28 protein-coding genes and 2 pseudogenes (1 of these 30 running past the window's edge) are annotated in these 57,671 nt (G+C 63.6%); 5 read left to right on the top strand and 25 right to left on the bottom strand.

Features of this window, described 5'->3' with window-relative positions:
- From J6497_RS21090 to J6497_RS21075, 4 genes are all read right to left on the bottom strand, one after another.
- Positions 1–48, bottom strand: the start of a protein-coding gene (locus J6497_RS21090; RefSeq protein ID WP_225706201.1) for a DnaJ domain-containing protein. The gene continues 669 nt to the left of window position 1, outside the view; the window shows 48 of its 717 coding nt (coding positions 1–48); it begins with the start codon at positions 46–48; the stop codon falls past the left edge of the window.
- Between the two features lie 124 nt (positions 49–172).
- A complete protein-coding gene (locus J6497_RS21085) occupies positions 173–937 on the bottom strand; it encodes a vWA domain-containing protein (protein ID WP_225706200.1) in 765 nt (254 codons plus the stop codon).
- 90 nt (positions 938–1,027) lie between these two features.
- The gene (locus J6497_RS21080; protein WP_225706199.1) at positions 1,028–1,942 is read right to left on the bottom strand and encodes an alpha/beta fold hydrolase; all 915 of its coding nucleotides are present in this window, start codon (positions 1,940–1,942) and stop codon (positions 1,028–1,030) included.
- 310 nt (positions 1,943–2,252) lie between these two features.
- Positions 2,253–3,026 carry a helix-turn-helix transcriptional regulator gene (locus J6497_RS21075; RefSeq protein WP_225706198.1) on the bottom strand — a complete coding sequence of 258 codons (774 nt, stop codon included), beginning with the start codon at positions 3,024–3,026 and terminating at the stop codon, positions 2,253–2,255.
- Positions 3,027–3,134: 108 nt separating this feature from the next.
- Between J6497_RS21075 and J6497_RS21070 the strand changes: the two genes are divergently transcribed.
- Positions 3,135–4,241, top strand: coding sequence for a zinc-binding dehydrogenase (locus J6497_RS21070; RefSeq protein ID WP_225706197.1), 1,107 nt, complete (start codon positions 3,135–3,137; stop codon positions 4,239–4,241).
- On the opposite strand, the pseudogene J6497_RS21065 reads toward J6497_RS21070, so the two are convergent.
- Positions 4,228–4,422: pseudogene (locus J6497_RS21065) on the bottom strand (division plane positioning ATPase MipZ); the annotation flags it as partial. The gene J6497_RS21070 and the pseudogene J6497_RS21065 sit on opposite strands and share 14 nt — an antisense overlap.
- Positions 4,423–4,593: 171 nt before the next feature.
- On the opposite strand from J6497_RS21065, the gene panC reads away from it, so the two are divergent.
- On the top strand, positions 4,594–5,445 hold the full coding sequence (gene panC, locus J6497_RS21060) for a pantoate--beta-alanine ligase (protein ID WP_225706196.1): 852 nt from the start codon (positions 4,594–4,596) through the stop codon (positions 5,443–5,445).
- An 11-nt stretch (positions 5,446–5,456) separates the two neighbouring features.
- Here panC and J6497_RS21055 read toward each other — a convergent pair whose 3' ends face one another.
- The 8 genes from J6497_RS21055 to mgtE all read right to left on the bottom strand — a co-directional run bounded on the left by J6497_RS21055 (position 5,457) and on the right by mgtE (position 11,833).
- On the bottom strand, positions 5,457–5,897 hold the full coding sequence (locus J6497_RS21055; RefSeq protein ID WP_225706195.1) for a DUF1489 family protein: 441 nt from the start codon (positions 5,895–5,897) through the stop codon (positions 5,457–5,459).
- A gap of 40 nt (positions 5,898–5,937) precedes the next feature.
- Positions 5,938–6,924, bottom strand: a complete 987-nt coding sequence (locus J6497_RS21050) for a hypothetical protein (protein ID WP_225706194.1) — start codon at positions 6,922–6,924, stop codon at positions 5,938–5,940.
- Positions 6,925–7,081: 157 nt separating this feature from the next.
- Positions 7,082–7,285: a hypothetical protein gene (locus J6497_RS21045; RefSeq protein WP_225706193.1), complete on the bottom strand. Its 204-nt coding sequence runs from the start codon at positions 7,283–7,285 to the stop codon at positions 7,082–7,084.
- 261 nt (positions 7,286–7,546) lie between these two features.
- On the bottom strand, positions 7,547–8,203 hold the full coding sequence (locus J6497_RS21040) for a glutathione S-transferase family protein (RefSeq protein ID WP_225706192.1): 657 nt from the start codon (positions 8,201–8,203) through the stop codon (positions 7,547–7,549).
- 98 nt (positions 8,204–8,301) lie between these two features.
- Positions 8,302–9,108 (bottom strand): cell envelope integrity protein TolA, encoded by an 807-nt coding sequence (tolA, locus tag J6497_RS21035; RefSeq protein ID WP_225706191.1) that lies wholly within the window; start codon positions 9,106–9,108, stop codon positions 8,302–8,304.
- A gap of 85 nt (positions 9,109–9,193) precedes the next feature.
- Positions 9,194–10,012 carry an aldo/keto reductase gene (locus J6497_RS21030; protein WP_225706190.1) on the bottom strand — a complete coding sequence of 273 codons (819 nt, stop codon included), beginning with the start codon at positions 10,010–10,012 and terminating at the stop codon, positions 9,194–9,196.
- A gap of 36 nt (positions 10,013–10,048) precedes the next feature.
- Positions 10,049–10,345 carry a helix-turn-helix domain-containing protein gene (locus tag J6497_RS21025; RefSeq protein WP_225706189.1) on the bottom strand — a complete coding sequence of 99 codons (297 nt, stop codon included), beginning with the start codon at positions 10,343–10,345 and terminating at the stop codon, positions 10,049–10,051.
- A 66-nt stretch (positions 10,346–10,411) separates the two neighbouring features.
- On the bottom strand, positions 10,412–11,833 hold the full coding sequence (mgtE, locus tag J6497_RS21020; RefSeq protein WP_225706188.1) for a magnesium transporter: 1,422 nt from the start codon (positions 11,831–11,833) through the stop codon (positions 10,412–10,414).
- Between the two features lie 121 nt (positions 11,834–11,954).
- Between mgtE and J6497_RS21015 the strand changes: the two genes are divergently transcribed.
- Positions 11,955–12,737: a polysaccharide deacetylase family protein gene (locus J6497_RS21015; RefSeq protein WP_225706187.1), complete on the top strand. Its 783-nt coding sequence runs from the start codon at positions 11,955–11,957 to the stop codon at positions 12,735–12,737.
- 98 nt (positions 12,738–12,835) lie between these two features.
- Positions 12,836–14,167 carry a polysaccharide deacetylase family protein gene (locus J6497_RS21010; protein WP_446479929.1) on the top strand — a complete coding sequence of 444 codons (1,332 nt, stop codon included), beginning with the start codon at positions 12,836–12,838 and terminating at the stop codon, positions 14,165–14,167.
- A 16-nt stretch (positions 14,168–14,183) separates the two neighbouring features.
- Here the strand turns inward: J6497_RS21010 and J6497_RS21005 are convergent, their stop codons facing one another.
- Entirely contained in the window at positions 14,184–14,558 is a 375-nt protein-coding gene (locus tag J6497_RS21005) for a hypothetical protein (protein ID WP_225706185.1), read from the bottom strand.
- A gap of 289 nt (positions 14,559–14,847) precedes the next feature.
- On the opposite strand from J6497_RS21005, the gene J6497_RS42040 reads away from it, so the two are divergent.
- A complete protein-coding gene (locus tag J6497_RS42040; protein ID WP_376708248.1) occupies positions 14,848–15,090 on the top strand; it encodes a GCG_CRPN prefix-to-repeats domain-containing protein in 243 nt (80 codons plus the stop codon).
- Between the two features lie 202 nt (positions 15,091–15,292).
- Here J6497_RS42040 and J6497_RS21000 read toward each other — a convergent pair whose 3' ends face one another.
- The 11 genes and pseudogenes from J6497_RS21000 to J6497_RS20955 all read right to left on the bottom strand — a co-directional run.
- Positions 15,293–27,751, bottom strand: a complete 12,459-nt coding sequence (locus J6497_RS21000; protein ID WP_225706184.1) for a filamentous hemagglutinin family protein — start codon at positions 27,749–27,751, stop codon at positions 15,293–15,295.
- Between the two features lie 270 nt (positions 27,752–28,021).
- A complete protein-coding gene (locus J6497_RS20995; protein WP_225706183.1) occupies positions 28,022–28,996 on the bottom strand; it encodes a FecR family protein in 975 nt (324 codons plus the stop codon).
- A 101-nt stretch (positions 28,997–29,097) separates the two neighbouring features.
- Positions 29,098–29,610: an RNA polymerase sigma factor gene (locus J6497_RS20990; RefSeq protein WP_225706182.1), complete on the bottom strand. Its 513-nt coding sequence runs from the start codon at positions 29,608–29,610 to the stop codon at positions 29,098–29,100.
- A complete protein-coding gene (locus J6497_RS20985) occupies positions 29,607–30,305 on the bottom strand; it encodes a TonB C-terminal domain-containing protein (RefSeq protein ID WP_225706181.1) in 699 nt (232 codons plus the stop codon). The genes J6497_RS20990 and J6497_RS20985 overlap by 4 nt, the downstream gene beginning before the upstream one ends.
- A gap of 593 nt (positions 30,306–30,898) precedes the next feature.
- Entirely contained in the window at positions 30,899–43,843 is a 12,945-nt protein-coding gene (locus tag J6497_RS20980) for a filamentous hemagglutinin family protein (protein ID WP_225706180.1), read from the bottom strand.
- 141 nt (positions 43,844–43,984) lie between these two features.
- Positions 43,985–44,977: a FecR family protein gene (locus J6497_RS20975; RefSeq protein ID WP_225706179.1), complete on the bottom strand. Its 993-nt coding sequence runs from the start codon at positions 44,975–44,977 to the stop codon at positions 43,985–43,987.
- A gap of 17 nt (positions 44,978–44,994) precedes the next feature.
- Positions 44,995–45,558, bottom strand: a complete 564-nt coding sequence (locus J6497_RS20970; protein WP_225706178.1) for an RNA polymerase sigma factor — start codon at positions 45,556–45,558, stop codon at positions 44,995–44,997.
- Between the two features lie 71 nt (positions 45,559–45,629).
- Positions 45,630–46,259, bottom strand: coding sequence for an energy transducer TonB (locus J6497_RS20965; protein ID WP_225706177.1), 630 nt, complete (start codon positions 46,257–46,259; stop codon positions 45,630–45,632).
- 590 nt (positions 46,260–46,849) lie between these two features.
- Positions 46,850–49,672, bottom strand: a complete 2,823-nt coding sequence (locus J6497_RS20960; RefSeq protein WP_225706176.1) for a filamentous hemagglutinin family protein — start codon at positions 49,670–49,672, stop codon at positions 46,850–46,852.
- Positions 49,673–49,675: 3 nt separating this feature from the next.
- Complete coding sequence (locus J6497_RS41265; protein WP_283844671.1) at positions 49,676–49,804, bottom strand: hypothetical protein; 129 nt, start codon at positions 49,802–49,804, stop codon at positions 49,676–49,678.
- A 132-nt stretch (positions 49,805–49,936) separates the two neighbouring features.
- Positions 49,937–57,671: pseudogene (locus J6497_RS20955) on the bottom strand (filamentous hemagglutinin family protein); the annotation flags it as partial.

Here is a 57,671-nt window from a genome sequence, read left to right as displayed (position 1 = left end):
GAGATAAAGCGTGACAACGGCGACGACGCCGGCAATCAGAGTTGGCATAGGCGCAATATAATCGCGGCGGCGAGGAAAAGCACCGCGAGCCCGGTCCTGACGGAAAGCGGCAACGTCACCGGCGCAGCGGACACAGGCTTGAACCCCGGACGAAGCTGATACCCCAGCACGGTCACTTCATCTGGCCGATCAGGTTCGCCGCGCCGCTTGCCGTTTTCGACAACTGCAGCAGCGCCTCGCGGCCACCAGTGGCGTAGGCGGCAGCCGCGCGCAGCAGCTCGCGCAATTGCGCCGCCGCACCGGGATCGAAGCGGCAATAGGCGCCGCCGGTCAGCCGCGCAATCTCGCGGAACGCCTGCTCTGCGATGGCATCGCCGCCCTCCTGGAACATGAATACAGGCACCTTGAGCAGCCCGAGTTCGCCAGCCTTGGCGCAGAGTTCATCGACGGGCTCCTCCATGGCGTCGCCGACGAACACCACGGCCCGCACGCCCGAGGCGACCGCTTCGCGGCGCGTTTCGGACAGCACTTTGCCGATCTGCGTATTGCCGCCCTGGCAATCGATCTTGGCCATCAGTCTGGCAAGTCTGGCGCTGTCGGAAATCCATCCCGTCGCCCGGCATTCGTTGAAACCGCGGTAATAGACCAGGCGGATATCAAGGCTGCCCAGGGCGGCGGCCTCGCGAAACATGTCCGCCTGCAGCGCGCAGGCCATGTCCCAAGTCGGCTGCCGGCTCATCGTGGCGTCCAGTGCGAAAATCAGCCTTCCGCTCCCGCCGGCATGATGTGGCGACATCGCACGCGCCTTGGCAACGAAGGCGGCGATATCCGCGGAGCTCGACGGAGGTGCCTCCGGCAAGCGGCCGGACTTGCGAGCCTCGCCCGACGGCGGAGCGATGTCGCTCCCGGATTTCGGTTTGGTCGGTTCGGCAGCCATGAATCCTCGCCCTTACAGCGAAGATTATGTGGGCCGAGACCGGGAAAGGGTCAATGCGCCGCGTGGCTGAGCCGAGCGCAGGGGCAGAGGTCAGTTTGGTACCGCCGAGCGATCCTTCTCGGTTTCCGTCCTCCGGACGTTCTTCGTCGAGGGGTCCGGAACATAGAGTGAGACCGGCCCCGGCTCGAGGATTTTCGGCGGCGCACTCCTGGTGTCGACCGGCGCCACATCGCTGTCGGCATCGACCAGGAACTTGTCGAGCATCGCCTGGATCGAGCTCTTCGCCACGTCCGGCCCGGTATCGCGCATGTCGTTGTGCTGGAAGTTGGTGTTCACCACCGTGATGCCGGACTTCTCGCACTGCTCGGCATCCGGCACGACGCCCGGATCAGGCTTGAACTGGGTGTCCTTCGAGCGGAAGGACAGGATCTTGAACTTGGCGTCGGTCAGGAACGGCACGCGCAGATTATCCAGCGTAACGACCTTCTTGATCTCGTCGGGATACTGCTTGGCGAAGTACATCGAGATGTCGCCGCCCATCGAATGTCCGACCATGGTGACCTTGGCGTAGTCGGCATTGGGCTGGATCTTCTTCATTTGCTCGATGGCGAAGTGGATGTTGGCCACGCCGCGCTGGATTTGCGGCAGGCGGCCGACATAGAGCTCGCCGACCTTGGTCACCATCGGCGGGTCCGTCGGTAGGTCGTGCTGAGGGCTGATCACCAGATAGCCGCGCGCCGCAAAGATGTTGGCGAGGAATGAGTACTCGCTGTTCTTGACCGTGTTGCCGTGGTTGAGGATCGCCACCGGCAGCGTGATCATCCCGGCGTTGGCCTGCATCTCCTTGTCCCACCGTACGGCCACGTTGACGGGAACGAGGCGGTTGTCGCGGGCCGCGTCATAGAACCTGACTGTCTCGTGACGGATAGCCCACTTGCTGGCGGTGAAATACGCGCCAGTTACAAGCACGGTAAGTGAAAGCAGAACGGTAATTCCACGTTTCATATTCGTCCTCGGCGCGCCCGCCTCTCTGGCGCTATATCCCATCGTCCGGACTCTGGTGGTCCGTCTGGATGATATATGTCACGGCGACGTGACAGGAAGTCCAAATGTTGTGGTTTGACCGCCTGATCGTTGTGCGATGCACCTAATCCTTGTGCACCTGCACAGCTCGCCGCGGCGTCGGTGGCATTCCTCCTAACCTTATGGCGGCGCCCACAAAATTCGGGTTTAGCCGCTCGATACATTTCTAATGAAACGGGCCATTTCCAAGTTTGTTCCCCGTTTTTTAGGGCCGCCCCCGTAGTCGCACGGGTCAGGCCGCCGTGTAGATGATGAGTTTCAGCGCCGGATCGTCATTGGCCTGAAAACTCGCATATTCGAACGCCAGGTGGCCCCTCTTGGGGTGGCTGAGCACCTTGCGGCCCGACACACTGCTTTTGATATCGTGCGCGCCCCACCACTGGGCGAATTCGCGGCACCCGTGCTGCAACCGCTCGAGCAGGTCGAGAAAGGCAGGATCGCCCGCCCAAAGGTCGTGGGTTGCCCGAAACTGGGCCACCATCCGGCGGGCTTCATCGGTCCATGACGGACCGAACAAACGCCGCGTCGCCTCATTGGTCAGCATGCAGATGAGCACGTTGCGATCGGTCGGCGGAAGTCGGCCGAAGCCGAAGGTTTGTTCCGCGGCCTCGTTCCAGGCCAGGATGTCCCAGCGCCGCCCGGTGATGTAGGCTGGCTGATTCAAGCTCTCCACCGTGCGCCGGATCGCAGGTGGCACCACCTCCGCGATGAAAGGTCGCCGATCGGCATCGCGGATCAGTGCCCGCAGATGGGCGTGCTCGGCCTTGGTCAGCCGCAGCGCCCGCGCCAGGGCGTCGATCGTCGTCAGCGACGGGCTGACGCTGCGGCCCTGTTCGAGCCTCGTGTACCAATCGACCCCGATGCCGGCGAGTTCGGCTACCTCGTCGCGGCGCAAGCCGGGCGTCCGGCGGCGCCGACCGACCGGAATGCCGGCAGCCCTTGGCGTCAACCTCTCCCGCCGCGAGCGCAGGAAATCGCCGAGTTCGCTTTGCCGGGCATCCGCCATGGGACTGCTCCTGCGACGAAAGGAGGGACTGAGAATCCCAGGATAATACCAGGTCTTGTTGCGCAGGACACGCTCTTCGAGGATGTGGTCTCAACCAGGATGAGAGCCATGAAAGCTGCTGTTTTGAAATCATTCGGATCGCCGTTCGCGACCGAAACCGTTGCCGACCCGGTGATCGGCACCGGCGAAGTCGTGGTCGACGTCGTGGCGACGCGTGTACTGTCCTATGCCAACGAAGTCTTTAGCGGCGAGCGAAACTATCTCTTGGAATTGCCAGCCGTGCCGGGACCCGGCGCAATCGGAAGGGTTCGCGCGGTAGGGCCCGACGCCACTCACCTCGCCGTGGGTGATTGGGTCTATTGCGATCCGACCTTCCGCTCCCGCGACGATGCAATCTCGCCTGACATCACCCTGCAAGGCTGGAGCGCGCGCGGCGAAGGCGGGTTGCGGCTGCAGCGGCACTTCCGCCACGGTTCGTTCGCCGAGCAGACATTGGTCCCGACCGAGAACGTCAAACCCATCGGGACGATCGATGCGGCGGAGGCGCCGGCCTGGTGCGCGCTCGGCACATGCCTCGTGCCATATGGCGGTTTCCTGGCGGCAAGACTGCAGGCAGGGGAAACCGTGCTGGTGAGCGGCGCCACCGGCAATTTCGGCAGCGCCGCCGTCGCGGTCGCGCTGGCGATGGGTGCGAGATGCGTGGTGGCGCCCGGACGCAACGAAACGGTGCTGGCGGATCTGGCGCGTCGCTTCGGCAGCAGGGTGCGCCCGATCCGGCTTTCCGGAAATGAGGAAGACGATCGCCAGCGGATGCGCGAGGCGGCCGATGGCCCGATCGACTGCGTGATCGACCTGATGCCGCCCTCGGTCGGTCCAACCACGGTGCGCGCCGCCATCATGACGGTTCGTCCCTACGGGCGCGTGGTGCTCATGGGCGGCGTCGGGATGCAGGGCGGCCCCGGCCTTGAACTGCCTTACCCCTGGATCATGCGCGACTGCATCAGCATCCACGGCGTGTGGATGTATCCACCTGAAGCAACGCTCGGCCTCGTTGGCATGATCCGGGCAGGCCTGCTGCCGCTCGACCTGTTCAAGGTGACCACCTTCGACCTTGACCACGTCAACGAGGCGGTCGCGCATGCAGCGGCCAATGGCGGACCGTTCAAGATGACGATCCTGCAGCCGGCGCAAGGTGCACGCGTCACATTGCGATGATGTCGTGGACCTCGAACGGCTTGTCGGCCCGGTCCGCCGCGCGGGGTCGGCCGCGCTCGTTCAACGGCAGCTTCAATTGACGCAGGAGGCCTGTTACCTCCTCACGCGCCGTCACGTGGCCTATGCTGGGCCGCGTGCCGAGCGTCTGCTCGTCGATACCGTCGAGGGCAGTCAGGCTGCGCCAACGGCAATCGTTTGATGTCCCCCGAGCGGACCGGGTGCGCGCGCCTGCCGCCTTGGCGTCAACGCCTTCCCCTTGGTATGGTCCTGCGCCCACCGCATCGCGCGAGTCCAAATCCGTCTCGCGCCCCCACCAGCCCCTTCCCGAACCAGCCCAAGAGATTGAATCCAGATGTCGCGAAGCCCCATGGTTGTCCGCACCGTCCCTGCCTTGCGCCGCGCCGTCGAGGCTTTGCGTGGCAGAAAGGCGATGACGGCGCTGGTGCCCACCATGGGAGCTCTCCATGACGGACATGTGTCGCTGGTGCGCCTTGCCAAGCGGCGCGCCCAGCGCGTCATCGTCTCGATCTTCGTCAATCCGACCCAATTCGCGCCGACCGAAGATTTCGGCTCTTACCCACGCACCTGGAAGACCGACGTCGCAAAGCTCTCCGCGGAGAAGGTCGACCTGATCTGGCATCCCGACGTCAAGACCATGTACCCGGACGGTTTTGCCACGCGGATCACGCCGGAGGGGCCCGCCACCGTCGGGCTCGAAGATCGCTTCCGCCCGCACTTCTTCGGCGGAGTCGCGACGGTCGTCGGCAAACTGTTCACGCAATGCCGGCCGGATTTTGCGATCTTTGGCGAGAAGGATTTTCAGCAGCTGCGCGTCGTGACGCAGATGGCGCGCGACCTCGATCTCGGCGTCAAGGTGATCGGCTCCAGGACCGTTCGCGAGCGCGACGGGCTCGCGATGTCCTCGCGCAACGTCTACCTCTCGCCGGAAGAGCGGCGCGTGGCGCCGGAGCTTTATCGCGTCATGAAAGAAACCGCCCGCCGCATCCGTGCCGGCGAACAGATCGAGCCGGCTGTCGCTGGCGGCGGCGAGGTGATCGAAAAGGCTGGTTTCAAGCTCGACTATCTGGAAGTGCGCCACGCCGAGACGCTGGCGCCGATCGCCTCGATCAAGGACGGCCCGCTGCGAATGCTGGTGGCCGCGCGGCTCGGCACCACGAGGCTGATTGACAACATCGCGGTGTAACCGACGAGCCGTTACAGCAATCCGAGATCGCGCAGTTCTCGCCGCATCGGCTCAGGCATCGCCGCGACACCGGAGGCAGCCGATTTGGTCAGGTCGGGCGGGGCGGCATCGGCGGTGAGATAGCGCCAGCCTTGGAAGGGGCGCATCGGACGCGGCGATACGGTGATCACCTTGGGCTGCATCACGATGCGGCAGCGGCCGATGCCGTCCTTGTCGCGGAACGGCTCGATCGCGATGATCTTCTCGCGCGCGGCGATCTCGCCGCGGATCACCCAATAGAGCGAGCCGCCGGCGAGGATTTCCTCCTCCCGTTTCGGCGTCATCCGCGTGATATGGACGTGACGCTGCGGCAGGCCTTTCTTTTTCGCGACCGCCATCCGTTCGGCGACCCAGGTCTTGAGTTCCTTGACCGAGTCGCAACCGACGGCGAGCTTGATGAGATGAAGCGGCATGGTCGTTTCGCTTTAGCCGCCGACGCGCGCTTTGAAAAGATCAGTCGTCCGAGGATGCCGGAGCGGCTGTGGACGCCGGTGGAGGCGGCGCGATCGGCACCGGCGCGGACGGCGGCGGACGTTTGGCCGCGGCCTGTTTCTTGGCGGCGGCCGGCGGCGCGGGCGAAGCCGCTGGCGCGGCACGTGGTGGAGCAGACGGAGCCGCTGCGGCGGCCGCAGCAGGCGGCTTCGCCGCCGGCTCAGGTGTCATGATGCTGACCGGCGGGGTGTTCGCAGCCGACGGAAATTCGGCGTTGGTAGGCTTGCCCGTTGGAACCGATGGCGGCAGTGCTCCAAGCACCCCTGCCCCTGGCACCGCTGCTCCGGCCGCAGCTGCGCTGGCGGACGCCGGTGCATTCCATGACGGCGCGTAGCGGGTGATGAGGTTTTCGTAGACGTGCTCGTCCATATTGGACGCGATCTGCTGGGTGGTCCCGAGCGAACCGAATGCAGCGCATGAAGCCGGCGTGCAATGGTCGCGGATCGTCAGCACATAGGCCATGAGCCCGTAGCGGTCGCGCTCAATCGCCCGACGCAGCGCCTGCAGTTCGGGCGATGTGTTGCGCTCGGCCGTCGCGATATCGCCGAACGACGTCAGCCGCGTGATCTGGGAAGCCGCATAGGCGACTGCGGCGGCCGCAGAGTCGGCAGAGCCGAACAACACCTTTTCGCAGGCGTTCAGCACGGCATCGCCCGCAAGGTCATCGATGCAGGCCAGCGCGGCAGGCGCTGCGACAACCGGCTGTGCCGATCGGATATCGGCGGAAGCAGACCGGCTACCGGAATCGAAGCCGCGGATGGTTGCGGCAACAGCAACCGCGATCGCAAGCAGCGTGATGACCGTCAGCGCACCGTTGGCCACGGATTTCTCCGCGCGCAACAGAGTGATCAACAGGATCAGTCCAAAAAATCCCGCTGCGGCCAGCGTCAGCCACATCGGAAACGTCGCCGAGCGCCAAATCTGATCCAGCGAAAAAGCCAAGTTCATGCGCGGTGTCCCTCAACGCAGCATAAAACGCAACGTCCGAAGGCGAATACCTTCTTTCGGGCATTCGGCCTTCGACAAAGTGGTTCTGCGAACGGGGCCTTTTGACGGCGACCCATCAGGGAACCGCGGTCAAACGGGTGCTTGCGCACAGCTCTCTTCAGGACAGGACCAGCTGGCTTTCCTTGGCAACCCGCTCGAAAGCTTCGGTCGAGCTCTTGATGCGGTACTGGCAATCGTCACCGTCGGTCGGCAGCAGCCGAACCACCTCATAGGTCCCGCTGGCGGCCGGACGCGACACGTTGCTCGCAGTGAAATAGACAGTCTCTCCAACGGAGTACTTATGCTTCAACGCCCTCTCCATTTTCTTGGATCGTCGGCGCGCTGCCTTGGGTCCCACAGCAGCGGCCAACATTGAGAACCCTGCGTCAAGCTAGCACACCAACGGCCTCAAAATCCAGCAAGATCGGAGCATGGCAAACGCACGAAATTTGCAGACTTTTCAGTGCGATAGGACGCCCGCCGGCGGGCCTGCCGCATTCCACGGCGAGACCGGAGAAAAGTGCGGGTTCCCGCAATCAAGCGCCATCGGCAGCCCGCCATCCGGGCTCGCATGGATTTCGAGTTAGACGGTTTCGAACCGCTCGATGACGAGCGTTTCAGCAAGTCCATCCCGCGTCCACTCCTGGAACGCCGGCAGCGAAGTCATCGCATCGACATAGGTCTGCGCCTCGGGCTTCACCGGGATCGCATAGGTGCGGAAGCGATGCACGACGGGGGCGAACATTGCGTCTGCGCCGGAGAACGCACCAAACAGGAACGGACCTTGCTTGCCGTAGTGCGCCTGACAGTCCGCCCAGATGTCCTGGATTCTCGCGACATTGGCGCAAGCGTCGTCCGACAACGGGATCGCCCGGATCGGGCGATGCAGGTTCATCCCGCATTCGTTGCGCAGAGCCATGAAGCCCGAATGCATCTCGGCGGAGACCGAGCGGGCGTGGGCACGGGCGGCGCGATCCTCAGGCCAGAGCCTTGTTTCCGGATATTTCTCGGCAAGGTATTCGATAATCGCCAGCGAATCCCAGACCGTGATGTCACCATCGATCAGCGCCGGCACCTTGCCGGAACGCGAGAAGCTGAGGATACGATCCTTGTCCGCCTTCACGCTGGTGTAGAGCGGGATGAAGATTTCCTCGAATGGGATGTTGTTGGCGCGAAGCGTCAGCCATGGCCGCATCGACCATGACGAATAGTTCTTGTTGCCGATGACGAGCTTCAACATGTTCGGGGAACCCGGTTACGTTACTATTTTGCCATAGCGTAGCGCAGCCGTCCAACCCGCAGGCGGTCAGTTGCGCGTGGCGACCTCATTTGAGAAAGCTAGGACGCGAAATCCTGCGGTGTGAAGCTCAGGTCGAGCACCTTCCACTCGCCATAGCGATCCGCCGGGAGCATCGTGTAGGGTTGGCACGCCTCCAGTGCGCTCATCGCGCCACGCATCAACACCGGTCCCTTTTCGGACGCAGTCGCCTCGATCAGCAGAGGCTCGTCAGCGAGCTTCCCCTCGGGCGTCATGAACACACGCAGCGTGACCTTGACGTCGTCGGACGGTTTTAGCGATGCCGGCAGCTTCGAGCACGTCTTGAGATGGCGGCGAAACTCGGCGACGACACTCGGGGTGAGGTCGGCGGTCCTGACGGCCGGTGCATCGAAATCGTCGTCGACCTTGCCGCCGTAGCGCGCGGCCGGGGCCGGGGCTGGCGCCGCCATCAGCGGGAGATCCGACGGCAGTCCGAGCTGGACATGGTACTTGATCGAGAGATCAGGCTCCGGCGGCGTGTAGGCTGGGGTGGCCACCGGTTTTGCCGGGGACTGCGACCGAGCCGAACCCGATTCCGCTGGTGCCGCCTGGTTCTGCGGCGCTGACGGTGCCGGCTGGGGCGTCGGTGCAGGTGGAGTGGTTGCGGCCGACTGCTGGAGCGCGGACAAGTCTATCGACGGCGACGGAGAAGGCGACGGGGTTGGTTCGGGCTTCTTCTCGATATCCTGCGGCTCGATATCCTGCGGCGTGACAATGTCGACCGGGATGGTGTCGGCCGCGACCACGTCAAACGGATGGACTTCGGACAAGAGCAGTACCAGCGCCAGCACCGACAGGTGCGCGACCGCCGACGCCGTGACGTCCACAGGTAACAACTCCCGCAGGTTCATTCGCAACTGATCAGGTTTGACTGCCCCTGCCCGTCAGCATAGCGGCCAATCGAGGCGCGCCTCAATCCCATTTCGGTGCAAAGCCGAAATCGGTGAGGCGGCCTAAGGCGCGGGCCATCGCCGAAATCAGGCTCATGTCGTCCTCCGATAATTCGAAATCGAAGACGTTGATGTTCTCGGACAATCGTTCGAGCTTCGATGTCCGCGGGATCGCGGCAACATTCTGCTGTACCAGCCAGCGCAGGCAGACCTGGGCCGCCGTCTTGCGATAGCGGTCGCCGATCCGGGCCAATGCCCGCTCGTTCCTGATGCGGCCCTTCGCGATCGGGCTATAGGCGACCAGCGCCATGCTGTGCCGGGCGCAGGCGGCCCTCACCTTAGCTTGATCGAGATAAGGATGATACTCGACCTGGTCGCATGCCAATGGCTCCGCGCAGGCTGCCACCGCCTCCTCGATCAAAGCGACCGTGAAGTTGGACACACCGATATGCCGCGCCAACCCAAGCTGCTTCGCATGCGCCAGCGCGCCCATCGTTTCTGCGAGCGGCACCTGCGGGTTCGGCCAGTGCAGCAACAAGAGATCGATCTCGGTCAGCCGCAGCCGCGCCAGGCTTTCCTTGGCCGAGCGCTCGAGGTCGTTGGGCCTGAAATGGGTGGTCCAGACCTTGGTGGTGATGAACACATCATTGCGCTTCACGCCGGATGCGCGCAGGCCCTCGCCGACCTCGCGCTCATTGTCGTACATCTGTGCGGTGTCGATATGGCGATAGCCGAGCCTGAGCGCCTGCTCGACGATCCGCGCACAGGCGCGTCCGCGCAATTCCCAGGTGCCGAGCCCGATCGCCGGAATCCTCGCGCCATTGGCTTCGATGATGTTCATGCGCCTATTATGGGCCGGCGCGGCTCCGCTGCCAAATCAGGCCGCAGAGGATTCTGTCGCCAGCGCCGCGAATACCGTTTCCGGCGAATGCGCAATGACCGCCAGAAGCGCCCGTGCTGGTCCGCGCGGGGCACGCTTGCCCTGCTCCCAGTTGCGGATCGTTTCTACGGGCACGCCGAGCTTGGCTGCGAATTCGAGTTGGGTCAGGCGCGACCGGCGGCGGAGATCACGGACCGTGAGCGGCCCCGGCGGCGTCTCCGGCGCGAGCGGGAACTCCTGCCCGTCGCGCAGCTCGACGATCCGTCCATCCGCTTTCAGCCGCAGGCGCTTCATGGTCTGCTCCGGAAAGCCGCATTGTGGGCCAGCCGGCTTAAAGGCCGCTTAACGCAAAGCAAGGCGCTAATTCAGGCCGAACCACAGCGTGGCAATGCCGAGGAAGCAGAAGAAGCCGACCACATCGGTGATCGTGGTAACGAAGGTGCCGGACGCAACCGCCGGATCAGCGCGCACCCGCTCCAGCACCATCGGGATCAAAATCCCGCCGAGCGCACCGGCGACCAGGTTGCAGACGATGGCAAGCCCGATCACCACGCCAAGGCCCGGAATCTTGAACCAGGCGACCGCGGCGATGCCGGTGATAACGGCGAAGGCGAGGCCGTTGACCAGGCCAACCATGGTCTCGCGCAGGATCACGCGAACGGCGTTGTAGGATCCGAGTTCGCGCGTCGCCAGCGCGCGCACAGCGACGGTCATGGTCTGGGTCGCGGCATTGCCGCCCTGGCTCGCGACGATCGGCGCCAGCACCGCAAGCGCCACCATCTTTTCGAGCTGGCCTTCGAACAGGCCCAGTACCGAGGACGCCAGAAAGGCGGTCGCGAGATTGACCAGGAGCCAACTGAAGCGGCCCCGCGCGATCGTCCAGACATTGTCCGACAACTCTTCGTGACTGGTGACACCACCGAGCGCCTTCAAGTCCTCGTCAGCTTCCTCCTCGATGACGTCGACCACGTCGTCGATGGTGATGACGCCAACCAGGCGGTTTGTGGTGTCGACCACGGGAGCGGCAACCAGATTGTACTTGCCGAACATCCGCGCGACCTCTTCCTGGTCTTCCAGGGCCGAGACGCGGCGGCGATCTTCATCGATCAGGTCGGTGAGCGGCACCGGACGGCGCGAACGCAGCAGCACGTCGAGCGGTACTGCGCCCAGCCAGCGCCTGTCGCTGTCGACCACGTAGATCTCGTAGAACCGGTGCGGCAGCTCGGGCGCCTCGCGCATGTAGTCGATGGTCTGCCCCACCGTCCAATCTGGCGGCACCGCGATGAATTCGGTCTGCATCCGCCGGCCGGCGGAGTTTTCCGGATACAGCAGGCTGCGCTCGAGCTCGGCGCGCTCTGACGGCGGAAGCTTTTCGAGGATTTCTTCCTTGTCCTCCTCGTCAAGACCTTCGAGAAGCTCGATCGCGTCGTCTGATTCCAGTTCGCGGACGCCTTCCGCAACGGTCTCCGGCTTGAGCTCTTCGAGGATTTCCTCGCGCACGGCATCGTCAACCTCGTTCAGTGCCGAGAAGTCGAAATCCGTGCCGGTGATCTCGACCAGGCTGACACGGTCTTCCGGAGCGAGCGCCGCGATGAGATCGCCGAGATCCGCCTCATGCAATTCCGCCACGACCTCGCAGAGGAATGGCCGGTCGGCGGCGTGGATCGCGCTCGCGATCTCCTCGACGAATTCGTGGCGGAGCTGCCCCTCCTCGTCCCGCATCGGAAGCCGATCGAGAATGGAGCCTTCGGCGGGGTTGGCAGCATCGATGTGATCGGTCATGCCGCGCCTCACCGTTTGACAGAAGGAAGGAACTCGTCTGAGTTATTGCCGCTCGCATTACCCAATCGGCCGCGTCCGGCGCAATGCCAAATATCACCAACCGCGAAAAACAGGTTTGCTTATGAGAACGTTCGGCGCAGCCATTCTTGCTCTGCTCGCGTGGACCGGCGCCGCGCAGGCCGCCGCCGAATGCCCGCGCAAGGATGCGCTCGGAACCTCGCGCGTCCTCACCGTCGATCCAGCGACCTATCCGCGCGTCGGCACCAAGAGCTTTCCGGACACGCTGCCGCTAAAGGATCACGAGGTGGTGTTGACGTTCGACGACGGGCCATGGCCGGCAACCGACCGGAAGATTCTCGCGGCACTCGCCCATGAATGCGTGCGCGCCACCTTTTTCATGATCGGAAAGCCGGCCTCCGAGCATCCGGAGCTGGTCCGCCAGATCGCCGCACTCGGCCACACCGTCGCCCATCACACCTTGACGCATCACAACCTCAAATACATGAAGCCTGACGACGCTATTGGCGAGATCGACAAGGGCATCGCTGCCGTCGAAACGGCGCTGCATGGGCGCGCGACCACAACGCCGAGCACACCGTTCTTCCGCTTTCCCTTCTTCGAGATGTCGCCGGAGACACTTGCGAACCTGGAGAAGCGCGGCATCGCGGTGTTCGGCGCCGATCTTTGGGCAGGCGACTGGAACAAGATGACGCCCGAGGAAGAGCTGAAGATTCTAACCGAACGCCTGAACGCCACCGGACGGGGCATCATCCTGCTGCACGATCCCAAGGCGCACACCGCGGCGATGCTTCCCGCCTTCTTGCGCTACCTGCGCGATCACAATTTCCGGATCGTGCATATCGTGCCGCCGGGCCCGAAAACCGTGTCGAATCAGACACATTGAACCGAATGATGACTTTAAGTTACAAAGCATTAAGGCGGCATTCATGACGCCGTGCGTAAGGATTCGGCGTCGGACTAAGAGAATGCAGCTGGGGCGTTATGATCGCTAGTGTCAGTGCAGGATTCTGGAAGCGATCATGGATGGCTCTCTCCCTGGTGGCTCTGATCGGCGCGACCAGCCGCTCCGCGGTCGCGGCTGATTGTCCGGGCCATCCCGACGCGCTTGGCACCTCACGGACGCTGGTGGTCGATCCCCGCGAGCATCCCCGGATCGGCACCATGCAATATGCCGAGACCCTGCCGCTGAACGATCACGAAGTGGTGCTGACATTCGATGACGGCCCGCTGCCGAAATATAGCAACCAGGTGCTGGACATTCTTGCCAGCCAATGTGTGAAAGCGACCTTCTTCATCATCGGCCGCCAGGCCAACGCCAATCCGCAAGGCGTCCGCAAGCTCGTCGCCGCCGGCCACACCGTGGGCACGCACAGCCAGAATCATCCGCTGACTTTCAACAAAATGTCGATCGAGCAGGCCAAGCAGGAGGTCGATGCCGGCATCGCCTCGACGGTGGCCGCGCTTGGCGACGCAAGCGAGCTTGCGCCCTTCTTCCGCATTCCGGGGCTGCTGCGCGCCGAAGCCGTCGAAAACTATCTGGCGTCGCAGGGCATCCAGAGCTGGAGCGCCGATTTTCCGGCCGACGACTGGCGACACATCCCTCCCTCGCGCGTCTACGATCTCGCAATCCAGCGCCTGGAGGCGAAGGGCAAAGGCATCCTGCTGCTGCACGACATCCAGCAGCGCACCGTGGCCGCGCTGCCGAGGATCCTGCAGGAGTTGAAGGCACGCGGCTATCGTATCGTCCATGTGGTGCCCGCGACGCCCGACCGGCCGGCCACGCCCACCGACCCCGTGCAGTGGCTATTGCATCCGCCGTCAGAGGTCGTGGCAGCTGTGCGCTGGCCGAAGATTCCGGATTTCGTGTTCGTTCAGACGCAGACGCTTCCCGCACCCGGACTGTCGAATCTGGCTTGGCGCGATCCAGGCCTGCTCGATCGACTGCGCCGCCCGCGCGCCGCGATCGCTTCGCAAACAGCATGGCCGGGACCATTGCGGGTCTCCGAGAACAGCCGCCCGGCGCTGCCGATTCCGGCCTCTTCCGTGTTCAGGATGCCTGAGAGCGTCCGCGTGACGTTGCTGGCATCGCATTCGCCTGCCAACCGGCCGGAACAGGTCGCGGCACCCCATCAGGCCGCGAACGCCGTGGGGCCGATTTCCGCGAGGGCCCGCACGGTCGGTGCGCGCCAAGCCGCGCATTCCCGGGATGCCGCGCATCAGACCCCGCAAGGGCGACGCCCGGGCCGTGGCGTGCCCAAGCATGCCGTGCAGGCGAAGCCAAGCAGGCGCCCACTTCAAGTGGCGAAGCGGTGAAGACCGCAGCGCCGGCTCAGTTCGTCACGATTTTGGCGATACAAAGCAGGATGACGAGCGCCAGGAACAGCAGGTCGATATAGGATTTGATCTCGCTGGCGTGACGCAGCTCGGTGACGGCGCCGACGATCTGCTTGCGTGAGGCCGCCGAACTCGGTCCCTCGACCACCGCCATCCCGAGCCGGCGCGTCTCCCCTTCCAGGCGCTCGATTCGCTGGAAGAAATAGAACGAGCGCAAGGCGGACGCCGCGTGCATCGCGGCATAGACCAGCACCAGGAGCGCGACGAGCGCGCGATGCTGGTATTTCTCCATGAAGTTGAGGCTGAAATAAACCAGCGCCAGGAACACGAAGTTGGAGACGAAGCGATAGATATAGCTGAGCAGGATCATCCTGTTCCCCGGATTTCCGAATCGGGCGCGCGATCCGTGAGCGACTGCGCTCGTCCGTCCCCGGCCGACGAGCCTTCACACCCTTAGCGTACGCGAATGGTGTTACCGAAAGGCATCAACCGGCCCGGTGCGGAAAATTTACCGCGACGCCACCTCACAGTGCCCTACCCCACCTCGTTCCCGCCTGGGGCGGGGGCTTCGCTTTTCCACTGCATTGACCCAAGATCAATACCGCGCGCTCAGCGCAGCACTTGCCCGTAGAGAACATAACGCGCGGGAGGAAATAGGGATGAGAGCGATATTGGCAGTTCTGTTCGCAGCCACGCTCGCGAACATTGGCATGGCCGACGCCGCGGACGGCTGCGGCCCCGGTTGCCATACGGCACGCAACGGCGGGTGCGTCGTCGATGGCTGGGAGAGAGGCGCGCGTGTGCGGAATGAGTGTCCTGTCGGGGCTCACCCCCGCCCTCCGTGCTACCGATGGTTCGTCTGGAGCCGTCGCGACGGAGCCTGCATCATCAGCCCCAATTAGGGGATGGTCGGGATTTTTGAATGCCTTTCGCCGTCCTTATGCGCTTGGCTTTTTCATCAACCGACGAAATGACCAATATTTGCGGATTCAATCTGGTCCCGCGCTATGCGTTGGCGGCGCCGCGACGCCAGAGGCGACTAACCAGACGGTCGCCGGATGGCCGGGTGGTGCTGCCGACGCAAACAGAGCGATCCAACAGGCTCTACAGCCTTCCTCTTTCGTCTACGGTCAGCTTTTTCTTCTGCTCCTCCGTCAGCTCGCCATTGCCAACAACCTGAAATCTGCTGTTGGGCTCATAGTCCTGTGGCTGAAGGCTGCTGCGATCATCCTTCTTGCGTTGGTCCTCATTTGGGTCAGCCGCACTACCGCCATAGCCCAGGAACTCGACGATGATGATCGACGGACGATCGTTGGTGTTGGGCGCGGTTGGCTGAACCTGTTGCGTCGCCGCCGTCATGTTATTGCTGGAGGCCAATGCCGCGACTGGCGGCGCCTGCACCGTGGGAACGCCGGTGATATTGCCCTGCGCCTGGATGTTCGCGGCGTTGACGATCGCCAGCGCCGCGAGGTTGACGTCGGCGCCCGAGCGAATGCCCGCTTCGCCCGCATCGATTGTCCCCAGGGGAGCGATGAGGTCGATGCTGCCGCCGGGAACGCCTGGAACCGCACTGCGTGAGGCGATGCCGGCGCCGCTGGATGGCGCGTTCGGCGAGAGTTTCACCGCGCCGTAATTATCGTAGACGCGCCTCGGCGGGGTGTAGACGATCGTCGTCTTGGCACCGCGGCCGGCGTTGATGTCGCCCTCCGCCGACCAGGCGAGGATATCGCCACCGAACGTCGTCATGATGCGCGACAGGCCGAGCAGGATCGAGCCCTTGGAATAGAGCTGGATGCTGCCGGAGCCCTGGGTGACGATGCCGGCGCTCGCCGGCGGCACTTGGCCCTCGACGCCGACCACCTGCTGGCCGCCCGGCGTCAGCATCTGGATGCCGCCGCCGAACAAGGTCCGCACGCCGGCGCCGCCGAAGATCGTGATGTCGCCATCATAGGCTGCGTCCCCGGGGAACAGCGCAGCGATCGCTTCGCGGCCGCGCAGATAGGAGCCGTAGCGGCTGCTCGCCTCATCGTTGTATTCGCGCCCGCCCGCCTTCAGCTCAGCGAAATAGACCTGGCGCAGGAAGATCGCCTGCTGCTCCGGCGCGAGAGCCGTGAAATAGGCCCGCGCGTCCGCGTCGGTCGGCGCCGCGAAGCCGAAGCGCTCCTTGAGCCAGGCCGCGAGTTCAGCCTCGTAGGTCTTGGCGACCTTGCCCGGCTGATCGGCGAGCGGCGTCCCGACAATCGCGAGGTTAGCCGGATCGAGATAGGGCAGCAGCCCCGCATAGTTCGGCCCCGTCGGGCCCGCGCCCGCCTGCATTAGGATCGAGGCGCCGGGTCGCGTGTCGCCTGCGGCCAGCGCTCCGATCGAGACGATCGAGCCCTGGTCGCCGAGATAGAGGTTGCGTCCGGCGACGACTTCGAGCGAGCCGGGGCCGGCGATCTGCACCTGCGCATAGAGGATGTCGCGGCCGGCCTCGATGCTCGAGACATCGGTCGCGTCGTTGTTCAGGATCAGGCTCGGCGTGTCCGTGTATTCCGCACCGCTGGTCGGGCTACGATAGGCGTTCTTGCCGAAATTGACGATGTCGCGTCCGGCATAGATGCGGGCCGGCATGGCCGTGCGATAACGCGGCAGGAATTCGCCGTTCACGAATTGCGGCGTGGGATCGCCGAGCGTGAAATTGACGATGTCGCCGGTCAGCGCGTAGACGCGGATGAGCTTGTCGTCGCCCTCGTGCAGATTGGTGGTGACGGTGTCCGGCTGGAACTGGAAATAGGAGTTGCTCGTTCCCGGCCGGAACGGATTGGGGATCGAATTGGGATCGGCCAGTGCGCCCGAGACGCTCCAGGCGGCGGGCCAATCACTCCCGCTGATGCCCGCCGCATAGATCGAGTCGCCGGCCAGAAGCTCGAGATAGCCGTCGCGGGACGGCGCCAGCTCGATGCGCCGCACGCCAGCCCAGTACAGGCTGCCATGCGCCGCGACCGCCTCGAAGATCGGCGTCATCATCGTTTGGTTCGTCGAATCCTCGCTGCCCCATATTTCGTTCTGGCTGAGGGAGCCCGAGGTATTCAGTGGCACCATATTGCCGCCCGCGGAGAACAGCGTGATCGCGCTGTCCGAGCGCCACAGCGAGAAGGTCGGGCCAGTGACGGAAACGCCGGTGGGATAGATCATGCCGGGATCGCCGGCGCCGCCGAAGACGAGGTCGCCGCGCGCCTGCAGGCTGGCCGATCCATCGCCGATGACAACCACCGGCCCGCCGGTGCCGCCATCGTCCTGGAGCATCGTCGCCCGATAGAGATCGACGGCCCGCGGATCGTTCAGCGCGCCGACGCCGTAGACCAGCTTGGCCGCGCCGATGGCGCCGGCCTGCACGGCGATGTCACCCCGCACATTGGTGAAGGAGCCGTTGAGATCGTCGGTCGTGGCGGCTATCGCGGTGTACGGGTTGAGCCGGCCGCCGATATCGACGGAGAGGTCGCCGCCGCCGGTCTGCAGCAAAGTGCCGCCGGTCACGACGCCGTCCGGCGTCTTCGTCACCGAGGTGACGCGGCCGCTTCCGCCCACCGCGAAGACGAGGCCGGTGCTGCGAGTGATCTGGGTGCCGCCGCTTGTGAACGCGCCGAGCACGCCGGCATCGCCGCCGACGTCGACGTTCAGATTGCCGCCGCCCAGCGTGCCGAAACCGGAGAAGCCATAGAAGATGTTGGCGCTGGGTCCGCCATAGGCCCCGAAGCGGATGCCCCAGGCCGCCGGCGTCGTGGCGTCGCCCTGGCGCACCAGCCAGTTGCCGACCGAGTAAGTGTTCTGGCTCGCAGACGCAGGATTCTCCACCTGGAGAGAGCCCGTCAGGTTGCGCCCGGTAGTGATCGTCAGATCGCCGCCACCTTCAGTGAAATAGCCGCCCTGCGAGGTGACGCCGGAATAGGCGCCGCCGACATCGATCTGGGAGCCGGCGGTATAGACGCCGAAGGGCGTGTCCTGGGTGAGGTCGCGCCCGGCGACGAGATCGAGATCGCCGGTGCCGGTGCGGATCACGCTCGGCAGGACCTTGCCGCCCCCGTTGGTGAGGGGGTTGGAGAGCAACATGTTGCCGCCCGCCCCGAGCACCGACAGCGATTGCACCGCACGTGTGTCCGCGCTGGTGCCGTCGGCGCCGCTGACGAGGCGGATCGACCAGGACTCGCTGCCGGGATCCAGCATCGGCGCGCGCGCATAATTGGTGATGGGCGTCGATGCGATGAGCTTCGTCCCCGTCGGCAGGGTGGCGCCGGAGGGCAGCGTCTGGCCGGCCAGCAGCGTGACGATGGTGCCACCCATGACGCCGGCGAGATTTGTCCCCCCCGGAATGACCGTGCCGGCCGCGACCGACATCGTGCCCACACTGGTGGCGCTCGATCGCGGCAGCGTGGTTCCGGCGCCGTAGACCGAATTGGTCGGAAGGATAAAGTTGGTGGAGTTACCATTGAGAAAACCAATATCGATGACGGTCCCGACCGGCAGGGTGGTGCCCGCAGGTATGGTATCACCCGAGACGTATGTCGTTCCGCCCGGCACCGCGACGGTGCGGTTCGGAACCGATGCTGAGACCACCAGGTTGGCGCCGAGCTTGATCGACCCGGTCAACGTCCAGACGCCGCCGGGCACCATATCGGCGCGAACGGTCAGGCCCAGGCCCGTGTACTCGAACGGGATCACGACATCGCCGCGCTGAACGGTATTGCTCGTTCCACCAAGGATGATGTCGAAGGTCAGCGTCGTCCCCGGAATGGGAATGGTCGTTGCGCCGGACGTGACCGCCACGGTCAGCGTCCGGGGGCTGGCCAGCGTCTCGGTGCTGTTCATGATGTCGTTCGGATTCGCGACAGGATTGCCAAAGCCGTCCGTGATGCTGCCGTTCACGGTGAGGTTGCCCGGTGCGCGGACGACGAGCGAGCCCGATTCCGTGGCACTGTAGCTCTCGTCCGACGTGCGAAGGCTCGCGAGATCAAGATCGCCCTTGATCGTGAGATTGCCGTTCGAGGACGAGCCGCCAACGATCTCGACGCCCGGTCGCAGATGATAGGCGTCGCCATAGGCGGACAGGCCGGCGGTGCGGCCGGCGAGACCGGCATTGGCCAAAGCCGCGTCGATGAACAGCACGTTGCGCGCACCGATCTGGTCGAGACCGAGCACGCCGTCCGCACCCACCGGATCGGCACCGCCGTTGTCCTGCACGATGCTGCCGTCGACGTCGGTCGGCGAATAGGTCCAGAAGGCGTTCAGCGCGATCTCCGCCGCACCCTGGATGTTCAGCGGGCCCGCGGCATCGATCCGCGCGTCGCCGCTCGTCTCGCCCGTGCGGCCGGTATTGAGCACCAGCTTGCCGCGCCTTGCGCCGTCCGGCGAGCTCAGGTCCAGGGTGGCGCCCTGGTTGAGCCGCAGCCAGCCGGTCGTCGCAGTCAGCTCGATGCGGCTGCGGTTCTTCGCCTCGATGGCAACGCCGTCGCTATCGGTCTGCAGCTCGGTGCCCTGCACGTCGAGCACGGCGCCGGAGGCAAGGGTCAGGTCGTTCTTGGCCGAGAGGCGGATGGCGCCTGGCGCCGCGCCGCTGGCGTCGATCCGGCCGTTGACGGTCAGGCTGCCATTGTCCACCGAGACGACGACGTTATGCGCCCTCACCTCGTTGCCGATGGCGAGATCGCCCTGCTTGAGGGCGAATTCGCGCGTCCAGAAGAACCCGCCTGCATTCAGGGCCGTGTTGATGCGCGCAAAACCTTCGCTCTGGCTGGAGAAGCCGGTGAAATGGCCGCCGAGCTTGAACGAGCCGCTCTCGTAGCCCGTGGTGGACGAGCCCTTGAACATGCCGTCGAGCGACTGGAAGGCGATGCCGCCAGCGGATGCATCGGTCGCCGACAGCGTGATCGAGCCGGCATGGTTTTCCACCGCGGAGACGTCGAAACTCGCGCCGCCCTGGACGACGATGTCGGCATGCGTGCTCTCCAGGATGACGTCGCCGCCCCAGGAATATTTCGTCACGTCCTCGAAGGGGATGGCGCGGCCGGCCAGGTCGATGCGCGCGCCGCTATCGATCTGAAGGGTCTGGTCCGCCGTCACCGTCAGCTTGCCGGAGGGCAGCACGATCGCCGTGTCGAGCTGAACCGAACCCTGGACGGATGCGAGGTTGATGGTGGCGCCGAGCGCGTCCACTGACGCGGTGCTGGCGGGCGCGCCCTGCGGCGCGACGACGCGCAGGGCGCCGCCGGCATAGACCGACAGCGTCGAGCCGCTGTCGCCGGTCAGCAGCGGGGTGATGAGGTTCAGCGCGGCCGCGTCGCCCGTATAGGTCGCGGGATCGAAGGACGAGGTCGGGCTCGCCCCGGTCCGCCAGACCGCAAGCGTGTTGATGTTGTTCGAGGTGATCCGCTCCGAGGCGTTGAGGTTCACCGTCCCGAAGCCGAGCATCAGCCGGTTGAACTGGACCGTGTTGAGCGGCCGCGACCGCTCGACATAGCCGAACAGGATCTCGCGCGCCACGACATTGAAGACGCCGTGGCCGGTGCCCGGCCCGTCGGCGATGATCGCGCCCGGTGCAACGGGCGTATAGATCGGGTTGCCGCCATTGGGGTCGTACAGGGCGCGGCCCGTCCACACCAGCCGGTCGGTGGCCAGCGTGACGCTGTCGTTCGCGCCGCCATGGCCGTAGATCGCGGGCGTACTCAGCACGAAGCTTTCGAGAACCGACTTGCCGCTCGCGTCGAGCGTGGAGAGGTTCACGGAGCCGTAGAAATTGATCGAATTCGCGGCCGACAGGATGAGATTCTTCATGCCCGGCGCGCCGGTGACCGGATCGCCCTGCACCAGCCGGTCGAGCAGCACCTGATCGAGCGAGAGCCCGCCCGGCAGGATGCCGGTGGTCGCCGCGGCCGCAAGCTGCTCCGCGGTGCCGATATTGATATAGGGCAGCGCCAGTTCGAGATCGCGCGTGCCGAAACGCACGCCGTCCTGCAATACGACGCCCTGGCCGGAGGTGAAGGCGATCGAGCCTTCGCTGTAGAGCGAGGAGCCGCCCTCGAGCGTGATCGTCGACGTCGTCGTATTCCGGTACGGTTCGAGAGAGACCGAGCCGTTCGAGACCGCGAGCAGCGCCGGCGCGCTGAACAGAATGCCGGTGGCGGCCGTGTCTGGTGCCAGCAGGCCGTGGCCGAGCGTATTGACCGACGCGCCGGACTTCACCGTGATGCCGCCGTTGTGGGCCAGGAGGATGACCTGCGAGCCCGTCAGCACTACCCCGCTTTCCAGGGTCAGCGAGCGGACGAGGCCGTCATTGACGGTGAATTCGAAGACCGGACGTATCGGTTGTCCGGCACTATACTTGATCCCGGGCGCGGAGCCGACATAGAGGTTGGGCGCTCCGACATCGAGGATCTCGGAGGCGGCAACGGTCGTGACGCTGGTGCTGCGAACCGTCGCGCTGCCCGCTCCGGTGATCACCATGTCGGTGTCGTAGGACTTGTTTGCACCGCCTTTGCCGGAGACCGCCAGGGTGCCGCCATACCCGCCCTCGCCGGGCGTGAAATCGGCCTGGCCGTCGAAAATGAGCGCCGATTCCACGCGCGGCGCGCTGCCCGTGGCCAGTGTCGACAGATTGAAGGTCAGGAACTTGCCGTCGACCGCCATCAACGGGCGGGCCACGCCGAAGGTCGCCGCCTGTGCGAACTGGAAGGCCTCGTAGCCCTGCTCGTTATATTGCGAATGGGTGCGCAGAGTCGCGCCGGGTGTGACGATGGCGGCGGTCGGGAGTTGATCGACGATCGCGGTGTTGGCCACGCTGCGCGTCGCGCTCGTCATATACGAACCGCTCGGCAGCGCCTGGGCCGCGGCATATCCCGTCGTCCCGCGCGCGCCGAGCTCGACGCGATAGGCCCCGGGCAGCAGTGCATAATTCGCCGGCAGCAGCGTGTAGGTGCCGGCCGGCAGGCCAGGCACGCCGGCCGGGATCGTGATCTGCTCGCCGATGCCCGGCGCCGCGCCGGTCCAAGCCGTGGAATAGCCGCCGGCCGGCGGCGCGATGTCGGAGCCCGGCACGATGGCATAGACCGGATTTCCGGACTTGCTGAAGCCGTAGCCGGGATTGGCGTCGGCGAGCGCATTGACCAGCACGTCGACCGAGCCGCCGCGGCCGGAGACGAAGGCCGCACCCGCCAGCGTGCCGCCGCCGGACAGATCGAGCACCGAACCCGGATGGCTCACGACATTGGTGCCCGTCGCGGTGATGCCGAGGCGCACGTCGCTGTTGTTGACGTAATTGCCGTCGGCATCCTTGAGGATGGCGCCGGTGAGCAGGTCGTAGGTGGCCAGTTTGCTGCCGTCGACGGTGAAGCTGACGCCGTCCACCGTGCCGCCATAGGGGATGATGAGCCCCCTGGTGCTGACCGAGGTCAGGCTGCCCGGCAAGAATTCGACGAGACCTCGCGTCACCCTCTGCGTGTCAGTCGTGGTGAGCGAGATCGCGCCGAGCGGGGCGAGCAGATTGCCGCCCTGCCGGATCGTCCCGGCCGTCAGGTTGAGCGCGCCGAACACCGAATAGGGCGTCGCGACCGGCGCATCGTCGTGCCGGCCGATCGTGATCGTACCGGTGTTCTCGGCGCCGGAGGGGAGCGCCGGCTGGCCGCTGATATTCATCGCCGTGCCGGCATAGAGCCCCGCGCTGGCGCCGGTCACCGGATAGATGCGCCGCGCGATCAGATCGAGATCGCCGGTCACCGCCAGCGTCGATGTCGAGAAGCGCAGATCGCTCTGGCTGTCGAGCGTCAGCTTTGCAAAATAGGCATTCATGCGGCTGGCGACGTCGATCAGTTCGCCGCGAACGCTCAGTGTCCCTGTAGCCGGATAAGCGGGCAGCATGGACGGGAGCACACTGAACTGGCCGGCCTCTCGCACGAATTGCCCGTCCAGGGTGACGTAGGGCGCGGAGACGCTCGCGTAGCCACCGCCGACGGAATTGTAGAGACCCGACGTGCGCAGCGCGATGCTGCGGCCTGCCGTGAGGTTCACGTCGCCTTCGAACACGATGGCCGTGCGTGCGAACAGCGACAGATTGTCGAAACCGCCCGCCGCGACCTGCTCGGCGCTCAGGCTCGCATAGCCGGGCCTGAGGTCGTCATGCGCCGCGCCCGCCTCGAGATCGGCCGGCAGTGCACTGGGCTGTTTCGTCTGGGAAATATGCAGCGCCCTGCCCGCCTGCAGGCGTGCGGGTACGACGTCGCCCGACACATAGCTGTAGATCGGCGCTTCGAAATTGATGGTCAGCGTGCCGCCCGAGGCACCCGCGCCGCCGGCCCGGCCGAGCAGCGTGCCGTCATTGTAGATGCCCTGGTAGGAATCCAGGACGATGCTGCCGCCATTGCTGGCGACCGCGCGGCGCCCGATCGTACCTTGCCCGGCCGTCCCCAGGGTGGTGATATCGAGCTCGGCGCTGGCGCCCGAGACGTCGATCACCGCGCCCTGGCGCACAACGACATAGGCGTCGGCGGAAAGATAGGCGTCCTCGTACAGGGTGTCCTCGCCGCCGAGGCTGCCGAGCACGACCTTGCCGCCGTCCGGCACCACGCCATAGATCTGCCCCCGGGTATCGACCGCGGTGACCGCCCGCGCCGAGGCGTCGAGCCGCGCATGCTCGCCGATCCAGACCGAGAGCCCGCCGACGTCCTTGTTGCTGAACCGGTTGGCGTTCAGGACGGTGATCTCGCCGCCATGGGCGGTGATCGCGCCGTCGATGTTGATCTGCCCACCGCTGGCGATACTGACCTTGCGGCCAGGATCGACGGTGATCGACGCGCCCTGGGCGATCGTCACACCGCCGCCCGAGAGCCAGCTGGTGTCGCCGCCCACGCTGCCGCCCGACAGCAATTCGAGATCGACGCCGCCGCGCTGGGTGAGCGTCGTCGTTATTGGGTCGGCGATATAGACGTCCGGCAACCACACGCTCAGCGCGTCCGACAGATCGCTGCCGGTCGGTGCACCGTAGGCACCTGTATCGAACCGGTAGATCGGCATCACCGGCGCAACATTGGCGCCCGATGCCACGAGCAAGCCGCTCTGCCCGTTGATCGAATATTTCGAGAAGCCGCGGCTCAGGAGATTGTCGGCGATATGGAGCGTCGCCGGTGGCGCTATCTGGGCTTCCACCGGCACGAAGCTGCCCGCGCGAATGATCGTGCCTGCCGCAAAGGTCACATCAATGGGAGCCGGTGTCCCCGGCATATAAGTCGCGACCTTGGCCGCCGTCAGCGTCAGTCCCGAGGGGAAAGCGTTGGCCGGCAGCACATAGCCGGCAGGAAGCGAGCGTACGGTCGACGTGTTCGAGGCGGTCAAAGTTGCGCCCTGCGGAACCGTCGTCCCGGGCGGAGCCTGAATTGTCGCTCCGCCATTGGTGTAGGCGATGTTGATCGCTCCAGCGGGCACGACCCAGGCGGCCGCCAGCCTGACATTGGCGGGAATGGTGATATCGAGCGGCAATGGCGCGCCTGCACCGACGGCGGTAACGGTGCGGCTGTAGGCGGCCGGAAGCGGCGCGCCGGCGGGAATGAGCAACGCCTCCGTCAACGTCACGTCGGCCGGCACCACGCTACCCGCAGGCAGCGTCGAGCCGATTTCGTAGCTGGCATCGCCAATCACGACGAAGCCCGCGGTGGACAGCGACAGCGCACCGCCGCCTTCGACGCCATAGCCGGTGATCGTCCCGCTCAGCGTCAGGTTGCCGCTGCCGCCGTTGAAGCCGGCGAGCAGCGACAGGTCTCCGCCCTTCCCGGCCTTGGTGTTGCCGTTGGCGAGGATCGCGGCGCCGGAGGAGGTGTCGATCCGCGATCCGGTCTCCAATGTCACATCGCCGGTCGAGCGCAGCGTGACGCCTCCGCCGTCGACGAAGGCGAGACCGGAGAGATTGGTCGGATCGAGCAGCGCGTTCGTCCAGATGCCGCGGGTGTCGATCGTCACTCCCGAATGCAGCGTCAGGCCCGAACTGCCGTCTTTGGACAGATCGGTGTTCCGCGTTGCAAGGGAGCTGCCCTGAGCTTCATACGTCACAAGCTGGTTGCTTGCCGTGACACTCCCGCTTCGGACGGTGACGTTTCCATTGATGTCGATGATGGGCGCGGTGAGGGCGAGTGAGCCTCCATCGGCCAGCGTGAGGTCGCTGTCGATCGCGATCGTGTTGCCCGTGGCGAGGTCGATCCCGCCAAGCTTTTGGTCGTTGAGGTGGGAGGCATCGAGCCACAAGGTGTTGGTGCGGCCGGCGGGTAGGACGGAGGACGCGTCGAGGCTTTGGGCGATGTCCTCGACGCCTCCGATGACGATCGCGCTATCGTGGACACCCATCAGCCCGAGCGCACTATAGCTGCCGACGAGAAGCTGTCCCGCTTGCGCCACCTGGGTCTGGCCGAGCTTGTAGCCGTCGGCGATGTCGGTCGGTCGGTCGGAGAATTGTCGCTCACCCTGAACGACATCGGCAAGGATGTCGGCCTCGAAGATCGCCGTCGGCGTTGAGAGGATGAGCTGGCCCGCATCACGACCGACCGTGTAGCCATCCTCCCACCGGACGCTTTCGCGACCGCGACCGAACGGATCGGTCCAGACTTCCGTAACACCCCAACGTTCGTGTTTACGGACGTAACCCATGCCAACGCCGTAGAACGTCATGTCGCCGCGGGCATCGTTGATGTTGTAGATCCGGCCGTCCGGTCCGAGAAAGTTTGTGGTGCGGATATAGCCGGCCTCATAGCGGATCGAACCGCCGGAAATATCGAACACCGACCCTTGCCGTGCGATCACCTCCGGCGCCGACAGCGTGATGGTGCCGCCGACCGAAGCCCACTCCCCGATCGTATGTGCGGTGTTGGCGAGATAACCGCCGACTTCGAGCAGACCGCCGGGCGTATAGTAGCGGTCGGTGTCGTAGCCTCCAGTCCCCGCTGGCACGAAAACCAGGTCACGAATATCAACCCAGACATCCTGGTTCTTCAGGTAGTCCTCATCGCGGTTGACCGGGCTGTCGCGCAGCTCATTGCCCTGGATATTGACCAGAATGTTGTTCGACGACATTGCCAAAGACACGTCGCGGACGCCCGAGACGTCGATCGTCGCACCGGTGTCGGTGAAGATACGCACCCCCGCCGATACCGCCACCTGACCGCCTTGTGCGATCGTGAGCGAACCTGCTTCCGGTGTCGTACCGCCCTCGAAAATCACATGGCCGCCGGTGACGATCTCGATGCGCGACTGATCGAGCCGGTCGGCCAGAGTTGAGAGATTGTCGAAGATTCCGAGCGGCGTCGTGGCCCGCAACAGATTCGCGGCTTCGGACGCTTCAATCAAGCCATCGCGCTGCGAGTTCAGCGCGGTCTCCTGGCTCTCAAGCTCCGGAATAATCGTCGTGACGCTGTTCGCACCAAGCGTGATGCCGCCAAGCGTGTCGGTCGCCGAGTTCAGAAGATGGATCGTGCCGCGCGTATTGACCGATGTGGAGGCGACGAGGATGGCGTTCTGCTCGATGGTCCGGCCCGCCAGTGTGATATCGCCCTGGGGGCTGAAGATCGAACCGTCGTTGCGGACAAGCCCGGCGAGACTGCCTGCATCGAACAGCGGCGCGATCTCGTTGCCGCGCGTGGTCGAGAACTGGTTGGCTTCCGTGCCGTAACCGCGGCGCAGAACGAAGTTGTCACCAGCCGCGAGCTGCGTCTGCCCATTTGGCGTCATGATCGAGCCAGCGTTGACGACCTGCCCACCCATCAGCAGCACGAAGCCGCCGCCGGAGGTCACTGACGCCGGGGCGTGCGTCTCGATTTGCGCGCCAGTTTCGACCTTGACGACGCCGCCGCCGGTGCCGTTGTTGAGAAATTCGGCCGCGTCGGTGAAACTTGGCGTCCAGGTCGAACCGCTCTGCGTCGAATAGATGCCACTCAGGAATTGTTCGTTCGAGATCTTTGCTGTCGACGCGATCAGCGTCCCGACATTCACCTGCGAAGCACCGCCAAAGATGATACCGTTCTGGTTGATGACATAGACCGAGCCGTCGGCCTTGATGTTGCCGAGGATCTGACTGGGCCTGCCATCGGCGCCGAGCACGCGGTTGAGCGCAACCCAATCGCGATTGCCGCGCTGGTTGAAGGTGAGATCCGTCCTGCCACCCACATTGAAGGTATCCCAGGTGAGAATGGCCTTCTGCTGGGTCTGCTCGATATTGACCTTGACGCGATCGCCATCATTGAATTGCGTTGGCAGATCCGCACCCCGCCATAGATCGGTTCCCGGCACGGCACCGAGCGCCCGCTGAAGTCCACCCACGCCCAAGCCATTGGGAATCGAAGACGCATTGACCGCGGCACGCGCCGCGTCGCGGGCGACTCGCTGAATCGCCTGCTGCGCCTGGATGGCGAGCGTCGCACGTCGCAGCGAGTCCGAGGCCTGGCCCGCGGCGCGCGCGGCCTCCTGTTGACCCGATTGCGCTGCCGCAATCGCTGCCGCCGATGGTGTCGGCGCCTGTCCACCGAGCGGCCGCGCATAAGCACCCGGAGCCGTCATCAACAGCGCCGTCACACTGACCCCCGCCAAGAACGCGTAGCGATTGCGACCCCGGCGGGTGGACAATGGTGAGAAATAGTTAGTGGTTGTAGATGCCGGAGCTCGCTGCGCTTCCAGATCCGCCTTACGGAATCTCTTCGCAGTGCGGATCATCGACATTGAACGGCTCCTGTCATCGGTCGCGCCTCATGTGATCGAAAGCGCTCTCACCCCTAGACCGATCGACCGAGCGAAAACCGTAAATTTTCTTCTCCCTGCACGCGCCAGTTTTCAGCTCAGCAGAACGATGCCGCCCGGCAGCGCTCGGCTCGTGATCCCGAAGGCCTGGTTCAGGCGCACCAGAATGTCATCCATATGATCGATACGGAAGCGGCCGCTGATGGACTTTCGGGCGAGCTCTCGATCCATCAGGATCACCCTGCCCGACCGATATCGGTTGATCTCTTCGACAACTTCGGCCAGCGGAGTCGAACGAAAGATCAATACACCTTGCTGCCAGGCGGTGACGAACTCGATATCAATGCTCGCAACAGGCTGAAGCCCCCGATCATCATATCTGACCTGTTGGCCGGGACCGAGCATCGTCGCTTGGGATCCCAGTGTGACGTTGACATTGCCGCCGACGCATGTGACGCACACGGAATGCCCGGCGCGGCGAACATCGAAATGGGCCTGACTGGTCGTCATGATGCCATCGGCCGCGAGCACGACAAGACGGCGCTCCTGCTGGGACTTCGACACGAACGACGCTTCGCCAGAAATCAGTTCAACGCGAGCACCGTCGTCGCCCCGCAGCGCCACGCTCGTTTGCGAGTTCAGGTGCATGGAAACGTCGCTCGGAAGTTCCAGTTGACGCTGTTCACCTGTCAAGGTGCGATAGTCTGCCGCCAACTCCGCAGCTGATGGCCAAAGATCGAGCGGAGGGGAAACCATGGCATAGGCCGCCACGGCCGAGACGGCGGCGAGCGCCCCACCAATAGCAGCACGGCGGCTGAGCGCCGAATGCGACAGTGGCCGAGCCGCCAACGCGGGCGACAGTTGCCCCCGTTCGCGCATGCCGCGCGCTGCAGGGGTAAACTCCTTCCACAGCCGGAGCGCATCAGCAAAGGCTGCTTCGTGGTCTGGGCTCCGTGAACGCCACCGCTTCAGGGCTTGGAGATCGGCAGGAGTCACCCGGCCGGAGTCCAAATGCTGGACCCAGCCCACCGCCTCACCCCTCAGCTCGCCTTCGGCCCTATCGTCCACCGCGATGACCCTCGACACCTGTCAATTGAGATGCTCTTGTGGCTTGGGCCACACGAGAGATGTCTGACGTTAAGACGGTTTTCAGAGCCCCGAACCGCATTTTATTTTCGCATCTGCTTGCGACGAGCAAGACAATACTCGTGAGCCGACTTCAGCTCCTTCTCGACGAGACTCAAGGAAATGCCCAGGCGTTTGGCAATTTCGCTACGCGACAAGCCATCAAGACGCGCCGCTACGAGAATGTCACGCTGCCGAGACGGCAATTCCGAAATGAACATCTCGACTAGCCGCAGTTCAGAGCGCGCCTCAATGCTCGCCGTCGGGTCCGCTGTCTCATCAGCGAGATCGAGCATCTTCTCGATTTCGGCAGAATTCAGATAGCGCCGCTCCGACAGGATGCGGTCGCGTGCGACATTGAGCGCAATCCGGTACAAATAATTGACCGGACTGCCGACATGTCCGACCTGTTCGACCCGGTTCAGACGCAGCCACGTGTCCTGTACCGCATCGTCGGCAAGATCCGCCGACCCAAGCCGCTGCGCGAGTTTCGCCTTGAGTTCTCCGTAGCTTGTAAGAAAGAGCTGACGCAGGACCAGCAGACTGCTTTCCGTCATGGCCCGGCCCTGCTTGGGCCGCCGCGGAGAGCAGCGCAATCCTGTCGCATATCTGGATCGCTCGGCAGGACGACGATGGTAATCGGCTGCGCGAATCCGGCGGGCGGGGCCACACCCAGGCTGATCTGGCCCAAGGCAGCTTCAACGCTCCGATCCATCGCGTCGCTACCGGTGGAGCTGAGCGTCTTCACCTGCAATACTTGTCCCGCCTGGCCAACCCACAAACGGGCTGCAACCCTGCTACTATCGGACAGTACGCGGGTTCCGCAGAACACAGTCCTGAGGCTGGCCTGAAGTAGACCGTAGTAACGCCGGTGGTCTAACGATTGGCGTTCTACGCTGCGCACCGTCGCACCAGTCGGCACCGGACCCACCACGAAGAAATCGGCATCCTTGACGTCCGCCCACAGGCCGGTGCCAGCGAGCAATATCTGCAGTGCCACTTCCGGCGCGTACACACCTTCAACAAGGCTGGAATGACGTCCTTCGGCCAGAGCTCCCTCATAGAGGACCTCACGGCTGGAAATGCGAGCGTAGATTTCCAGCGCTGCACCAAGCGGTTGGGATGGAATACTGAAGACCAGGCTGCGCGGGGCAGCCTTCCTTCCAGAAACACTGGAATCTGCTCGGCCTGGATTGGAAATGAGAACAGAAAGCCAAAGGATGATGACTACCGAAGCAGCAAACGACAGCATCCAAGATCGCGAACCTGAAACACGCGAACCTCGCATGACACTGCCGAATTACTCGCTCCTGTTCATGGTATCCAAGCGGCTGCGCGGCTGACATTAGATATCCTTTCGCCGCTCGCCGGGGCATACCGCGCCGTGTTTAGACCTGTATTGTGACAGTTGGACGAAGTTTGCGACTTTGGATTTCGAGAGCTTCACGCATCCATCATGCCGGTTTCGACGCTCGCAATTCGACGGTCGATGCCCTGTTCGCGGACGCGCATTGCGTCGCCACCTTAAAAGTTGCTTCTACGTGCAGTGCCTTTGCCGCTACCGTCGAGCGAACGCCGTCACACAATATCGTCGATTGGCACGGGAAATCGTAACGCTGCGTAGTGGGGGAGCGACTCTAGACTGGCGGTGAAGGCCAGCATCGACGTCTGGCGCAAAGGCTCTCTTCCAATCTACGAGGCGCGCGGCTCCTCCTTCAAGGAAAGGCCGCCTCGTAACACAAGAGGTGCCGTGTCCTTTCCATTCCAGCATTCATGCCCCGATGAATGGTCGGCCGGGAACCCGGTGGTCACATTGGACGTTTGATTATGCTGTCTAACATCTTGTCAATGCTCCACCAAATGGCGCCGTTCTTCCACCATTTCGCGCCATTGTGTTGGCGTGAGTTCGCCGGCGTCCAGAACTTGCACACGGTTCCGCGGATCCTGGTTTTGTCCGTCGCTTCGACGCTGGCGTTCCCGCTCATCGTCGTTTGGCGCGCGACCATCGCCATCGCCCCCACCGAACCCGAGGAATTCGACTATGATAATGGAGGGCTGCGAGTCGCCACTCCCCTGCGTCGGCGTCGCGGCTTGCTTCGCTGAAGCTCCAGCTGTGTTCGACGCCTCGGTCAAGCCACCGATATTCGGCGCCTGGACGGTCGGGATGCCTGCCGTTATGCCGCCAACCTTGAAATTATCCGCATTGACCACGCGCAGTGCTGCGACCGAAAGGTTGCCCGCTGAACGCACACCGGCATCACCGGCATCAACCGCGCCGCGTGGCGCGAGCAGATAGACGTCCGGCGCCTTGACACCCACACCGGGTGGTAGTGCGGCGATACCCGCGCCTGATGTGGCGCCTGCCTGATCGAGCTCGGCGAAGGCATTCTTGCCGATCCGCACCACTGCCGGCGGGAAGTTCGGCGTGGTTTTGGCGCCCTGTCCAGCGTTAAGGTCGGCATTTGACGACCACATGGTGATGTCACCACCTTTCACAGTGAACAGACGGCTCTGATTGAGCAGGAAATCGTCGTCGGTGAAGGTGTTGATGGTGCCGCCACGCAAGCTGATTACACCTTCATACCCCGTTGGGATCGCTTCAATGGGCGCGATGTCTCCACCGTTAGGTTGTTGCGGCCTATAGAGGCCGTAGCCCGCGTAGTTGCGCCGAGCGGCCTGTTGCGCCGTGCTGACGACCGAGCCGGCGAGCACGCGGCCGCCGGGTCCAAGGATGTTGATATTGCCGCCATTCATCGTCTCGATGGCCGCCAGACGCAGATCGAGATCGCCGGTATGGGCAATGGAGCTGTCGTTCGCACCGCCTTCCAGGCTGTTGGCCGTGTAGCCGAGCGATGCCGGGAAGAGTGTATTCACAGCGGTATATCCGCGTGAATATTCCAGATAGGATGGACCGTCCTTGACCGCTGGGGCACGCAGTTCATTAAAATAGACGTCGTTGATCAGGAACAGCCGCTGACGCAGGAACGGCAGGGACAAGAACGCCTGATAGGCCTGCTGCTCGTTCACATCGCTCGTCCCGAACTGGGCGTTCAGCACATCCGCCGCGTTCTTCTGCATCCAGACGATCAGCTTCGTCCCATAACCACCCAATGTATTGGCCGCTGTGCCCGGAGCGACATAGGCATCGCGTAGCGCATCGTAATTAGCACCCTTGCCAACCCCAAACAGGACGGTGATGTTTGCGCCCTGCTCTGGCAGATAGGGGTTCCAGTCGTTGCCGACCGTGAGGATGCCTTGGCCGAAACGCAGCGGCGCGCCGTTCGCCGAAATCGTGAGGCCGTTATCATCGAGATTCCAATTCTTGATTACGGCCGAGTTGAGAAACGGCCCCATGTTGCGCCCAGACTCGACCATCAGGTCGCCAGGCCCGCCGAGAATGAAGCTGTTACCCAATAAGACTGGCTGAGTGGGTCCGAGCCGAGTGGTAGGTACGAGCCGAGTCGTACCGACGAGGTCTCTTCTGGCGACGATCCGGGTGAGATCGTTCGCCGCGAGGTTCTGGCCGAAGAACATCATGTTGACGATGTCGCGCCCGGCGCCAATGCGCGCCTGTTTGGGCAGGAAAAGCGTTACGCCGCTCACCGCGGTTCCGATATCACCATCCGCGTAGATGTAGATCGGTGTCGGGTCCTTGGCATGAGTCCCGGCGGCCGTGTGCTGCTTCTCAAGCTCCCCTTCCCGCGTCGTAGAAAACACCGCGGGGAAAGCAAATTGATAATTTGGACCTCCGCCGACCGTACCGCTGGGGCGGGCGTCGGTAATGATGTTGCCACCGAGGGTGAACAGACCGGGCAAGAGGTTAGGGTCGCCGTCGAGCATGGCGATCTTGGCTGGGGCGATATTGCCGCCCGCGAGAATGCTGAGCTGTCCTTGAGGATTGGGCACCATCAGGATCGCAGTTGGTGCATCCAGATTATACTCCGCAAGCGCGGGGTTCGCGGTCTGATAGCCCGGAGGGGCTGCATAGGTGCGCAGATTGGCATCGCCCATGAGCGAAGCAACCGTGAGCGTGCCGGGATAGATGGCATAGGATCCCATGCGGAGATCACCGATAATCTTGGGCGACATCGGTGCGGTATTGGTGATCGTTATCGATCCATTCGCTACCAGGTTCAACGCGCTGCGGTCGGAATAGAACCCATCCAGCTGGCGGATGCCCTGGATAGTGATATCGCCGCCGGCGGCGAGATTGACCGACGCATCATTGATGCGGATTTGCGTTTCGCTGTCCGCCAGGGTTGGCACGCTCACGGTGCGCAAGCTATTGTTCGGATCGCGATACTGGAAAGTGCTGAAGCCCATAAGCAGGGGCAGGCTGCCGATATGGCCACCTGCGGAAAGTTGCGCCATACCGCTCGCCACATCGATCCTGGCCGCGAAGATGTCCGCTCCGGCGCGGATCGCGACGTCGCCGCCGCCCAGTGTCAGCAGCATCTTGGTCGGGGTCGGGTCAGTACCCGCTGGCGCGTCCTTCGGGGTGACAAAAGCCGTCGCGGTGACAAGAGAGGTACCCGAAACTGCCGTGATGTCCGAGACAGTGCCGCCCGCCTCAATCAGGACATTGCCGCCGCCAAGTGCGCCGACGCCCGAGCGAAACAGCTGCGGGTTGATCGATGCAAAGGTAGCATCCTGTTTGACACTGTTAATACGCCACGGCTGATCGTTAGACAGAACGGTGAGTGTCGACCCTGGGACGCTGATCGATCCGACCCATGGCATACTGGAAACCGCAAAACTGCGAAGGTTGCCAAGGGACAAGTCACGGCGCCCCAACACATCCGCGCCCGCCGTTACCTCGACGTCGCCCCCGCCAACGAGCCGCAGCGTATCGGCGATCACAATGCTGACAGCACCTCTATTCGCTGATCCGGTGTTAACGCCATACCTGTAATCCGGCGGGTCGCTGAAGATCGATGATGTCGACGCTTGGGCGGATACGCTCACGCGCGCGCCAGTGACCGGATCGGACAGGATTTCGGAGATCGATTCGGCGGGACGGCCGGCGGTATAGATCGCCGCGCCGCCCAACTGAGTTGCAATACCGCTCAAGACGTTAGTGGAAGGGACCGATGTGGCAGTGCCCTCCTTTGTTATGTACGTGACGCCGCCGCCCGTGAGGTCGACATTGCCGGCGGCAGCCAAGCGAATGCCACCGGTCCCAGTGCGGACCATGGTTTGCGGCAGGAGATTGATGGTGACGTTGCTAGCGCCGCCGTTGCCGAATCCGGCCGGATTCTGCTGCAGGTAACGAGCGAACATCGAAACCGACATCGTCACTTCGCCCCAATTGGCGTTACTCCAGATCTGCACATGCGCGCTCGGATCAGCGGCGAGCGTCGCGTCGACGAAGTTCTGCAGACTGGTCGGCACCGAGTTTGCATAGGGCAATGAGATGGCGGCGTCGTCCGACAGGCCCGGGAACTGGTTTCTTAGGAAATCCTCAAAGCCGGCTTGCCCGGCTGCGAAGGAACCGGCAAGGGAATAGCTGGCGTCATAGACTTCGACCGAGAAGCTACCGCCCACACTGGCGGCGGCCACCGTCATGCTCCGGGGTTGGGCGATGTCGACAATCAGGTTGCCGGCCGTCGCCGACGCGATCCGCAACGGATCGGCGCTGGTCGTGGCGGCCCCCGCCGCCAGCCGATAATCGGAAGATCCAACGATCCGCCCCCCGGACAACAGCGGGAACACCACCGCGCTGGCCAGAGGGTCGCCGACCCCGCCGGCCCCCGTTCCCAATGCCGCGGCGGAGTTGCCACTCGCGCTGAACGGTATCGCGGCCACCAGCCGTCCGCCTGACCCACCGGACTGGGCGGTCATTTCATCAATGAATTGGAAGGCGTAATCAATGCTATTGAGGTGTTGTCCATAAAAATCATCATAGGGACTGAAGGAACTGACGAATGTCGTCCAGTCGACAAGACTGGATCCATCTCCTCCACTGAATATCCCTACCGTCATTAGGGGAAGAACGAAGCTGCTGGCTTTTGCGTTCAGATAAGATTGATAGGTTGCATCGTACTGGTCTCGGAACTGGAAGAAGCCGTCGGTGACGCTGCCCTTCAGATGAAGATCGCCACCGGCGCGAAGCGAGATCAGCGGCGCAGCGCCGGTCGGGCTGCCACCGACGCGATAGGTCATCGTCGTGTGGTTCGCCAATAGCTCCGCTTCCTTGCCCACGATCACATAGTTCTGGCCGCTGATGGGATCGACCTTCATCACCTCGGCCGCTTTGGCGGTATCGACATTGACAGTGCCTGCGCCGAGATTCCAGTTCGAGACCAGCGTGATGTTGCCGTCGTGTTTCAGGTCGACGCCCGGGCGGGCATGGAAGTTCGATTGCGCGGCAAGCCCGCCGAGCTTGGTATCGAGACCGGAGAGGGAGAAGTCCTGCACGAACTGAACGACGGTGCTATCACCCCTGTCGCCGAGGAAGTTCAGCCCGGCGACGGTGGTCAGCGTGCCATCGCTGTTCGCGGTGTCAAGGCCGGGGCGCAAGTCCAGTGCGATGGTGTTGGTGCCAGCGTCGCGGGTGACGCCGGTATAATTTCCACTGGCCGCGACCTGGGCCAGATCCCAGCGCTTGAAGCCTTCGAGGTCGATAGCGCGCGCGCCGATGATGCTGCTTGCCGACACGACCTCGACATTGACCGTCTTATTGTTACCGCCACCGTCCGTGACGACCGGTGCACGGAGGGAAACGATGCCACCCTCATCGCCTTGTACATAGGCGTAGTTGACGGTGCCGTTGCGCATGATCCGCACGAGACGATTGCCCGGACGGCTGACCGAAGCATCGATCACCGCGCCAGACGCGATGGTGATCGTGCCGCTGTCAGCGGTGCTTCCACTGACGCTGCCGTCGGGCTGGATGGTGGCGCGCCCCGGCAGGAAGTCGGTGCCGAGTGTGATGTTGCCCGCCTTGGCCTGTCGGGTGTCGTCGGCGGCATAACCGCTGGCATGCGCATCGAGTCTTGCCGTGCCGAGCAGCGTGACGCCGTTCACGCCGTAGAGTTCGATGTCGCCGCCGTTGGTGCCTGAGGTATCGATGATGCCGCCAATGGTCACGAAGCCGCCATCGGCCGTCAGGTTGACCGAACCCGATTTCAGAATCTGGCCGACGCCGAGCACGATGTCGCCCGTGCGGGTTCGCAGATTGAAGCCGCCAGTGAATCCATTCGCGACGACGCGATCGTTGAGCCCGATGAGGTCGATGGCGCCATTGGTATCGAGGGAGAAGGTGCCGCCCTGGCCGCCTGCGCCGCCCTTCCCACTCAGAATCGCTGTGCCCCAATCGACCGCACCATTGGCGGCCGAGAGCTTGAGATTGCCGCCATCGCCGGCGCCGCTACCGACCGACAGCAGCGCATCGCCGAGCGCAATGCCGCCGGCTCCGAGTGCGACGAGCGACAGCGTGCCGCCGGGTGCAGCCACGGTCTGCGGATCGGCAGCATCGCCGAAGGTCTTCTCGTAACCGGGCGCCTCTATGACGGCGCCGTTCGACAGCGCAAGGTTGCCGCTCGATTTGACGGTGAGCGCGCCGGCCGTGGCGCGCAGATGCGTGCCGGAAATCGACACGCCATTGCCTTCGATGGTCAACGATGAGCCGGGGATTCCCGAAATGTTGGCGAGATCGATCCCGGTAATGCCCGCATTTGTGATTGTCACTGCACCGGTGCTTCGCAGCGCCATTCCGGTCGAAGACTTCGGTGCAACGCCCGCCACCGCCCGATCGCCGATATACCGCGTGACCAGAGCCAGGTTAGCCGAACCGACATCGAAGACGCCGTTCGTCCCGGCCGAGAATATGCCTTTCGTGGCGGTGATGCTGACACCGCCGAAGCCGAAGGTGGCGATCGTGCCGCTGCCCATCGTGAGTTCGTCGGCAACAATCGTAAGTGTGCCGTAGCCGCCGGCCGCGGTGCCGGCCGTGCCGGCATTGCTCAATTGCAATTGGCTAGCCTGGAGACTGACGGTGCCGCCTTCCAACGACAGCAGTGTCGCCGCATCGAAGGTCGTTGCACCGAAGCTGTATGTACCGTTGTCGAAACCGATCCAGCTTTGCGAGCGCAGCGTGAGGTGATCGCCCTGGGACAGGATCGCCTGCAACTGCGGCGTGATCACGACTGTGCCCGCAGAAACGCTACCACTGGTAAAGGCCAGCGCGCCGGCGCCAAAGGCGATCTCCTTGCCGCGCAACAGCGCGCCGCCAGCAACGCTGGCATTGTGCGAGGTGTCGAGACCGATCGCGCTGCCCTGCAGGTTGACATTGCCGACTGTGAGGCTGGCGTCGAGCCCCGCGGGGCTGCCCGGATTCGTGGGCGACGTCGGCGTCCGCAGCCGCTGCACCACACGCTGCGGTCCATTGGCAACGCGGATAAGCGCACCGATCGCGCTCTGAGCCGGCGAAGTGTAACTGGTCTCATTGTTGATAACCGTGGTGCCGAGGCGCCCGTCGATAATGTAAGCACCGCTTCGCTGGTCACTCATCACGCCAGTGGCGATCAGTGTCGCGCCGTCATTCAGCGTGAGTTGCGATGCAACGTTGCCGCTCAGGCCGTCGTCTACGACGAGCAGGATCTCCGGCGCCACCAGCGGATTCGCTGCATCGTTGGCGACGAGGATCGAATTGCTGGTGACGGTAAGGCTGGTGGTGCCGTCGGCGTTATCCTTGCGGATGCCGCCGATCAGCAGGCTCTCTGCGTTGAGCTTGTTCAAGCCGGCCGCTGTCAGTTGAATGACGCCGCCGGCCGGCGCGCCGGCGAGGTTCGAGACGATGTTGATCTTTGTGCCGCTGATATCGACCTGCGCGCCGCGCCCACCGGTCGCGGCCGCCGTGGAGACGGTTGCATCGATCGTCATGGTGCTGAGCGGATTGAGCACCAGACGGCCGGCATCGAGGCCGGTGCGCGGCGCGACGGTACCGTCGCTGTTCGCCTTGGCGATCGCGAAATGGTTGCCCGACGTCAACTCGATATTGGAATAGGAGCGGATGACGTCTTGCGACTGCACGCTGAACAGCCGCATCTGCGATTGTGAAGCGCCCGACAGCGCATCGCCATAGTAACCGGACGCGATCACCGTGCCGTCGGCCTGCCGCACCGACAAGCCTGGAGTGACATTCTTTGCTCCGGTTTGTTCGACCACACGCATGCCGCCCGGGAGCATCGCATATTGTGCCGGCAGCAACGTGTACCAGCCCGCTGCAAGCCCGTTGCCGCCGGAGAGGTAGACGCGCTTGCCGACGCCGTAGGCCGCACTTAGATTTCCATAATTCGCCGAATAGATCGGATCGTAAGCGGCGGCCGGCGCATCGGAGAGGCCTGGCACGATGGCATAGACCTGACGTCCGTCCGGATATTGATAGCCGACTTCATTGATTTTATTTGCGCTGTATTGATCAGCGTTGAACTGGCTCAGTACGTCGCGCGAACCGCCAGTGCCGGGAACAAACTCGTAGGCGTACACATCGCCGCCGCCAGAAAGGTCAATCGTTGCACCGGCCGCAAGCGTGATGCTGCCACCGTTCAGGCTGAGCACCTTGGTGGGAGGCGCGGTCAGAGCATCGTTGCCGGTCGGGGCGAAGTACCACTCCATCGTGTCGGTGGTGGTGCCGTAGGGAATCGAGAGCCCGCCCGCAGAGACGCTGGTAATGCTGCCGTCCGCAAGGACGACGCTTTGTGTCGCCGGCGCATACTTGGTGGTGACGTTATTGGCGGTCGTGGTGTACGCCGCATTGCTGCCAAGCGTCAGCGCGCCGAACGGCACGCGGATGACGCCACCCTGGACGATATGAGCGGCCTGAATGAGCAGATTACCCCCTGCCGAATAAGGCGCCGCAGGCGTCTCGCCGCTGCTGCGACCGGTGGCAATGGTACCGTCTGCCGCCGTCGAAGTGACGGCGAAGCTCGATCCCGTGGTCGGATAGATCTGGCCTGCGATCATTGAAAGATCGCCATTGACCGAGATCATGCCTTTGAGTGTTGGCACTATATCGGTAGCGCCCTGAAACGTGGTCTGCCACGGGACGACGCCGATCAGGCGGATATCGCCGCTGGCATCGAAGATCGCGTGGGATACCGATCGGTCGAACAACGTTGAACCGGCGATGTCGATCTGGCGGCCACGGAAGGTGACCGTGCCGGGGCCAGGCGTGCCCGTCGTGACGGGATTGGCCTGATCGACGGCGTTCTGCAAACCGATATAAGGCGCATCGATCACCAATGTGCCGCCTGTCGAAATGACAGGCGCAAAACTCACTGGGCTCGCCATACCGTCCCATGGCTTGGACTGAAGGACGAACGCCCGATCCAGGGTCAACGTCGCATCGCCCTGCGAGGTGATGTTGCCGGTGGCGATGAACGTGTCGAAGCCTGACCGGGTGATCATATCAGCGGACACGACATTCGCCGTTGCCGCGGCCGGATCATGCTGGGTGAAGATCGGGTTGAGGACTTGCCAAGTGCCGCCCTGCGCCTGAGCGCCGCCGCCGTTCGCGCGTATCACGGCGCCGGTGAATGTGCCGCCCGCACCCGCCAACAGGGCGCCACCGTCGCTCCAGACTGGCGTCGAAACATATCCGCCACGAAGCGAGAGAGTGTTTCTGACGGGAATATCGAAGGCGCCCGACGTGCCGGAGAGATCGATCAGTGCGCCGGAGTTAGCAACAATCGTTCCGCCCATCCGGATCGGCGAAGTAAGAGTGCTTCCAGTCACCTGCGTGGGTAACGCTGCGAGCGTACCACCGCCAACGATCTTGCCGGTCGTGATAGCCCCGCCCCGGCCGACCGCGCGTGGATCGAGGATTACGGCGCCGGAGAGATCGGTCACGCTGCCGGAAGCAAGAACGATGCCCTGGCCCTGATCGAGACGGCCGAGCTTGTAGATCGCACGGCCCTGAACCCCGCCGATGCTATAGAAGTCGCCTGCGAGATCCTGGTTACTGATCGGCGCGCCGCCCGCGGTCCTGTACTTACTCGGTGCATTCGGATCGATCGTTCCGTCCGCGTTGACGCTGAAGACATCTGAAAGAGATCGTATGCCGATCGCATCGTTTGCGCTCTGGATTCCCGACGCATAGTTCCGCGGCAGGATCAGCTCTTGAGTGATCTTGCCGCCGGCGATGCGGATCGTTCCTTCGTTCAGGAGCCCGCCGACGATGAGTGAAGACCCCGCTGCGCCGGTGACGCGGCCGCCGTGTTCGACATGGAGTTCGAGCGTACCGCCAAGCCTCAGATTGACCGCGCGCTGGTCCCAGGCGTCACCCGGAACGACCGGCGAGACCACCTTGTTGACATCGCCACCACTATCCAGTCCGAGAAGAGCTTTATGCTGATCCGTACTGAGAATATTGGGAAGGACCGACTGCACCAGCGCAAGAGTCTGTCCCGTACCAACCGTGATGGTCTGTGTGGCCAACAGCGCATTGTAACCGCCGTAACCATTGGTGAAGGTGCTTGGCGAAAGTTCTGTCTTGTATGAGGTGATGTCGTAATTGGCGAAGCCCGCAGTCGAGAAGAAGTCGAACGGCAGCACCGTCCCGGTCGTAGCGACGCCGTCGCCGAGAGAGAACTCGGGCGTGACAAGCGTAAACGTGCCACCACCGCCGAAGCCATGCGCCTTGATGGAAGCGGGATCGATAACGATGCGGGCGTTGATCCGATCGGGATTGATCGCCACAGAGGTTACGCCGTCATCGTCGATCGAGATGATCCGAAAGCCCGATCTGTCGCCGGTCGGATAATAGTGAGCATCGCTTTTGAGCGTGAGATTCCCGCCCTTTGCACTGAGGTCGAACGCCCCGTCGCGGTCAATTCGGCCGCCGCCTGAGAGATTCAAGCTAGCGTGTTGGCTGACAAGAATGCTCCCGGAGATGTCCTGAGCGGTAACTGTGGGATCCTTGCTCGTGGTCTCGTTGCCGTTGACGTCCAAGTATTTGAGAGTTCCGGAGATAGCCGTCATTGAGATGGTGCCGCCATCGAGCCACGCGTGGCTTTGAATATAGTCTCGCGGGGCCGTGAATTCATTTACCCAGCGGCCGGCAACGGAAAGGCCGCCGTTGATGTTGATGTCAACGGACTCGAGAATGATCTTTCCCGACGGGACGACGATGCCACCATTGATATCGATCCTACCGGCGAGGACATCGAAGATACCGCCAGCGTTGAGCGTGATCGTAGTGTCAGCATCGACGGTAATTTTTCCAATCGCCAGGGAGACCTGGCTCAGACCGGAACTCGAAAGAAGACTATTGGGGAGATAGAGCGTGTTGCGCCGCTCGGTGGGGATGTAAAGGCCTGTTGTTGGACTTGGTGGGGCATAGATTCCGGTGTCGCTCGCAATCTGTCCCCGCGTCCATCCGTCATAGGCACCATCGGGTACTCGCGGCACGGCATTCGTGATGGTGGCGCCGGCAAGTGCGGTGATAATGAGTGCGCCGCCGGCAGGCAGTTCACCATTCGAGCCTTGAACGGCGCGCTGGTCGCCATCGATGGTCGACGTGCCGGTGCCGGTCTGAGAGTCGGTAAGCTGACGGCTGCCCGCATAAGCTTGTGCATAGAGCGTGCCGTCGAGAACCAAAGCCGAGGCGGTCCCTCGAAGGGTTCCCGCGTCACGTCCTTCGGTGTACTCCGGGAAATATTGACCGTTCATCCGCAACTGATTGGTCCACGTTTCGGTGATCCCCCAACTCGCGTGATGGCGCGTAAAGCCGCCATAGATTCCGATATAGACTCCGTTCGGATCGGCATCGCCGATATCAACGATGCGGCCAAACTGGTCGATCAGTTTGGTGATGCGGATCGTGCCGGCCTGATATCTGGCCCATCCGCCGGACATGTCGATCACGGCGCCTTCGCGGACGACGACCGAAGGTGTGTTGAAAGATTGGAATGCGCCCGCCTGGAAATTGCCCGACCTGGGACCGAAGGTGACATTGCCGCCTTTGGTCATCAGCCGATCGGCGTTGACGCCAGCAAGCTGGTAATAGGCCGTGGCGTCGATCAGCGGCGAGCCGATCCAGGCTACGCCGTCGTCGCGCACACCCGAGCGGCGGGGATCGAGATAGATCGTCGCACCATTGAGGAATCCGTCACGATAGAGCGGGCTGTCGCGCAGTTCGTTCTTCTTGGCGGGATCGATGACGATCTGAACCTGGTCTGTCGGCACCAAAACGTCAGTCAGGCCGGCGACATTGATTTCAGCGCCGGAACTGATGAGGATGTTCTGATTGAGGGGTAGATTCGGCGCGCCTTTGAGTTCGCTTGTGCCGAACTGCACGTTCGCCCCCGGCGCGAGCAGAAAGGCGGTCGGCTGCATCTCGATGTTGTTCGCATTTTCCCCGACCTTGATCACCGAAGACTTGAAATTGCCGAGAGTGGTCGGATCCTGCGGAATCGTTTCACCACCCCTGTCAGGGAGGATGCTAAGAAGCGACCCGGCGCCGAGACGCACGTCGGCCCCGTCGATCATGATCGAGCCATTGCGCGACACGCTCGTCGTCGAGGAAAGAATGCCGTCGTTGTAGACGGCCCCTCCGACGGGGAAATAGAAGTCACGACTCGGGCTGACGAGAGTGATGTTCCCCCGGTCGGCCTCGATCAAGCCCGAGCTCCGATTCCAGACATAGTATCCAGCGACACTGCTGCCACGTTCGACTGCAGGTACCAGGCCGCGAATATTGGGATCGGCCGCAGCTTCATAAGAGCCGACAGGCGGCGTCGCATTATCGCCCGCCGCCCCGCTGGACGGCGTGAGGTAAAGCCCGATGCTGGTGGCAGCAAGAATGACCTGCCCGGCCGGCGCCGAAATCGCACCGGCGTTGATCACATGCGGGGCTGTGAGCAGCACGAGGCCACTATCGCCGTTGGTCGCGATGGAGGCGCCCTGGGCAACACTGATCGTTCCAGTATTGGCCGGCGCACCGGAAAGAGCCGAGAAGCGGGCCTTGTACGGCCCATAGCCGCTCGGGGCATCGTATCCCAGCAGCCCGTTTTGCACGAAGTTCTCGTTGCGCCAGCCCATATTTGTCGGAAGCGCCTGCCCGCCGGCGCCTTGGGGAGCGACCGAAGGGCCAACCTCAAGCGTGCTGGCGATCAGGCTGCCAACATTGATCTGTGAGCCGGTGCCGAAGATGATGCCATTCTGGTTGATGACGAGAACAGTGCCGTCGCCCTTGATGGTGCCAAGGATTTTGCTCGGCGCGAGATTCGGATCGAGGACGCGGTTGAGTGCAACCCAATCGCGATGGCCCTTCTGATCGTAACGAAGATCCGTGTTCTCGCTGACGTTATAGGTTTCCCAAGTGAGGATAGCATTCCTCTGCGTTTGCTCGATGTTGACCTTGGTGCGGTCGCCTTCGGTTGCCTCAGTCGGGTTGTTGGCGCCGATCCAGACCGCGTTGGGTCCAGTCGCCCGTTGCAGCCCGCCGGGACCCAAACCATTCGGAATCCCACTCGGCATGGCACGGAGCGCGGCCCCTGCGGCGTCGCGCGCCGCTGCTTGCGCCGCCTGCTGCGCCTGGATCGCGAGCGTTGCGCGCTTCAACGAAGCTGCAGCCTGGCTTGCCGCGCGCGCCGCCGCCTCGGCCGCCACCTGAGCCGCAGCAGCGGCGGCCGCCGATGGCGTCGGCTGCGGAGCGCCCAGCGGACGCGCAACGGCCAGCGGACCGGCCATGAACAACGCCGCGACGCTGACGCTCGCGAACAATGCGGTACGGCGGGCATATCCGGTGGTCGAATGGGGACGGATGGCGGCAGGACGGCGGAACATCAGCGCGCTCTTTCGGCAACGGGCTTCACATGAAGGACCGTGGACACGATCCTCTCATTGTGCTGATCCGTCTTGGGTGCCCGCGACCGAACTAAAATTTCTCAGGATTTCACGAAATATTAGCGACATCCCACGCAGGGCCTAGCCCAGTAGCGTGATTCCGCCCGGCAAGCTCCTGGTCCGAACGCCGAAAACTTGCGCAATCTGGTCTACGACGCGGTCGATATTCTCAATCTTGAACCGCGCATTGAAGCGCTCGCGACCAAGCGCCGCATTCGTCAAGATGACTTTTCCATGACGATAGCGATTGATTTCCGCGATCACCTCCGAAATCGGAGTGCCGTCGAAGATGACGACGCCATCTTTCCAGGATGTCACAACTCTCGGATCGATTGTTGTGGATTCGCCGATACCGCTGGCGGAGTAGATCACTTGCCTGCCGGCGGATAGGGTTACCGCTTTCACCGGCGTCGCAACCTCAACGACGCCGTCCAGACAGGTGACGCAAACTGGCTGGCCAACATAGCGTACGTTGAAGCGTGCACCTGACGCAACAACGCGACCGTCTGCCGCCAATACCGTAACAGATGACTTTGGCGCGAAGACCAAGGCTTCCCCAGCAATCAATTCAAATCGATCCGAGTTTCCGGACGAGGATCGAAGTGCAATGCTTGTTTGCGTATTCATCTCGACAGAAACGCTGCCAGCCAACGTGATCCCGCGCTGTTCGCCAGTGTGCGTTCGATAGTCGGCTGAGAATTCGGACAAGGATGGCCAGAGCTCAAGCGGTGGGCGAAGTGCCAGAAACGCGGCCCCGGCGGCCGATGCCGCGATCGCGCCGCTCAGAAATGCGCGGCGTCCGAAGCGCTGCGAGGCCGCGGCCGAACGCGCGGCCGGCGGGAATGCCAAAACGTTCTCCGACAACACTTTTCGCCGCGCAGGATCCAACGCTTTCCAGACCTTGCTCGCCTGGTCGAAGGCTTCGGCGTGCGCCGGACTACGGGCAGACCATTCTTTCAATGCTTTGATATCTGCCGGGCTCGCCTGACCCGAGACGAACCGCACCACCCACGCATAGGCTTCATGCTCCAACAGCGTTGGGTTGACGGGAACATTGTCGTGATCCGCGATCATCACGGGCTAGCCCTTCATCACGAGTCGGTCTTCTTAGATGATCCTTTTGAGACGCCAGGACCGAAACGTTGGACAATATTTCTTCCGAGACGGCGGCCGCAATGGATCAAGGCAAGCTTCAATTCCTTCTCAATCATCCGCTGTGAGAGGCCGTAGCGAGTGGCGATTTCGCTCAAAGGTACACCTTCGACACGCGACGCCAGCAATATCTCCCGACGCCGCGGGGTTAGCTCCGCAAGCGCCTCGTCGAGTGCTCTCAATTCCGATCTTGCCTCGGCTACTCGCGCCGGATCTGGCGCCTCATCGACCAGATCGAGAGCCGCGCGGGCCTCGTCAAGCGTTACCGCTTCGCGCTCAACTGCTCTGCGCTTCAGCGATAGATGGTATGCAATCCTCAACAGATACGGTCGGGGACGTTCTACCGCACCAATTTGCGATGTTTCTTCCAGGCGTATCCACGTTTCCTGAAGGGCGTCACTCGCCTGATCGACTGATCCGAGACGGCGTGACAGTCGGGTCTTGATCTCGTCATAGTCGATGAGAAAGCGATGACGCAGAATGTTGCGACCAGAGTCACTCATCGCGCGACACCTCGATGGAAGCACTTCGTACAGCCCGACTCCATCCCACACCGGGCCAACACCGAGCCATGCTATCGGCCTCCACGCGCCGCATTGACCGGCCCACATGTCCGCGATGCTTTGAACGACGGGAAAATGACGACATTAACGGGTTGCGGCATGCCTGGCGGGGGAATGGCGAACGCTAAGCCACGGATAGCCGCAGCGTAGGATTGGTCCCGCGCAGCTTTTCCGTCGTCATCGATCACCTCGGCTCTTGTCACCAGGCCCGATGACGAAAGCCACAACTGCAATAGAATCTCTTTGTCAGCTGCACCAGGGGCATTCCGGCAGAGCGCATCACTGATACCGGTTTGAACAACCGCGAAATAGGGTTGTAGTCTTTTCCGGGCCTCGGCGGCGGCCGGCACTTCGCGCGGCGCCGGCATGATCGTGAACGCGCCAACGCCGGTGGATCTGGCGGTATAACCCGTGCCGCGCAGGAGTATTTGCAGCGCGGTGGAAGGCATCAGAACTCCCGCGACCGCGGTCGAGTGCCGGTTATCAGCCAGCGCCGCTTTGTAAAAGATCTCAAGTCCTGTCGCTGCGGCGTAATCGACAAGAGCGCGCGAGAGCGGCTGAGCCGGTATATTGAATTGGATTTTCGTCTCTGATGTTGCCGACTGTGCACTAGCTTTCGACCACCAGCCTGCTGCGATCATTGCAGCGACTGCGGCGCCCAAGATAAGGACCCGCATCCAACTCACGTGCCGAGACATAACACTTAGAAGAGCGCTTCCGTCTTCTCGCCCCTACGATTCGTTACGCTCTGGGCATCCCACTCTGGAGTGGCAGGTCGCAGACGAATTAGCGTCCGACGATCTGCCTCAGAACCGCACAAATACTGCGCCGCTTTGGTCCACTGCCGACAGTCTTCAACTACAATATTCATAAATACGGTATTCATCCAATGTTACAAGTTGACGACATCCATGACCCGGTACGCGCAGCGGCCGAACAGGGTCGGTGAACGTCCACAACGACCGAGTCCGCCCACGGTCCTCCGAATGCTGATCGATCAGGTGGTGCACGGCGCGGACGAATTCGCGATCGCGCTGCACGGCCACCTGGCCGCGAGCTAGGCGAGAAGAACCCCGACTTCCCATGGAGATCGGTGCTCTGAATGGGGTGCTGGTTGCGGCATGTCTCGACGGGAACGAGGCGTACTGAAGCATTGGGAGCTTCATGGGCTGATGCGTTCGGGGTAGCTCGGAAGCTGGTCTATCGAGCTGCTATGTACATCTCTTGCCATTCATCGACTGCCGATGGACGCTCGCCTTTCGGCGGCGAGACTTGACAACTGATCATCCGTCAGGGGCCCCACTCCGAGCACTTGATACGGACTGTTTACATTGTAAGTCCGCTGATCTTGGATTCTGCGGCGACGGTTGTCTTGGCTTTCACTTGGCATATCTCCACTTTCCCCGCCGAAGCCGAGGAATTCGACGATGATGATCGAGGGTTGTTCTGCGGCCCCGGCCTGGACCGGTTTCGCTACCTGCTGAGCGGCGCCGGCAGTGTTCGACGCCTCGGTGAGGCCGCCGATGTTCGGAGCCTGAATTGTGGGCACGCCTGTCGTATTGCCCTGCGCCTGGATGTTGGCGGCGTTGAGGATCTGCAGCGCCGCCAGGTTGACGTCGCCCGAGGAGCGGATGCCCGCCTCGCCCGCATCGATCGTGCCGAGCGGCGCGATCAAATCGATATCGCCCGCGGCGACACCCGGGATGGGGTTGAGGGTCGCGATACCCGCGCCGGAAGACGGCACATTCGGTGACAGCGCGACATTGCCATACGCGTCATAGACCCGTCGCGGCGGTGTATAGACAATCGTCGTCTTGGCGCCGCGGCCGGCGTTGATGTCGCCTTCCGCCGACCACGCCTGGATGTCGCCGCCGAACGTGGTCATGATCCGTGATAGACCGAGCAGGATCGAGCCTTTCGAATACATCTGGATGTCGCCGAAGCCTTGGGTGAGCAGGCCGGCCGGCACTGTCGGAGGCCCGTAACCGAGATCGCCCGCCGGTGTCACGCCAGAGATACCGACCGTGATCTGACCATTGGGCACGAGCGCCTGGATCGAGCCTCCACTAACAGTGCGGATGCCGCCGTTGTTGGCGGTTCCTTGGAACAGCACGAGGTCACCGTGGCGCTCGATGCGGTTGCCTGCCGCATCGGTCTCGGGCAACAGCGCCGCGATGACGCTGCGTCCGCGCAGATAGCTGTTGAAGCGCGGGCTGTCCGCGTCGTTGTATTCACGGCCCGAGGCCCGCAACTCCGCGTAATAGACTTGGCGCAGGAATATCCGCTGCTGCTCCGGCGACAGCGCCACGAAATAGGCGAGCGCCGCCTCGTCACCACCGTTGAAGCCGTAGCGGTCGGCGAGCCATTGCACGAGCTCTTTCTCGTAGGTCTTTGCGACCTTGCCAGGCTGTTCGGCAAGCGGTCTTTGCGGATCCGCGAGATTGGCGCGATCGAGATATAGGTTGGCAAAGTCGCTCCAAGCCACGCTGCCGATGCCGGGCACGCCAGCACCCATGCCGGCCATCACCGCAATATCCGCGCCCTGTCTCAAATCGCCGACGACGAGCGGGCCAAGACTGGTCAGGCCGCCCTTGTCGGCCTGATAGACGTTGCGGCCCGCCGTCACCTCCAGCGTGCCCGGTCCGGCAATTTCGACATTGGCGTAGATGATGTCGCGGCCGGCCGACACCCTCGACACATCCGTCGTGCGGTTGTTGAGGATGAAGGCATTGAGACCGACGATATCGCGGCCGGCCAGCAACCATGCCTGCTTGCCAGCGATGCCGGTGTAGGTCCAGGTCCTGGTCGAGGTGTTCAGCGTTCTGTTGCCGAGCTGAACATTGAGAATATCGCCATTGACGGCATAGAGGCGGATCGGCTCAGGATCGTCGATATGCAAGTTGCCCGTCAGATCACCGGCGCCCAGCGTCCAGTACTGGAGACCCGTGACCTGCAAGTTCCCGTGACCGTTGATCGAGTCCCAGGCCAGAAGCTCCAGCTGTCCGCGAGGCGATGGCGCCATCACACCCGCGCCGCTCAATAGAATGTCGCCTCCTGCAGCGATGGTCGAAAGCGAAGACACGACTGGAGATACCACGGAAGTAGTAGCACCTATCCCGACGTCGCCACCGGCCGAGAACAGGACAGCGCGCGTCGCGTCAGTGCTCAGCCCACTCTCTCCCGAAACGCTCGCCACCACCAGCTCGGAGCGGCTGTAGGCGGTCAGCAGGCCATCGCCAATGGTCAAGCTGCTCGATCCGGAGAAGAGCGACCCATAGGATGTTGTGAGATCGGGTGCGCGCGGGTCGCCGGCCTGCCGTTTGCCGAACTGCGAAGCCACAACGGTGCCGACCGATGCGGCGCGCAAATCGAGATCGCCGCGCAGTTCGACCAGCGTCGCGCTCGATATGCGGCCGGCGACGTCGATCGTCAGATCGCCGCCGCCTCCGACCGCCTGCGCCTGTCCGCTGCTGCCGATGGCCGCCGTCAGGCCCTGTGTGTCCGCGCCGGACTTCACGACGACATTGCCGCCGCCGAGCGAACCGACGCTGGCGAACCCGCGCAGCACGGTCTGATTGCCGGACATATCGTAGGCGCCGAAGTTGATGCCCCAGTTGTCTCCATCCTTCAACAGCCAGTTGGCGGACATGGACGACACAGTTGGTGAGTTCGTGGGGCCGTTGATAGGTGCGCTGTAGCCCTGCAGGTTGCCTTGTGCCGCCAGCAGCACGTCGCCACCACCCTCGGTGAAATAGAAGCGGTCGGAATGCAGCGCCGCCGCGAACGGGTCGTCGCCTGCCACCGCGTTACGCGCGACGCTGCCGGTCTGCGTCCCGGCGGTATAGACGCCGAACAGCGACTTCTGCTGATAGTCGCCGCCCGCCAGCAAATCCAGGTAGCCGGTGCCGGTGCGCAGCACGCTCATCGCCTGCTGCACCTGCGCGGTACCACCGAAGTGGTAGTGAGGGTCGTTCAACACCAGGTCGCCCGCCCGGGAAGCGCTCACGCTGCGGGTGTCGGCCGCGCCGAGATCCGCACCTGCCACGTAGCGCATGGATCAGGATTGCATCCCGCGGTCCAGCATCGGGGCAATGGCGTAGAGTTGGCCCTGTGTGCCGTCGCTGCCCGTCGAGCGGAGCTTGGGGCCGACCAGGTTCTGCAGGGTCGCGCCTCTCGGCAAGGTCATTCCAACCTCGACAAAAGCGGGCGCCCAAAGCGAAAGGTTGCCGGTGAAATAATCGCCCAGTACCGTGTCACCGGGAATGGTCGTCCCCGCGGCAGTGCGCACGGTTACCCCCGTGGGAAGCGTGAGACCCGCTTAGACGCGCATGTTCAACACCAGCCGCGAACCTGCGGGAACGGGTTGGCCCGCCTCGAAGGCGACTGTGCCATCGGCATTGAGAATGCGGGCCGAAGGAACCCAGCCGGCAGGGAGGACGGTCACTCCCCCCGTCGTGAATGCGAACGGGACCTGCACACCGGGTTTGAGGGCGGCAGCCGCGATGGTGATCGGGAAGGGCAGCTTCATACCCGCCGTCGTGGTCGGAAACGCGGAGCCGCTTGCCAGCACCATTGGCGCTGAAACGATTGTATCAGCGGCGAGGGTCTCGCTGATCCTCGGAATGGTGACGCCGGTCGGCACGACGGTGCCGGCCTTCACGGTGATCGATTCGCGTAGGGGAATCTGCGCTGAGTCGATTACGTCCAGCGGGGTTCCAGCCGGCCAGGTCATAGCAGCAATGTTGAGGGTCGTCGGCATCACATTGCCCCGCCCGATCCTGCTGCCCGCCGGGATCACCGTGCTGGCGTCCAGCGTGGTGCCGGCCCTCAGCACCGTCCCATCGGGCCGGGTGATGTCACCCTTGAGAACGAAGCCGGCGGGAAGGCTGAGCTGCCCGCTCAGCGTGACGTCGACGGGGACGACGGCATTCGGCTTGAGCACGGTGGAGCGCAGCGGGATATCGAATTCGAGCACCAGCCCCGCCGTGTTGGGGAAGGTCGTAACGGCGGTGTTCGCTCCCGAAGCAGCACCTGGCAACACGATGTCCGCAGGCAGCGTGATATCGCTGGCCAGCGCGATACCGTTCGGCAGGATCCAGCCGTTGTCGTCCGGCGTCGCCAGCGGTCGCCCGAAGCCGTCGGTGATGCTGCCGTTGACTTTGAAATCGCCAGCGGCGCGCACCCACACCACGCCCGCCTCGCCGGAGCCGCGCAGGCCGGGATTGGCCTTTGGGCCGTAACGGTAGCCGGAGAAGTCGAGATCGCCCTTGGTTGCAAGATCGCCTTCGCTATGGATCTCGACGCCCGGCCGCAGGTGGAAGGCCTCCCCGTATGCACTCAATCCGGCCAACCTGCTCTGCAAGGCACCGTTAACCGACGCTGCATTGATAAAGGCGGTGCTGTCGCCGTGGATGCCATCGAGCAGACCCTGATCGATGAACCCGCCGTCGGGCAACTCGTAACGGCGGAAGCCGTTGACCGCGATGCTGGCCGCACCGCGGATGTTGAGCGGACCTGCGGCATCGATGGCAATATCGTTGGCGCCGGCGCCCGCCCCATCTGCGCCGCCTAGTCGACGCGCGTTGATTTCGATGTGCCCGCGCGCGACGCCGTCTGGCGTCGTGAGATCAATTGTAGTGCCTGTCTCGAGCCGGACGCGGCCGTCCGTAGAGGTCAGCTCCACATGACCGCGGTTCGCGGACTCGATCGCTTGGCCGTTGCCGTCCTTTTGCAGTTGAGTGCCATGCGCATCGAGCACGGCCGCGGACGCGAGCGTGAGGTTGTCGCGGGCAGCCAGGCGGATCGTGCCGGGGCTCGCGTCGCTGGCGTCGATCCTGCCGTTGACGGTCAGGCTGCCGCCGTCGGCCGACAGGCTCACATAGTGCGCGCACACCTCGTCGCCGACCACCAGATTACCCGTCTTGACGGCGATGCTGCGCGACCGGAAGAATGCGCCGGCATTGAGGAGCCGGTTCAAACCTGCAAAATCGGCCAGCGTCCGCGTACGAACATCGAACGCGCCATCGTCGAAGCCTTCGGCGCCATCGCCGCGCAAAGTGCCGCTGAACATGACGTCGCCATTGATGCCCACCGTCTCGACCGTGATCGAGCCGGCGTCGCTGTGCCCGGCCGACACATCGATCACCGAGCCTGAAGCCTGCACGATCCGGCCATCGGCGCTGCGCATGTCTACGTCCCCGCCCCAGCTATGCTTGGTGACGTCGAAGAACGCGATCGAGCGGCCGGAGAGATCGATCTGGGCGCGATCGCTGAGCATGATGTCGCCGTCAGCCTTGAGCACCAGCCGTCCGCTCGGTAAGGCGATGGCGGTGTCGAGCGAGACCGTGCCGCCGTTGAAACGCAACTCACCACCCAACTCGCGGATACCCGCGGTGTCGGCCGGACCGGTTTGAGGCGCCGACGCCGTGATGGCACCACCCGCAGTGTAGGCCATATAGCCACCGCCCTGCGCGGTGATGAGCGGCGTCATCAGATTGAGATCGCCGCCCGCATAGCTCTCCGTGCCGAGGTCGTAGCTACGGTAGACTGAGAGTGTGCCGCGATTGTTGGCGGTAATGCGCTCGGACGCGATGAGGTCAACCGTGGAGAAGCCCAGAGCCAGGCGGTCGAGCGCAGTCTCGTTTTGGTATTGGTCGCCGGAGCCGTAGCCGAAGACGATCTCGCGCGCATCGATACGCAGCTTGCCGGAGCCGGTACCCGGCCGCTGGGCGGATGGCGTCAGCGGGCCGTAGGGGCTGGCCAGAACGCCATTGCGGGCCAGCGAACCGTTCCAGATCAGAAAATCGGTGCGCAGCAAGGCTGTGTCGCCGTTCGTTCCCCAGCCGTAAATACCCGGCGTGTTGAGCATCAAGGTGCGGCCATTCGCACCGGCACCGCCGCGCATGTCGAGCGTCACGTCGCCGAAGAAATTGAGCGAGGACGTGGCGGCCAGCGACAACCGCTCGACGCCCGGCAATGTCGGATCGCCGGGAGCGAGCAGACGATCCAGCAATGATTGAGTCAGCGTCCAGCCCGAGCCGAGGGCGCCGGCCGCCCTCGCCGCATCCAGCGACGCTTCGGTGCCGACATTGATCTCCGGCAGGCTCAGCGACAGGTAGCGGGCATTGAGCGCCACATCCGTGCCGAGGTTCACCCCCTGGCTTGCCGTGAAGTCGATGGTGCCCAGCGTGCGCAGCACGGCGCCGTCCTCGATGGTGATCGTGCCGGTCGGACCAATCGCGGGCGCCAGGAAATTAAGCTCGCCGTTGGCGACGGTGACCATCGCCCTGGCCCCGGCGATCGGAACGCCGGTATTGGGATTGAGGTTGGCCCAATTGGCGAAGAGATAGCCGGCCGTCGAATCGAACACCTTGGCCCGGTTGTGGGTGGTATCGAGAACCGCGCCGTTCTCGATCTTGATCTCATTGGCTGCGATTAGAAAGATCTGCCCCGCCCGCAGGGTAGCGCCGCTGCGCACAAAGACATTGGTGTTCGGCGCAAAGCCGTTGAAAGCGACGCGCGGTCCTTCAAGACCATTGGAGTTGATGTCCTCGTAATAGGAGTAATAGCCCCCGACCAGCAGCGACCCGGCGTTGAAGCGTGACAGATCCTCGGCGACGAGCGACGCCATGCCTTCGCTCGCCGCCGCATCCGACGGCCTGATTTCGATCGTACCGTCGGGGGAATTGAAGGTCATGTTCGTTGACAATCGCGCGACCAGGGTGCCGGCATAGCCATCCCCGGCCGGCGCGAAGTTGGCATCGCCGTTGAACGACAATACGTCGCCGGCGCCCATCTTGAAATCCAGCGTCAGAACCTGGGCGTCGGCTGGCAGGCGCGGACGCAGCAGGCCGAAGAGCGCGGCGTTGGCTCTCGCAAAGTCGCTATAGCTTGTTTCGTTGTACTGCGAATAGGTGCGCACGGTGTTGGCCGGCGTCAGCACGAGCTGATTTGGCAGCGCTGCGCGGATGTTTGTGTTGGCAAATCCGAGCGTGCCGGTGGACGCGTACGAGCCGTTTCCGAGAGCGACGGGGCCGCCTGCAATCGTCGTGGTCCCGCCCAGTTCTACACGGTAGGCGCCGGGAAGAAGCGCATAGGTCGACGGCAGCAGCGTGTAAGTGCCAGCGGGCAAGCCGCCGACCGAATGGCTCAACGTGATCTGCTGACCGACCATCGGATCGCCCGCACCATGGTCAGGCGATAGTGGGGCGTAACTAGCAGCATAGCCTGGAACCAGTGCATAGACGCGGTTCGATGCGTTGCTGTAGGTATTGGCCGGATTGGCATTGATGAGCGGCGTGTGCAGCACGTCCACCGAGCCGCCGCGGCCGGTGATGAAACCGGCTCCGGTCAGCTCGCCACCGCCGGACAGATCGAGCAGCGAGCCGGGCTCGGCGACGACGCGCTCGGCTTTGAGGGTTACGCCGCTGGTCCGTATCGTGGTGGCGAGATCGGCGAAGGCGACTTTCGCACCAGCATAATTGTAGACCTGCCCATCCACCGTGCCGCCATAAGGCATGACCAAGCCAGCCGCGCTTGTCGAGGTGACACTGCCTTCACGGAGCGTGATGGTGACCGGGGGCAGAACGATGTTGTTCGGGACGGACGGGAAATAACCCGGCACACCGGCTGCGACTGGAGCCTGGTCACCTAGAAAAATGCTGCCCAGCGGCGCGCGCAGAATGCCGCCCTGATCGATGGTTGCGGCCACCAGTCCCAGAGTGCCGAAGAGCGATTGCGGCAGCGCCGGCGTGCTGCCGTTGCCGCGCACGGTGATGACGCCGTTCGCGCTGAGATATGGTGCCGCCAAGCCGGCGCCGACGACCGCTGTTGCACCGGTCAACGGATAAATTTGTGCGGCCTCGAGAGTGATATGGTTGCCGCCGCTGGCGAGGAAGCCGGTGCCGAAGCGGATGTCGCCGCGACTAACGAGATCGATGGCGCCGAAGCCGGCGGCCTCGAAGGGAGTGGGGAGGCCAGTCGCGCCGGTTTGGTAGGACGCTCTCCCGCCGGACCAGACCCTGTTGCGGACATCGATCAGGTCGGCTTCGACGCGCAGGCGCCCATGGTTGGTCGTCGACGGCGTAAACAGGGAAAGGGCCAACCCTGGATAGATCGAGCCCTCGGGCTGGTAGATATCGACCGCGCCGTCCAGCAGCACATGCGGCGCCGACAGCGTAACGTGCGTGTCCGCGGTCGCGGCCGACAGTACGCCGCGATGAAGGGCAAGGCTGCGCCCCAGCGATAGGTTCACCGCGCCATCGAAGCTGAGCACGTCGCGGCTCCACAGCGCGAGGTCGTCGAAGCCGCCCGCGGCCACCTGCTCGGCGCTGATGTGGCCGGTGCTGTAGGGGATCGCCGGATCGGGCTCACCCGCCACGAGGTCCGAGGGCAGTCCACTTCCCGCGCGTTGCTGAGTGATTGTGAGCACATGCGGCGGCCTGAGGGCAGCGGTGATGGACTTTTCCAGCGCCAACGTCAGGCGTCCGCCCGCGGCGCCCGCACCGCCCGCCGCGGCACGCAATTCACCATCGAGATACACGCCAGTCATCGAGCCGATGGTAATGGAGCCGCCGTTGCTGGCGACCGTGATTGGAGTTCCGGCGTAAGCGAAGTTCGAACGCGACGGCAGATCGATGACAGCGCTCGCGCCGGAGGCGTCAAGGATCGCGCCGGGTCTGAGCACCACCATCGATTGGGTCGCGGGCAGCACGCCATTTCCATCCGGCGTCAACGATTCCAATCCAATGCTGATTGATCCGCCGTCCTGGACGATGCCGTAGCGACGCCCTCCCGCATCCACTGCCGTGTACGCCTCGCCGGAGACGTCGAGACGCGCATGCTCGCCGATCCAGGTCGACTGGCCGGGCACGCTTGTCTGAATCGTCTGGACGATGGCGCTTAGATCGCTGCCGATGACGATGTGGCCGCCCGGCGTGCGGATCGTCCCGTCGATGGTGGTCTGGCCATGCGACTGGATTTCAATCGTGCGGCCCGGATCGACCTCGATCGTCCTGCCCGCCGCCAGCACGAAGCTGCCGATGCCGGTCAGCGCAATGTCCGCGCCCGCACGCTGGGTCAACATGCCGGCTGTTGGATTCTCCAGATACCTGGATGGCAGCCAGAGTTCGGCAACGTTGGAGATCTCACTGTCAGTCGCCGCTGCAAGGCCAGCCGACGTTGCACGATAGCCCGGCACGACCGCCTCGATGTTGCCATCAACGCGCATATCGCGATTTGTCGACACGACATAATGGGAGAAGCCTGTCGAGAACAGCTCTGCCGACAATGCGACCAGGCTGTCGCTTGAAGCGGCTTCGCCGGCAATCGAAACGTCGCGCGCGCCGGCCTGCACCGTCAGCGTGCCGCCCCCTTCAAAGCCGTAAGCACGAACGTCGCCGCCAAAAGAGAGGGCTCCACTTGTGGACGCGATGTTAGGGACCGAATAGCCGGCAACGAGCGCGACATCGCCGCCTCTGCCGCCCTTAAGGAACGGGCTCAGGCCGACGATGGCCCCGCCAGATGCGTCAATCAGCGAGCCAGACTCAAGCGTCACATCGCCAGTCGACTGGAGGCGTACCGAGCCGCCCTTGACGAACGCGGCCTGCAAATAGTCCGCCGGATCGAGCAGCGCGTTCACCCTGCGCCCGCTTACATCGAGCACGGCACCGGCTCCGAGGCTGATTGAGGCAATGCCTTCGTGCTCCAGTACTCGCGTCGTCTGCGCGGCGAGTATGTTGCTGGCCAGAATTTGACCACCACGCACTGTCATGTTTGCATTGATCTCGACAATGGGCGCGATGAGATCGATGAGGCCACCATTGGCAAGAGCCAAATCACTCTCGACTGTGATTGTATCCCGCGTGGCGAGCGTCAGCCCGCCAAGTCCCTGGTCGGTGAGATGCTGGCCACTGAGCCACACGGTATTCCTGGCGCGGTCGAACGCATCTCCCGGGCTCATCGCGGCCGTTATATTGGCGACATCGCCGATCCGCACGTCGCTCGTATAGGCATCTGTGAGCCCCAGGGCGGTATACTGCCCGAGCGCCAGCGTGCCGGCTTGCGCCACCACGTTGTGCCCGATCTTGTAGCCATCGACAACTCCATCCGGCCGGGCGCTGTTCTGCCGTTCGCCCTCCACGACATCGGCCAGGATATCGCCTTCGAAGACAGCAGTCGGCGTCGACAGGATCAGTTTGCCGGCATCGCGGCCGACCGTGTAGCCCTCCTCCCAGCGCACGCTCTCGCGGCCCCGCCCGAACGGGCTGGTCCAGACCTCGGTGACGTTCCAGCGCTCGTGCGGGCGGATGAAGCCCTGGCCGAGACCATAGAAGGTCATGTCGGCACGGGCGTCGTTGATGTTGTAGAGCCGGCCGTCGGCCCCAAGGAAGTTCGTGGTGCGGATATAGCCGGCCTCGTAATGGACCGAGCCGCCCGAAATGTCGAACACCGATCCGGCCTGCGCGATCACCTCCGGCGCCGCCAGCGTGATGGTGCCGGCGACCGCGCTCCATTCGCCGATCGTGTGCGCCGTGTTGGCGAGATAGCCGCCGACCTCGAGCAGGCCACCCGGCGTGTAGTAGCGATCGCCCGCATAGCCGCCGGTACCATCAGGCACATAGACCAGGTCGCGGATATCGACCCAGACGTCGGCGTTCTTCAGCGCATTGCTGTCGCGGTTGACCGGCGAGTCGCGGAGCTCGTTGCCCTGGATGTTGACCATGATGTTGTTGGCCGACATCGCCAGCGACACGTCGCGCACGCCGGAGACGTCGATGGTGGCGCCGCTCTCGGTGAAGATGCGGCCACCGGCGGAGACCGCCACCTGCCCGCCCTGCGCCATGGTCAGCGATCCGGCTTGTTGCGACGCGCCGCCCTTGAAGATCACGTTGCCGCCGGTGACGATCTCGATGCGCGACTGATCGAGGCGGTCGGCGAGCAAAGAAAGATTGTCGAACGGGCCGGTCGCCTGCTGGCTGCGCTGCTGGTTGGCGGTGGCCGACGCCGCGATCAGCCCGTCGCGTTGGCTGTTGAGCGCGGTCTCCTCGCTCTCG

The organism is Bradyrhizobium cenepequi (genome assembly GCF_020329485.1).
GTDB lineage: Bacteria > Pseudomonadota > Alphaproteobacteria > Rhizobiales > Xanthobacteraceae > Bradyrhizobium > Bradyrhizobium cenepequi.
The sequence above is the reverse complement of the archived record's forward strand: the minus strand, read 5'-3'. Positions and strand labels throughout refer to the sequence as shown.

What these genes read in the sequence shown, in the direction of transcription:
- panC (WP_225706196.1), top strand. Translation starts at nt 4,594, where the DNA reads ATGTCGCGAAGCCCCATGGTTGTCCGCACCGTCCCTGCCTTGCGCCGC.
- J6497_RS20990 (WP_225706182.1), bottom strand. Translation starts at nt 29,610, where the DNA reads ATGACGGAAAGCAGTCTGCTGGTCCTGCGTCAGCTCTTTCTTACAAGC.
- J6497_RS21085 (WP_225706200.1), bottom strand. Translation starts at nt 937, where the DNA reads ATGGCTGCCGAACCGACCAAACCGAAATCCGGGAGCGACATCGCTCCG.
- J6497_RS20965 (WP_225706177.1), bottom strand. Translation starts at nt 46,259, where the DNA reads ATGATCGCAGCAGGCTGGTGGTCGAAAGCTAGTGCACAGTCGGCAACA.
- J6497_RS42040 (WP_376708248.1), top strand. Translation starts at nt 14,848, where the DNA reads ATGAGAGCGATATTGGCAGTTCTGTTCGCAGCCACGCTCGCGAACATT.
- J6497_RS21040 (WP_225706192.1), bottom strand. Translation starts at nt 8,203, where the DNA reads ATGTTGAAGCTCGTCATCGGCAACAAGAACTATTCGTCATGGTCGATG.
- J6497_RS21050 (WP_225706194.1), bottom strand. Translation starts at nt 6,924, where the DNA reads ATGAACTTGGCTTTTTCGCTGGATCAGATTTGGCGCTCGGCGACGTTT.
- J6497_RS21030 (WP_225706190.1), bottom strand. Translation starts at nt 10,012, where the DNA reads ATGAACATCATCGAAGCCAATGGCGCGAGGATTCCGGCGATCGGGCTC.
- J6497_RS20985 (WP_225706181.1), bottom strand. Translation starts at nt 30,305, where the DNA reads ATGCTGTCGTTTGCTGCTTCGGTAGTCATCATCCTTTGGCTTTCTGTT.
- J6497_RS21010 (WP_446479929.1), top strand. Translation starts at nt 12,836, where the DNA reads ATGATCGCTAGTGTCAGTGCAGGATTCTGGAAGCGATCATGGATGGCT.
- J6497_RS20960 (WP_225706176.1), bottom strand. Translation starts at nt 49,672, where the DNA reads ATGCGCTACGTGGCAGGTGCGGATCTCGGCGCGGCCGACACCCGCAGC.
- J6497_RS41265 (WP_283844671.1), bottom strand. Translation starts at nt 49,804, where the DNA reads ATGACCTTGCCGAGAGGCGCGACCCTGCAGAACCTGGTCGGCCCCAAG.
- J6497_RS20980 (WP_225706180.1), bottom strand. Translation starts at nt 43,843, where the DNA reads ATGTTCCGCCGTCCTGCCGCCATCCGTCCCCATTCGACCACCGGATAT.
- J6497_RS21015 (WP_225706187.1), top strand. Translation starts at nt 11,955, where the DNA reads ATGAGAACGTTCGGCGCAGCCATTCTTGCTCTGCTCGCGTGGACCGGC.
- J6497_RS21000 (WP_225706184.1), bottom strand. Translation starts at nt 27,751, where the DNA reads ATGACGGCTCCGGGTGCTTATGCGCGGCCGCTCGGTGGACAGGCGCCG.
- mgtE (WP_225706188.1), bottom strand. Translation starts at nt 11,833, where the DNA reads ATGACCGATCACATCGATGCTGCCAACCCCGCCGAAGGCTCCATTCTC.
- J6497_RS21045 (WP_225706193.1), bottom strand. Translation starts at nt 7,285, where the DNA reads ATGGAGAGGGCGTTGAAGCATAAGTACTCCGTTGGAGAGACTGTCTAT.
- J6497_RS21025 (WP_225706189.1), bottom strand. Translation starts at nt 10,345, where the DNA reads ATGAAGCGCCTGCGGCTGAAAGCGGATGGACGGATCGTCGAGCTGCGC.
- J6497_RS21005 (WP_225706185.1), bottom strand. Translation starts at nt 14,558, where the DNA reads ATGATCCTGCTCAGCTATATCTATCGCTTCGTCTCCAACTTCGTGTTC.
- J6497_RS21075 (WP_225706198.1), bottom strand. Translation starts at nt 3,026, where the DNA reads ATGGCGGATGCCCGGCAAAGCGAACTCGGCGATTTCCTGCGCTCGCGG.
- J6497_RS21080 (WP_225706199.1), bottom strand. Translation starts at nt 1,942, where the DNA reads ATGAAACGTGGAATTACCGTTCTGCTTTCACTTACCGTGCTTGTAACT.
- J6497_RS21055 (WP_225706195.1), bottom strand. Translation starts at nt 5,897, where the DNA reads ATGCCGCTTCATCTCATCAAGCTCGCCGTCGGTTGCGACTCGGTCAAG.
- J6497_RS21070 (WP_225706197.1), top strand. Translation starts at nt 3,135, where the DNA reads ATGAAAGCTGCTGTTTTGAAATCATTCGGATCGCCGTTCGCGACCGAA.
- J6497_RS20975 (WP_225706179.1), bottom strand. Translation starts at nt 44,977, where the DNA reads ATGATCGCGGATCACGACAATGTTCCCGTCAACCCAACGCTGTTGGAG.
- J6497_RS20970 (WP_225706178.1), bottom strand. Translation starts at nt 45,558, where the DNA reads ATGAGTGACTCTGGTCGCAACATTCTGCGTCATCGCTTTCTCATCGAC.